67 protein-coding genes and 2 riboswitches (1 of these 69 cut by a window edge) are annotated in these 55,788 nt (G+C 49.2%); of the genes, 7 read left to right on the top strand and 60 right to left on the bottom strand.

Features of this window, described 5'->3' with window-relative positions:
- Positions 1–48 precede the first annotated feature (48 nt).
- Complete coding sequence (locus D3P08_RS09810; protein WP_162848421.1) at positions 49–1,875, top strand: stalk domain-containing protein; 1,827 nt, start codon at positions 49–51, stop codon at positions 1,873–1,875.
- A gap of 68 nt (positions 1,876–1,943) precedes the next feature.
- On the opposite strand, the gene D3P08_RS09805 is transcribed toward D3P08_RS09810, so the two are convergent.
- The 48 genes from D3P08_RS09805 to D3P08_RS09580 form a co-directional block, all read right to left on the bottom strand.
- Positions 1,944–2,588: a DNA alkylation repair protein gene (locus D3P08_RS09805; RefSeq protein ID WP_119599439.1), complete on the bottom strand. Its 645-nt coding sequence runs from the start codon at positions 2,586–2,588 to the stop codon at positions 1,944–1,946.
- A gap of 18 nt (positions 2,589–2,606) precedes the next feature.
- The gene (locus tag D3P08_RS09800; protein WP_162848420.1) at positions 2,607–3,347 is read right to left on the bottom strand and encodes a class I SAM-dependent methyltransferase; all 741 of its coding nucleotides are present in this window, start codon (positions 3,345–3,347) and stop codon (positions 2,607–2,609) included.
- A gap of 13 nt (positions 3,348–3,360) precedes the next feature.
- Positions 3,361–3,954, bottom strand: coding sequence for an AAA family ATPase (locus D3P08_RS09795; protein WP_119599435.1), 594 nt, complete (start codon positions 3,952–3,954; stop codon positions 3,361–3,363).
- Positions 3,951–4,688, bottom strand: a complete 738-nt coding sequence (locus tag D3P08_RS09790) for a metallophosphoesterase family protein (protein WP_119599433.1) — start codon at positions 4,686–4,688, stop codon at positions 3,951–3,953. Before D3P08_RS09790 ends, D3P08_RS09795 begins: the two co-directional genes overlap by 4 nt.
- The gene (locus D3P08_RS27685) at positions 4,685–5,695 is read right to left on the bottom strand and encodes a GNAT family N-acetyltransferase (protein WP_119599431.1); all 1,011 of its coding nucleotides are present in this window, start codon (positions 5,693–5,695) and stop codon (positions 4,685–4,687) included. The genes D3P08_RS09790 and D3P08_RS27685 overlap by 4 nt, the downstream gene beginning before the upstream one ends.
- A 27-nt stretch (positions 5,696–5,722) precedes the next feature.
- Positions 5,723–6,061 carry a cupin domain-containing protein gene (locus tag D3P08_RS09780; RefSeq protein ID WP_119599429.1) on the bottom strand — a complete coding sequence of 113 codons (339 nt, stop codon included), beginning with the start codon at positions 6,059–6,061 and terminating at the stop codon, positions 5,723–5,725.
- A 20-nt stretch (positions 6,062–6,081) separates the two neighbouring features.
- Positions 6,082–6,792 carry an alpha/beta fold hydrolase gene (locus D3P08_RS09775; RefSeq protein ID WP_162848419.1) on the bottom strand — a complete coding sequence of 237 codons (711 nt, stop codon included), beginning with the start codon at positions 6,790–6,792 and terminating at the stop codon, positions 6,082–6,084.
- A 22-nt stretch (positions 6,793–6,814) separates the two neighbouring features.
- Positions 6,815–7,129 carry a DUF2500 family protein gene (locus D3P08_RS09770; RefSeq protein ID WP_162848418.1) on the bottom strand — a complete coding sequence of 105 codons (315 nt, stop codon included), beginning with the start codon at positions 7,127–7,129 and terminating at the stop codon, positions 6,815–6,817.
- An 80-nt stretch (positions 7,130–7,209) separates the two neighbouring features.
- Complete coding sequence (locus D3P08_RS09765) at positions 7,210–7,782, bottom strand: histidine phosphatase family protein (protein ID WP_240647397.1); 573 nt, start codon at positions 7,780–7,782, stop codon at positions 7,210–7,212.
- Positions 7,783–7,799: 17 nt separating this feature from the next.
- A complete protein-coding gene (locus D3P08_RS09760) occupies positions 7,800–8,219 on the bottom strand; it encodes an NUDIX hydrolase (RefSeq protein ID WP_338068713.1) in 420 nt (139 codons plus the stop codon).
- Positions 8,209–8,751, bottom strand: coding sequence for an HIT family protein (locus tag D3P08_RS09755; RefSeq protein ID WP_119599533.1), 543 nt, complete (start codon positions 8,749–8,751; stop codon positions 8,209–8,211). The genes D3P08_RS09760 and D3P08_RS09755 overlap by 11 nt, the downstream gene beginning before the upstream one ends.
- A 7-nt stretch (positions 8,752–8,758) precedes the next feature.
- On the bottom strand, positions 8,759–9,373 hold the full coding sequence (yqeK, locus tag D3P08_RS09750; RefSeq protein ID WP_162848417.1) for a bis(5'-nucleosyl)-tetraphosphatase (symmetrical) YqeK: 615 nt from the start codon (positions 9,371–9,373) through the stop codon (positions 8,759–8,761).
- Positions 9,374–9,381: 8 nt separating this feature from the next.
- Positions 9,382–9,777 carry a GNAT family N-acetyltransferase gene (locus D3P08_RS09745; RefSeq protein WP_119599419.1) on the bottom strand — a complete coding sequence of 132 codons (396 nt, stop codon included), beginning with the start codon at positions 9,775–9,777 and terminating at the stop codon, positions 9,382–9,384.
- A 20-nt stretch (positions 9,778–9,797) separates the two neighbouring features.
- Entirely contained in the window at positions 9,798–10,262 is a 465-nt protein-coding gene (locus D3P08_RS09740) for an NUDIX domain-containing protein (protein ID WP_119599417.1), read from the bottom strand.
- Positions 10,263–10,281: 19 nt separating this feature from the next.
- Complete coding sequence (locus tag D3P08_RS09735) at positions 10,282–10,542, bottom strand: hypothetical protein (RefSeq protein WP_119599415.1); 261 nt, start codon at positions 10,540–10,542, stop codon at positions 10,282–10,284.
- Between the two features lie 299 nt (positions 10,543–10,841).
- Positions 10,842–11,327 (bottom strand): DinB family protein, encoded by a 486-nt coding sequence (locus D3P08_RS09730; protein ID WP_119599413.1) that lies wholly within the window; start codon positions 11,325–11,327, stop codon positions 10,842–10,844.
- 58 nt (positions 11,328–11,385) lie between these two features.
- Positions 11,386–11,736 (bottom strand): VOC family protein, encoded by a 351-nt coding sequence (locus tag D3P08_RS09725; protein ID WP_119599411.1) that lies wholly within the window; start codon positions 11,734–11,736, stop codon positions 11,386–11,388.
- 42 nt (positions 11,737–11,778) lie between these two features.
- Positions 11,779–12,216, bottom strand: coding sequence for a VOC family protein (locus D3P08_RS09720; protein WP_119599409.1), 438 nt, complete (start codon positions 12,214–12,216; stop codon positions 11,779–11,781).
- On the bottom strand, positions 12,217–12,702 hold the full coding sequence (locus D3P08_RS09715; RefSeq protein ID WP_119599407.1) for a GNAT family N-acetyltransferase: 486 nt from the start codon (positions 12,700–12,702) through the stop codon (positions 12,217–12,219).
- Complete coding sequence (locus D3P08_RS09710) at positions 12,683–13,168, bottom strand: NUDIX hydrolase (RefSeq protein WP_119599405.1); 486 nt, start codon at positions 13,166–13,168, stop codon at positions 12,683–12,685. The genes D3P08_RS09715 and D3P08_RS09710 overlap by 20 nt, the downstream gene beginning before the upstream one ends.
- A 165-nt stretch (positions 13,169–13,333) precedes the next feature.
- Complete coding sequence (locus tag D3P08_RS09705) at positions 13,334–13,939, bottom strand: FMN-binding negative transcriptional regulator (protein ID WP_119599404.1); 606 nt, start codon at positions 13,937–13,939, stop codon at positions 13,334–13,336.
- A 150-nt stretch (positions 13,940–14,089) separates the two neighbouring features.
- Positions 14,090–15,112 carry a protein-glutamate methylesterase/protein-glutamine glutaminase gene (locus D3P08_RS09700; protein WP_119599402.1) on the bottom strand — a complete coding sequence of 341 codons (1,023 nt, stop codon included), beginning with the start codon at positions 15,110–15,112 and terminating at the stop codon, positions 14,090–14,092.
- A 26-nt stretch (positions 15,113–15,138) separates the two neighbouring features.
- A complete protein-coding gene (locus tag D3P08_RS09695) occupies positions 15,139–15,954 on the bottom strand; it encodes a CheR family methyltransferase (protein ID WP_119599400.1) in 816 nt (271 codons plus the stop codon).
- A gap of 4 nt (positions 15,955–15,958) precedes the next feature.
- Positions 15,959–17,755: a methyl-accepting chemotaxis protein gene (locus tag D3P08_RS09690; protein WP_119599398.1), complete on the bottom strand. Its 1,797-nt coding sequence runs from the start codon at positions 17,753–17,755 to the stop codon at positions 15,959–15,961.
- A gap of 29 nt (positions 17,756–17,784) precedes the next feature.
- Positions 17,785–18,282 (bottom strand): chemotaxis protein CheW, encoded by a 498-nt coding sequence (locus D3P08_RS09685; protein ID WP_119599396.1) that lies wholly within the window; start codon positions 18,280–18,282, stop codon positions 17,785–17,787.
- A gap of 19 nt (positions 18,283–18,301) precedes the next feature.
- On the bottom strand, positions 18,302–20,284 hold the full coding sequence (locus D3P08_RS09680) for a chemotaxis protein CheA (protein WP_119599394.1): 1,983 nt from the start codon (positions 20,282–20,284) through the stop codon (positions 18,302–18,304).
- A 96-nt stretch (positions 20,285–20,380) separates the two neighbouring features.
- Positions 20,381–20,463: riboswitch (cyclic di-GMP riboswitch) on the bottom strand.
- A 124-nt stretch (positions 20,464–20,587) separates the two neighbouring features.
- Positions 20,588–21,250, bottom strand: a complete 663-nt coding sequence (locus D3P08_RS09675) for an HAD family hydrolase (RefSeq protein ID WP_119599392.1) — start codon at positions 21,248–21,250, stop codon at positions 20,588–20,590.
- Between the two features lie 29 nt (positions 21,251–21,279).
- On the bottom strand, positions 21,280–21,579 hold the full coding sequence (locus D3P08_RS09670) for an antibiotic biosynthesis monooxygenase family protein (RefSeq protein ID WP_119599390.1): 300 nt from the start codon (positions 21,577–21,579) through the stop codon (positions 21,280–21,282).
- A 13-nt stretch (positions 21,580–21,592) separates the two neighbouring features.
- The gene (locus tag D3P08_RS09665) at positions 21,593–22,069 is read right to left on the bottom strand and encodes a hypothetical protein (protein WP_119599388.1); all 477 of its coding nucleotides are present in this window, start codon (positions 22,067–22,069) and stop codon (positions 21,593–21,595) included.
- A 21-nt stretch (positions 22,070–22,090) separates the two neighbouring features.
- Complete coding sequence (locus D3P08_RS09660; RefSeq protein WP_162848416.1) at positions 22,091–22,537, bottom strand: GNAT family N-acetyltransferase; 447 nt, start codon at positions 22,535–22,537, stop codon at positions 22,091–22,093.
- Between the two features lie 19 nt (positions 22,538–22,556).
- On the bottom strand, positions 22,557–23,255 hold the full coding sequence (locus D3P08_RS09655) for a DinB family protein (protein WP_119599384.1): 699 nt from the start codon (positions 23,253–23,255) through the stop codon (positions 22,557–22,559).
- Between the two features lie 120 nt (positions 23,256–23,375).
- The gene (locus D3P08_RS09650) at positions 23,376–23,978 is read right to left on the bottom strand and encodes a YdcF family protein (protein WP_119599531.1); all 603 of its coding nucleotides are present in this window, start codon (positions 23,976–23,978) and stop codon (positions 23,376–23,378) included.
- A gap of 156 nt (positions 23,979–24,134) precedes the next feature.
- Entirely contained in the window at positions 24,135–24,653 is a 519-nt protein-coding gene (locus D3P08_RS09645; protein WP_119599383.1) for an NUDIX hydrolase, read from the bottom strand.
- A 21-nt stretch (positions 24,654–24,674) separates the two neighbouring features.
- Positions 24,675–24,836, bottom strand: coding sequence for a hypothetical protein (locus D3P08_RS27275; RefSeq protein WP_162848415.1), 162 nt, complete (start codon positions 24,834–24,836; stop codon positions 24,675–24,677).
- Positions 24,837–24,925: 89 nt separating this feature from the next.
- The gene (locus D3P08_RS09640) at positions 24,926–25,369 is read right to left on the bottom strand and encodes a GNAT family N-acetyltransferase (RefSeq protein WP_119599381.1); all 444 of its coding nucleotides are present in this window, start codon (positions 25,367–25,369) and stop codon (positions 24,926–24,928) included.
- A gap of 23 nt (positions 25,370–25,392) precedes the next feature.
- Positions 25,393–25,653: a DUF2164 domain-containing protein gene (locus D3P08_RS09635; protein ID WP_119599379.1), complete on the bottom strand. Its 261-nt coding sequence runs from the start codon at positions 25,651–25,653 to the stop codon at positions 25,393–25,395.
- Between the two features lie 19 nt (positions 25,654–25,672).
- Positions 25,673–26,317 carry a pyridoxamine 5'-phosphate oxidase family protein gene (locus D3P08_RS09630; RefSeq protein ID WP_119599529.1) on the bottom strand — a complete coding sequence of 215 codons (645 nt, stop codon included), beginning with the start codon at positions 26,315–26,317 and terminating at the stop codon, positions 25,673–25,675.
- Between the two features lie 94 nt (positions 26,318–26,411).
- Positions 26,412–26,564, bottom strand: coding sequence for a hypothetical protein (locus tag D3P08_RS27270; RefSeq protein WP_162848414.1), 153 nt, complete (start codon positions 26,562–26,564; stop codon positions 26,412–26,414).
- Between the two features lie 3 nt (positions 26,565–26,567).
- Positions 26,568–26,999 (bottom strand): hypothetical protein, encoded by a 432-nt coding sequence (locus D3P08_RS09625; protein WP_119599377.1) that lies wholly within the window; start codon positions 26,997–26,999, stop codon positions 26,568–26,570.
- A 377-nt stretch (positions 27,000–27,376) separates the two neighbouring features.
- Positions 27,377–27,910: a hypothetical protein gene (locus tag D3P08_RS09620; RefSeq protein ID WP_119599376.1), complete on the bottom strand. Its 534-nt coding sequence runs from the start codon at positions 27,908–27,910 to the stop codon at positions 27,377–27,379.
- Between the two features lie 57 nt (positions 27,911–27,967).
- Positions 27,968–28,879, bottom strand: coding sequence for an AraC family transcriptional regulator (locus tag D3P08_RS09615; RefSeq protein WP_119599374.1), 912 nt, complete (start codon positions 28,877–28,879; stop codon positions 27,968–27,970).
- A gap of 25 nt (positions 28,880–28,904) precedes the next feature.
- Positions 28,905–29,165 carry a CPBP family glutamic-type intramembrane protease gene (locus D3P08_RS28060; protein ID WP_162848413.1) on the bottom strand — a complete coding sequence of 87 codons (261 nt, stop codon included), beginning with the start codon at positions 29,163–29,165 and terminating at the stop codon, positions 28,905–28,907.
- A 223-nt stretch (positions 29,166–29,388) separates the two neighbouring features.
- Entirely contained in the window at positions 29,389–29,847 is a 459-nt protein-coding gene (locus D3P08_RS09605) for a hypothetical protein (protein ID WP_240647396.1), read from the bottom strand.
- On the bottom strand, positions 29,844–30,419 hold the full coding sequence (locus D3P08_RS09600; protein WP_240647406.1) for a GNAT family N-acetyltransferase: 576 nt from the start codon (positions 30,417–30,419) through the stop codon (positions 29,844–29,846). The genes D3P08_RS09605 and D3P08_RS09600 overlap by 4 nt, the downstream gene beginning before the upstream one ends.
- 185 nt (positions 30,420–30,604) lie before the next feature.
- Entirely contained in the window at positions 30,605–30,820 is a 216-nt protein-coding gene (locus tag D3P08_RS09595) for a hypothetical protein (protein WP_119599370.1), read from the bottom strand.
- Positions 30,821–30,873: 53 nt separating this feature from the next.
- Positions 30,874–31,275, bottom strand: coding sequence for a hypothetical protein (locus tag D3P08_RS09590; RefSeq protein ID WP_147381788.1), 402 nt, complete (start codon positions 31,273–31,275; stop codon positions 30,874–30,876).
- A gap of 130 nt (positions 31,276–31,405) precedes the next feature.
- Entirely contained in the window at positions 31,406–31,738 is a 333-nt protein-coding gene (locus D3P08_RS09585; protein ID WP_119599366.1) for a hypothetical protein, read from the bottom strand.
- 12 nt (positions 31,739–31,750) lie between these two features.
- Positions 31,751–32,188 (bottom strand): GNAT family N-acetyltransferase, encoded by a 438-nt coding sequence (locus tag D3P08_RS09580; RefSeq protein ID WP_119599364.1) that lies wholly within the window; start codon positions 32,186–32,188, stop codon positions 31,751–31,753.
- 241 nt (positions 32,189–32,429) lie between these two features.
- Here D3P08_RS09580 and D3P08_RS09575 point away from each other — a divergent pair, with 241 nt between their 5' ends.
- The gene (locus D3P08_RS09575; protein WP_119599362.1) at positions 32,430–32,852 is read left to right on the top strand and encodes a VOC family protein; all 423 of its coding nucleotides are present in this window, start codon (positions 32,430–32,432) and stop codon (positions 32,850–32,852) included.
- A 78-nt stretch (positions 32,853–32,930) separates the two neighbouring features.
- Here the strand turns inward: D3P08_RS09575 and D3P08_RS09570 are convergent, their stop codons facing one another.
- The 5 genes from D3P08_RS09570 to D3P08_RS09550 form a co-directional block, all read right to left on the bottom strand.
- A complete protein-coding gene (locus D3P08_RS09570) occupies positions 32,931–34,487 on the bottom strand; it encodes an ABC-F family ATP-binding cassette domain-containing protein (protein ID WP_119599360.1) in 1,557 nt (518 codons plus the stop codon).
- A gap of 85 nt (positions 34,488–34,572) precedes the next feature.
- A complete protein-coding gene (locus tag D3P08_RS09565; RefSeq protein ID WP_420819024.1) occupies positions 34,573–35,382 on the bottom strand; it encodes a helix-turn-helix transcriptional regulator in 810 nt (269 codons plus the stop codon).
- 168 nt (positions 35,383–35,550) lie between these two features.
- Positions 35,551–37,179 carry an MDR family MFS transporter gene (locus D3P08_RS09560; RefSeq protein ID WP_119599358.1) on the bottom strand — a complete coding sequence of 543 codons (1,629 nt, stop codon included), beginning with the start codon at positions 37,177–37,179 and terminating at the stop codon, positions 35,551–35,553.
- Between the two features lie 45 nt (positions 37,180–37,224).
- Positions 37,225–37,659, bottom strand: coding sequence for a MarR family winged helix-turn-helix transcriptional regulator (locus D3P08_RS09555; protein ID WP_119599356.1), 435 nt, complete (start codon positions 37,657–37,659; stop codon positions 37,225–37,227).
- A 223-nt stretch (positions 37,660–37,882) separates the two neighbouring features.
- A complete protein-coding gene (locus D3P08_RS09550) occupies positions 37,883–42,454 on the bottom strand; it encodes a DEAD/DEAH box helicase (RefSeq protein ID WP_119599355.1) in 4,572 nt (1,523 codons plus the stop codon).
- A gap of 90 nt (positions 42,455–42,544) precedes the next feature.
- Between D3P08_RS09550 and D3P08_RS09545 the strand changes: the two genes are divergently transcribed.
- A complete protein-coding gene (locus tag D3P08_RS09545) occupies positions 42,545–43,498 on the top strand; it encodes an NAD(P)/FAD-dependent oxidoreductase (RefSeq protein ID WP_119599353.1) in 954 nt (317 codons plus the stop codon).
- 100 nt (positions 43,499–43,598) lie between these two features.
- Positions 43,599–43,889, top strand: a complete 291-nt coding sequence (locus tag D3P08_RS09540; protein WP_119599351.1) for a hypothetical protein — start codon at positions 43,599–43,601, stop codon at positions 43,887–43,889.
- Positions 43,890–43,972: 83 nt separating this feature from the next.
- On the opposite strand, the gene D3P08_RS09535 is transcribed toward D3P08_RS09540, so the two are convergent.
- The 3 genes from D3P08_RS09535 to pyk form a co-directional block, all read right to left on the bottom strand.
- On the bottom strand, positions 43,973–44,239 hold the full coding sequence (locus D3P08_RS09535; protein WP_119599349.1) for a CD3324 family protein: 267 nt from the start codon (positions 44,237–44,239) through the stop codon (positions 43,973–43,975).
- A gap of 487 nt (positions 44,240–44,726) precedes the next feature.
- Entirely contained in the window at positions 44,727–45,689 is a 963-nt protein-coding gene (locus tag D3P08_RS09530) for an EamA family transporter (RefSeq protein ID WP_119599347.1), read from the bottom strand.
- An 84-nt stretch (positions 45,690–45,773) separates the two neighbouring features.
- A riboswitch (purine riboswitch) is annotated at positions 45,774–45,883 on the bottom strand.
- 55 nt (positions 45,884–45,938) lie between these two features.
- A complete protein-coding gene (gene pyk, locus D3P08_RS09525) occupies positions 45,939–47,357 on the bottom strand; it encodes a pyruvate kinase (RefSeq protein WP_119599345.1) in 1,419 nt (472 codons plus the stop codon).
- 110 nt (positions 47,358–47,467) lie between these two features.
- On the opposite strand from pyk, the gene D3P08_RS09520 reads away from it, so the two are divergent.
- A complete protein-coding gene (locus D3P08_RS09520) occupies positions 47,468–48,259 on the top strand; it encodes an AraC family transcriptional regulator (protein ID WP_119599343.1) in 792 nt (263 codons plus the stop codon).
- Between the two features lie 68 nt (positions 48,260–48,327).
- Positions 48,328–50,379, top strand: coding sequence for a molybdopterin-containing oxidoreductase family protein (locus D3P08_RS09515; protein WP_119599341.1), 2,052 nt, complete (start codon positions 48,328–48,330; stop codon positions 50,377–50,379).
- A gap of 148 nt (positions 50,380–50,527) precedes the next feature.
- On the opposite strand, the gene D3P08_RS09510 is transcribed toward D3P08_RS09515, so the two are convergent.
- Positions 50,528–51,508 carry a 2-hydroxyacid dehydrogenase gene (locus D3P08_RS09510; protein ID WP_240647395.1) on the bottom strand — a complete coding sequence of 327 codons (981 nt, stop codon included), beginning with the start codon at positions 51,506–51,508 and terminating at the stop codon, positions 50,528–50,530.
- 10 nt (positions 51,509–51,518) lie between these two features.
- Entirely contained in the window at positions 51,519–52,700 is a 1,182-nt protein-coding gene (locus D3P08_RS09505; RefSeq protein ID WP_119599337.1) for a PstS family phosphate ABC transporter substrate-binding protein, read from the bottom strand.
- 186 nt (positions 52,701–52,886) lie between these two features.
- On the opposite strand from D3P08_RS09505, the gene D3P08_RS27265 reads away from it, so the two are divergent.
- Positions 52,887–53,045, top strand: coding sequence for a hypothetical protein (locus tag D3P08_RS27265; protein WP_162848412.1), 159 nt, complete (start codon positions 52,887–52,889; stop codon positions 53,043–53,045).
- Between the two features lie 83 nt (positions 53,046–53,128).
- Here the strand turns inward: D3P08_RS27265 and D3P08_RS09500 are convergent, their stop codons facing one another.
- Positions 53,129–54,115, bottom strand: coding sequence for a zinc-binding dehydrogenase (locus D3P08_RS09500; protein WP_119599335.1), 987 nt, complete (start codon positions 54,113–54,115; stop codon positions 53,129–53,131).
- Positions 54,116–54,135: 20 nt separating this feature from the next.
- On the bottom strand, positions 54,136–55,788 hold the 3' portion of the coding sequence (locus D3P08_RS09495) for a polysaccharide deacetylase family protein (RefSeq protein WP_119599333.1). It continues 183 nt past the right edge of the window; 1,653 of the gene's 1,836 nt are visible here — the last part of the coding sequence; its start codon lies beyond the right edge, outside the window — the gene reads right to left on this strand; it ends in the stop codon at positions 54,136–54,138.

The following is a 55,788-nucleotide window of genomic DNA, read 5'->3' as shown; positions in this document are numbered from 1 at the left end:
GAAAACGTTTTAATAGTTGTCCACCAATTTCAGAAAGCGAGGATTGCTATGAAAAGATCGAAGCTGCGAAGGTCTGTCGTGACCGGGCTGACGGCTGTAACGCTTACGACGGCTCTTATGGGTGATGTGAAGGTTCATGCAGAAAATCAGGACGCGGCGCCGCATCCGGCCCCGGAATGGTTCGATGAGCAATGGCGCAACGCCGTTTATGTTAGTTTTGAAGATTTGCAAGTATCCTTAACCGCTCCGCCTCGTTTAGTGGGCGGCGTGATGATGGTGCAGGCCAGAGCGCTGCTCGAAGGGCTCGGATACTCCCTAACCTGGGACGCCAATAAGCGCAGCATTGCGGCTTCTCACGAGAAACGGGCATTTTTGACCTTTCAGGTAGATAGCTTGCAATCGCCGTTAGGGGCGCAAATTTCGGACAAGCTTCCCGAGGCGCCGTTTATTGAGGACGGCACGATGTGGATTCCGCTTCGCGCTGCGGCGGAGGCCGCCGGACTGTCGGTGCAATGGGACGAGCGCGGGCGGCTTGCTCTCGTGTCCGACCCGAACGCCATTCCTAAATTCAAGGTCATGACGCAGGTTACAATGCCTGAATTCGAGACGCCGTCTGTATTGTTGAAGCACATGGAAGAACAATTGGAGTCGAATGTTGAAATAAGCTGGATACCGCCCGATTATTATCGGGAAAAGACGATGGTCATGATTGCGGCCGGGGATATGGCTGATTTAACGTTGTTTAACGATCCTTATATGCTGAACGACGAAATCATGGAAAGCGTCGTGATGGACTTATCCGGCTATTTATCCGACTATCCTTCTCTTCAGACGTTAGCGTCGAGTCATACCGGCACGCGCGTAATCGATGGCCACATTTACGCCATCCCTCGCCTCAGCGACGCGCATAACGCAGCGTTCCCTTCCATACGGAAGGATTGGCTTGACCGCCTCGGATTAATCGTGCCGCAGACGATGGACGAGCTTTATGAAGTGATGAAAATATTCGCCAAAAACGACCCGGACGGAGATGGTAAAACGAATACTTGGGGACTTGTCGGAGGAGGTAACCGCTCGCTTTCTTGGGTAGAGCATGCGTTCACCGGCAGTCCTGAGAGATTTAGCATTCGAGACGGCAAAATTACCGACCATGCGGTTTCACCGCAAGAGACGGAATCGCTGCAGTGGCTGGCGCGCGCGTATAAGGACGGTTTGATTGATCCGGACTTTGCCGTCATGTCTTCCGATCAAGCGATGCAAAAGCTTGAAGATGGCAAAGCTGGACTTGCCGCACTGACACTTGAAGAGGCTGCAGGTTTAACGAAAGATAAATCGATATGGCTGCCTCTGCCGGTTTTAAAAGCGAATGCGTCAAGCGCGCCGATCGCGCCGTGGGCTTCAAAGGGAGCAGGAGCTTATGCAATTTCAAGCATGACAAAGGATGATCCGGCCGTCATTCTCAATTGGCTGGAGTACGGGATGAAGATGACGAAAGAAGATAAATGGTCGGAAACGGATGGCTGGAGTCCGGCAGATCAAGCTGCTGTCCACAGCCTGTTCGGTCAGCCGGACATGCTGAAAAACAATGAACAACTCGACAAGCTTCCAACTCCCGTTAAAGAGCAGTATGTCTCTGCCGTCGAACAATGGAGATCGGTATCTTATGAGGACCAGCTGCTTCCGGAAGCGAACGTTGTATGGAGCTCGGGCAAATATGCGGAGATGAACCAGCAGCTCGAGCAGAAGAAATACGAGTTTATTATGGGTCAACTCACCTTGGAACAATGGAACAGCTTTATCCAGGATATGGCCAAATCTCAAGCCTATAAAGAGATGATGAAGGAGCTGGAAGCTCTTCTCGCGGATCGTACTTAAGCGGCAGCAACAAACGGGATGGTCAGCCGAATGGCGGACACATCCCGTTCTAGTATTACGAGGCGGCGTCAAAAATGCTTTAACGCTTCCCTCCTGCTCAGCGGCTTCAGCTCATGCGAATCGACAAATGCTTTAACGGATTCGGAGTTCACTTTCGCATAAGTGCGAAGCGCCCAACCGATTGCTTTCTGGTGGAAAAACGCTTTTGACTCCGCATGCCGCAAAACGCAGCGGTACAGCAAGGCTTCGTCCGTGTTCGCCTTATACGTTAGCTGATGCAGGATCGCCGTTCGATTCAGCCACATATTATCGCTTTCCATCCATCGCTCAACATAATCCCGTCTTGCCGCTTCGTCCTTACGGAATATTTCGCCCGCAATATGGGCAGCCAAAGCGTCAACCGTGTCCCACCACGATTTTGTCGTAATGAGCCGCTCCACAAGCGGCAAATCATCCCCGGTTAACCTTTTCTTCATAAGCGTAAGCATATCTACGGCTGCCGCTTGAAATTCTCGCTCCGGCAGCTCCCACAGCATCGGTATCCACTCCTTCTGGAGCGGATACTCCTTCAGAAACGACTTCATCAGTTCCCGTCGAACCGGCGTCTTGATCCCGAGATGAATGAACTGGTGCTTCATGTAGGCATCCATCGGCTTCGCCGCAGCTTCATTCGCATTTTCCCGGAATAAAGCGATTAACGCTTCAATGGACATGTCAAATTCTCCTGCCTTCTATGGATATACGCTCTTCCTTGCCGAGAAGGTTGGGCAATCCGAGCTTAGCCGTACGGGCTGGGTCTGGCGCTCGATCAAATAGCTGAGCTGCTTGGCATGGCTGTCAATAACTTCCCATCCCCCAAACGCTTCCGTTAGCAGAACCTGCAGCTCTTCCGTCTGAAGATTAACCTCGAATTTGGGGTCAAGCGCTTCGCCAGTCGAAATCATGCATTCCTGTATATTCGTGCTCATGACCAGGCATACGATACCTTCCGGCTTGACGCCATCCGCGATTTCAAACAGCTTGCTCCTCAATACATCCGGCGAACGGACATGTTCAAGCGCTGATACGGCGACAATGAAATCATACCCCTCTTCTTCGATGGAGTAGGCCTCAATTTCCGACGTAACAGCCCGCATGAGCTTCGCGACTCCGTATTGCTCGCTGTAAGCCGATAACCCCTCGGTAGCGGATGCCAGCAAGTCAACCCCTATAACTCGGCCGGAAGCGCAGTGGTTCATCACAAATTCCGCCATCGGAATCGTATTTCTCCCCACGCCGCAGCCTAAATCAAGCATCCGGACATTCTCATGATTCCGCAGCTTTGGCAGCAAATCTAATACCGTCTTCACGGGTTTATAAAGCCATGAACCCGGTTCGAACAAGACATGCTCCGCATAGCATTGATCATGGTAGACTTGCTCTTCGGCTCGAATTTGCTGAAGTCTAGACTCCTCTTTCGATTGCGAGCTCACACCCTCTATCCTCCTAAAACCAACGAATATGCTTAACCTGCGTTCGGATACGGTCCACTGCCTTACGGACCTTCCCTCGGTTGTCTGGGATCAGCTCCAGGCCTGCCATCGCCGCAATGCGCTCCGCTGTCTCGCTGATCGTCAGAGTATCCGTAAGGATGTGATGCTTGAATACGGGGGATAACAAAGCCTCTACGCAACGGTCTGCCTGCAGAGCCGGCCATGATTGCGCGCCATCCCCTCTCTTGCGCAGTCTCTTTAAAATGACTTCCTTTGAAGCGCAAAGCGCAAAATGCTGAACGTCAACGCCCACTCGCCTAAGCTCCCCTACGATTTCGTCAAAATAAGACGGAACAACCAGCGTCATGGGAACGATGATCGGACCTTTATGATGAGCGTCGAGCATCCGCAATATCGAGAGATTACATTCGCGCCATGCGCTCAAATTTTGAAAATCGCCACTCCGCATGGAATCCGGGATATTTTTACGCAAAAAATAACCGACGTTCTCCGGATCATAGAGAAACGAACCCGGCAGCCGATTGTGAAGCTCATGAGCCGTTTGCGTCTTGCCCGCGCCGAATGCGCCGTTAAGCCAAATGATCATGACGGCACCTCGCCCCCTCCCGGCCCGTTCGCAGGAACGGCTTCCGTCCTATACGTCCCGTTATGATAAATGAGCGCATTCAACTGCATGCCGTACGAGCAACCGCCGTCTATTCCGATTTTATCTTCGGCGAACCACACATCCGCCGATCCATGAATATCTATTGTTTTGGTATGGCCGAATATAACTCTTTTGTCCGCGGTTGTCGGGTTTTTATAGAAGGCATCCTTGATATACATAAAATCATGGTCGCTTTGCTCCCTCCAGTTCGGAACCGAAGGGTTCAACCCGGCATGCACGCAAATATGCTGCTCGTCTTCGTAGTAGAGCGGAAGCTGCGCCAGGAAATTCAGATGGTTAGAGTATCTCTCCTCGATAATGCTTTTGGCCTCATCCATCATTTCTTCCGTTAAAATCGTCTCCGTCATCCCACAATAGCTTTGCAGAGCAGGAAGCCCGCCGTGCTGGGCGAACTTCGACCGAACCTGCGCGTCATTGCCTCGGACGAAATCAACAAGCCGCTGATCATGATTGCCTCGAAGCGCGACCGCCTCATCCTGATGGACAAGCTGCATCACCCGTTCCACGACCTCTTGGCTAGCCGGACCTTTATCCACATAATCGCCTAATAAAATAAGCTGATCTTGGCCGGGCGTATATTGAACCTTCGCGAGCAATCGGTTGAACGGTTCTATGCAGCCATGTATATCGCTGATCATAATCACTCGTCTCATACCGGCGCCACCATGGTGATGGATGTTCCGACAACGCCTACTTCCACGAATCCGAATCGTTCGTATAATCGGACAGCGGCTGTATTGTTCGGGTCTACGCTTAATGAAACCCGCTTCACGCCTAACTCTTTCAAACGATGAAACAATGCGTTCATCAAGCGCTTTCCGAGCCCATACCCTCGATATTCACGATGAATGGCCATGCCAAGCTCCGGAACGTCATCCGCAACATAACCGAAGCCTTTGTTCGCCGCATCGAACAATCTTGCGGTAATTGAACCGACTGACTGACCCTTTTCATTCACCGCAATATATCCGATATCGCCTGGACGTCCCCAGCCCTCCACATATTTCGCTAAGAACGGTTCCTTTAAAATGTCTCTGCTGAACGGCTCCCCGCCCTCGGGAGTATAGAGCGATTCGAACAGCATATCCCATAGAAACGGAACATCCTCATCGGTGGCCGGTCTTACCGCGAATGTCGTGTCCGAAAAAAAAGCGTTCGGGTACATGAACTCCCCCTGCACGGAGTCCAGCGCTCCATCTTGCAGCTCACTTACCATAAAAACTTCATCAGGAACGTTATATTGCTTCAGCTCATATCCAAAGCTTCGGGCAGGCTTAAAGCCGAGCTTCGGGTAATAGTCGGGATGTCCGATTAGAAATCCAAGCGGAAATCCCAGCTCCTTGCCTAGCTTTAATCCCTCTTGGACAAGCCGCTTTCCTATTCCTTGCTTTTGATATTCCGGTTGAACGGCCAGCGGCGCTAAAGCAATCACCGTATGCTTCGTCTTTCCGTTATAGACTGCGGCTTTACTTAGCATCACATGTCCAACGATTTCTTGCTGAAGCACCGCAACGAGCGATAGCTCGGGCACAAAAGACTCCGATTCACGAATCCGGTCTATCAAGTCCGCCTCATCGTTTCGATTGCCGAATGCTGCGAAATTTACGTTGCGAATGGCTTCTCTATCGCCTGCCTTTTCTGGCCGGATGCTAATTTGCATACCTATCCCCTCTATTCGTTTGTATACTCATTCAACAGCAATTCTGTCGCCCTTTGTGTTGGGCTGGGAGATGACAAGAAATTCGATCTCCTCGTTCGAACGGTTAAAAACCTGATGCGGCTGCTTCGCCTTTACTTCGATACCTTCATGCATGCTCAGCGTATGTAGCTCCCCATTCACTTCAATGGTCATGACGCCGGACAATACGAAAAAAAACTGTTTCGCAAAGACATGATAGTGCCTCATTTCGCTAGTCCCCGCCGGCATACGCTCATGAATAATGCTTTGCCCGGCTTCATTTACAAGTCTCCACCCATCGCATTGCTGTCCCCAAACGTAGTGTTCCGCGTTCTTTTTGCTAATCATAGCTGTTCCTCCAGTAGATATTACTCTTGCAAGAAGCTCTTAATCGTTTCAAATAATAGAGGCTTCTCGGCGCCTCGAATATCATGCCCTGAGAATTGGAAGCCCCGTATCTGTGTTGCAGGACTCATCGTTTTATAGATTTCAACATCTTCATTTGTAACAAGACTCCCCTCCAGCAAGCCCATTAACACGAGCAAGCGTACATGGAGCGGAGTCTGCAAATCCATCTGCCGGGACTCTCGTTGAATTCCTCTTACAGCCTCCGGCCGAATATTCCCTGTTCTCCCAAAAGGTATAAGGTAGTCGTTGATATATTCATCCGCCCAACCGTGAGGCATCTGTTTATGCTGCGCAGGATAATCCTGCACAAGGACGGATGCAATCCGATCAGCATGGACGCTCGCGTAACCAAGCGCGTAGGATACCCCTCGCGAATACGAAAATAAGTGAAACCGGTCCAAGCGCGCGGATTCTACGACACTCTCAATATCCATCACATGATCCTGCAAATCATAACCCGTTGATGGGGTTGAGCTTTGCCCCCGCCCTCGGAACGATAGAACCACACATCTTCTGGGCCAAAGATAGGCTAGCAGCTCTGCATACTCTTCGGCGGTTTCTGATAATCCCGGACAGATGAGCATTGGCGTTAAGGATGAATCGCCGCTGCGGGAATCCAAGTAGTGAATTCGGACTCCATGATGATGAGCAAAGTGTGACTCAACCGACATACGGCTCCCCCCTTGGCAACTTTTAGTCTTTGTCAAAATGAATAAACAGCAGGCTACGGTTCTTCCTCTGGTACTGCAGCAATCCCTTTTGCCCGATTCGAAGCTCCCGGAATTGCTCCTCCGAAAGGATCTGCATTTCCATTTGCTCGCCCCGCACATCGAAAACAACAAAGTAGGCAAAGCCGGTAAACTTCCCAGATGTGCTCTTCGATTGCTCTTTCCGCTTGCTAATCACTGTTGACCTCACTAGCTCGACGGCCGCTTTGCTCTCTAGTTCACGAAATCGCATATCCCGAATGATCTTGAAAATAAATAAGGTTGTAATGATAGCAATCATGCAACCTGCGGCAAACACTTCAATCGTAATGAAAATCACGTCCATGATCGTAATAATTAGTTTGACTATACGCCTTCACATTACTCCCAAATACGTTCAACCGCCATCAGCCGGTTCTCCTGAAATGTCAATCGGTATACGTCTGGCTTCGAGGATTGCTTCCAAAAAGCATAACCGTACCGATTGTCATAATAGTTCATGATGATCGTCATCATATTGCCATGCGTTCCAATGACGATTGTTTTGCCGGCATACTCTTCAAGCAGCTTCTCCATAACCGGTATAGCCCGCTTCTGCACTTCTCTTGTTGTTTCTCCGCCTTCTAGCGCATAATCGAAGTTGTCGAAAGACTCTTTGATGGCTTCTTCTATGAGCTCCCATGACATTTGTTGATGAAGTCCCAATATTGGTCTTTCAACCAACTCTTCGAACGCTTGGATTTCCAAATTTCTTCGAGCAGCCAGCTCCCGCACGGTTGCCATTGCTCTTTCATACGAGCTGGAGCATACCAAATGGATCTCTTCCGATTCTAACAAATCCGCCACCTTGGCGGCCGCCGCCGTACCTTCCGGAGACAAGCCGCGACGCCGTTCTTCTCCGAAGATATAAGGAGATTCGGCATGTCTTACCATATAGATTGTTGTATTCGCCATGTATACACTCCCCTCTCCTATTTCTTCCACTCTTCCAGCTTCCATACCCCATGCCGCACCCACTCTTCGCGAATAGACGGAGGCAGCAGCGAGGCCGCTTGCTCTGGCGTTGCCCATACATAATCGCTATGCTCTTCGGATAGGCGAATCTCTTCCAAGTCGCTCGCGCATAAATAGGATAACAGCACGACCTGTCTGCTCTTATTCGTTAAAAAGGTGCTTGCGTAGAGGAGTCTTTCGACTTGTACGTCAATTCCCGCTTCTTCCATGATCTCCCGAATAAGGGCGGTCTCCAGCTCTTCTCCGAATTCGATTTTGCCGCCCGCAGTATCCCACTCGCCGGCTCCAACCTTCTCGGTGCTCGAACGCTTGAGCAGCAGCACTTTGCCTTTGCGCAGCACAATCGCCTTCACGACTACGATAATACTATTCGACATCATTCGCTCCTGACTGCCAGGCGACTTCTGCCATTAGCGGCTCTAATTTCCCTAAGCTATCCCTCAGGAGCTGGATCCCTTCCATGACATCTTTAAGATTGGCTTCATCATTCTTATGATGCCGCGCGTGGAGCAGGACCGGTCTTAAGGATTCGACGGAACGGCCAAACTCCCGCATCCAGTCGTGCCTCGGCACCATCCAGAGATGGAAATGATGGGTCGTATCCTCATTATAGAAATAGTAGACATATTCGATCCCAAGCTTCGTTCGTTGTATGGCTCTTATTTGATGAATTAACGTGATGAACTCCAGTCGTTCACGTTCCGTAAGCTCATCCATCCCGTAGATGTGCCTCTTGGCCGCTAGAATTACAAGCCCCCTGATCGGATATGCGACATCCTGATGAACATGGAATTGATCCGATTCATAAATAACGCCTCCCGTCGGCTCGATAACACCGCTGGTCAGCGCGCAGCTCAGACAGTCAACTTCAACTGCTCTTCCATCCGCTAATGTAATTTGTCTGGGCATTGTATCGTTACGCTCCATTCGTTAGCTCTTGATAGGCTTCTGCAAGCCATGGGTGAACGACCTTCATCTGCATCCGGTTATCCCATACATGCGTGAGGTATATCTTGGCGGCTTCTTCTAAGGACATGTCCAAGCTTCTCCGCATTTCCATCAAATAAGGCGCTGCATCCGAATGATCCCATGACAGCTTATCCGCCACAAACAAGATTTTATCAAGCAAGCTGCTGTTCGGCCTGAGGGTTGTATGGCATGCTATCGCATTTAATAACTCGTTGTCCGATATCTGAAAAATATCCTGGCTCATTGCCTTCGAGATTTTCTGGTGCAAAATATACGGGAAACGAGCCTCCCCTTCCAGCACCTCCACCCCGTAGCTTTGAGCGACCGCAATTTTCTCCTCGTTCGGGATAATGGTTCCGATGTCATGCAGCCATCCGGCTAATTCCGCGGCTTCAGGCGAATAGCCAAAACGAACGGCAAGCTGCTTTGCTTCCTGCGCTACCTTTATGCAATGAAGCCATGTGCCTTCATGATTATTTTTTCGAAACAATTCACCTATCGCTTGAAAGATAGATTGATTAAATTGCACGTCGTGTATGTAGTCGGCTATGGAGGAGTTCATCGCTCCACCTATTTCTTCCGCTTCATGAAGAAAGCATGATCCGCCTTCTCGAAGCCTATACGAGGGTAATACTGCATAGCAGACGGCGCCGATAACAAGACCAAAGAGCATTCGTCTCCAATAATGGATTGAAGCTTCTTCACCATCTCTGATCCAATGCCATGCTTTTGATAATCCCGGTCAATCGCAAGGTCGGACAAATAGCAGCAATACGAAAAATCGGTAATCGCCCTAGCGACGCCAACCATCCGTCCATCCTCCCAAGCGGTAATCAGAATATCCGCATTATCGATCATCTTCTGAATGCGATCAAGATCTTCATAGGGTCTTTTAATGCCGGATCTCTTAAAAACATCCGCTACGTCTGCAGCTTTTTGCGACATTTCTTCCGAATAAGTAATCATGGAACGGCGTCCCCCTAAGTTTATTTTCTTAAAAGCCCTATTCCGCCTTCTATTAAATCGTGGAAAACCGTCTTTTGGGCAAGATTAATCTCATTCATATCGATATCTTCTAAGCTTCTGAATACAAGCTGCAGCGATTCATTCTGTTCATCCCGGTGCAGCAATGTTTTCCCGTCCGCCGCAAGCTTACCATCCAGATCAGCTTCGACTCGGAATAGAAACATGACAAACACAACCTCGTTTCCATCCGGATACGTATAGTTCATCCTTTCGCCCGTATACACGCACTCCAATTGATAGCGCCTGATGTCAAGACCCGTTTCTTCCTTCACTTCCCGAAGCATTGTCTCCTCAATAGATTCGCCAGCTTCCATTGCGCCGCCGGGCAGCCCCCAGTCCCCATAGTCCGAACGCCGCTGCATCAATATTCTTCGATACTGATCTTCAATAATCGCTCCGCCAGTCACAAGGATTCGTCTTGTCATGACCGTCTGTTTAGCCTCCTCATGCGCAGCCGATAATAAAGACCTCCGACGGCGATAAATAGAACAAGCCCTGTGACATACTGCAGTCCGGAATCTCTTCGCGCTTGCCAAACGCTACTTTACTTTCCAAGTAATCAACCGATGCGTAAGAATTAACGATATCCGGCACATAAGCAGCGGTAAGTATGGAGCCCATCAAAATCATTAATAGTGTCGTTAATACAGCAGATGCTGCAGCCCCGACTCCAACAGCTTCAATAATGACTCGCTTCCTCGACAAAACTGCCGCCTCCCCTTCTATCTTTACTTATACCTCTCCAATTGCTGACAATAAAGAGAAACATTCGCGTGTTATTTTTCATATTAATGGATGGGATTTATAACAAGACCCCTCCTCGGGCATTCGCCAAGGACGAGTTTACCTATTGTACCACCATCTCCCATTTTATTGAAGATGTCTTGGCGGATTAAGTCGCGCGAATCCAAAACCAGTTGCGATCGAGTTTTTTAACTTCAATGAATTTTCCAAAATCGCTTTCTCTTGGCATGTGTGGTTTCATTATTCATCCGTTTCTCTCCTTACTTCGCCTTTTTACTCGGTATCGAAGTGGATACGTAGTCGAAATTTTTTAACATTTTTGCGATATACATCATTTGGCCCAAATGCTCCGAGAAATGTGCCGCGCATTGCAGCAGAATATAAAGGTTCGTTCTCTCCTTCCCCCTTACAAGCTGCGTACTCCTCCAGGTTTCCTCCTGCATAGATTGTATGGTTTCAATTACGGTTTTATAGGTGTCTTTAGTGATGGCAAGAAGTTCATTTTTTGTTTTCTTCATTGCCTCAAACTCCTCTTCGCGATTTCTTACGATCTCAGCATGATGGATACCGCGTAGTATCCGTTCATTCACATTACCTTGAATATGAATTACCAAATTCGAGATGCTGTTACTCGAATCATTCGGACGCCAGTTCAGCTCATCGTCTGTCAGTTGATCGATTACGGATAAAGTCCTTCCTTGTATTTCTTCGAATTTTTTTACCAGCAGCTCTGTCATAACCTGCATTCCGATAACCTCCCCGATTGTTATAAAAAAGGACCTGCATCGCAGATCCAAGCTCTAACTATTTATATTGAATTAAGCCGATACCATTTCCAACCGGGTCAACCAGATAAGCTAAATAAAATTCATCAAACTCCATTTTATCTCTTACAATTTGGGCGCCTGATTCTACGCATTTTTGCAACGATTCATCGATGCTCTCCACTTCGATCTGAATTCGAATTCCGTGAGCAAAATCTTGCGGCCCTTTCGATATCCCTCCATGAATGCCCGGTTTATTGTCATCGCCGGTGGATACCGGATAATAACCCCAATTCGGCTCAGCAATTTTCCAACCGAATACGGATGAATAAAAGGCTGCCGCGCGCTCCGGATCTTGACTGCTCATATCGAACAAAACAACACGTCCCATTTGAAACACCTCACATTATAAAATCAAAGATTAGATCCGATATTATAAATAATCTTCTTTAATCTCATCCTGCGGATCCCAGATCGACCATGCCGCTTCAAGGTAATTTCCTTGGTTGTCCCTGAAATAAAAATATTTCGCCTCCCCCGCTCCCAGCGTTTGAATTTCCTCTGCCTCTACGCCTTTCTCCTTTAACGCCGAGTGAGTTAACTCAATATCCGGACAATTTATCGCCATAATGGGAAACGGCCGGCCGTTGCGGATAATTTCCAATCGGTCCTTATCTTCGGTTTCGATAAGCAGCAAGGCGATCGAGTTTTTGTGAGGATGGTGAAGCACCGCCAAATAAGATCCGCGGTCTTGGAATTTGTTGATCAAGCGAAACTCCAAATGCTGCGTGTACCATTCAATCGACTCATCGATGTTCGAAGTCGGAACATAAACATATCCGACTCTTGTAAATTTGAACGTTTTACTCATTTAAGAGATCTCCTTTTCCGCTTTATCTTTCAACTCTTTGACCATGATATGCCACTTATCCGTTTTATCCGGATATTCATGCTCCTCTATCGAGATATAGTGAAGCTTTTGATAGAACATTAAGTTGTCAGGCAGGGACAGGCGAACGCCAAGTCTTGTCTTGTTATAGCCTTTATGTAAAGCAAGTTGCTCCAGATGCGCCATGATCACTTTACCGATTCCTTTCCCCCGATGCTTCGGCAGGACGGCAACACGGCCAATATACATATAATCATCTACAAAATTATAAAGGGCTGTCCCAACCGGCTCAGTATCTTCCCACACAATGACGGCTCCCCCGCGCTCCACTTTGCTGGAAATCGATTCTAACGTCTCACTAAGCGCGCCCGACGGAGGGTGAAGGAGACCGGCGTATTCTTTGAACGATTCCAAAATAATATCTCTGACAACCACGATTTCATCCTGCTTAGCCGACCTGATCTCCAATCGTCTCTACCCTCCTCCCCTGTAAATCCATATATGTTTGGAGGATAGGCTGATCCGGCGGATTAATGAGCTCAGGCAGATCATGCAGACTAAAAAACTTCGTTTCCTGGACTTCGCCTTCGTCTATACGGATATCTCCTTGATAATCTCTGCAAACATAGGCTGCAATGACGTTATAAACCTCATCGCCGTGAGGATACTTATAATAAAACTTTTCACCGGAAAAGATGTCCAGCAAGCTCATATCGCCAGCGGTTAGCCCAACTTCCTCTAATAATTCCCGCCTTGCCACCGACTCCATGGACTCGCCAGGCTCCAGCGAACCGCCAGGCAGCCCCCACGTTCCATTGTCCGTCCGAAGCTGCAGCAAAATTCGGTCCTGCGAATCGATGAGGAGCACGCAAGCTCCTGCCATAATTAAAGGTCTTGCTCCTACAATCTTTCGAAGATCCATGATATATCCCATCGGCGCAGTCCTCCTTCTAAACAAAAAAACCACCAATGGCTCGCTAACCATATGGTGGGTTCTTACTATCGCTGTTGTTATTCAAGGTGCTGAACAATGAATGCCCACGCTAGTTATTTTTCCTTTCCTATTATACCATCATCTCCCAATCTAGCACTATACGCCCTATAGATTTTTTCTCATCAGCTCCGCGATTTTTTTAGCGTCATCATTTGCCGATTGCTCGAGCTGCTGGATTACGGCCCTTTGTCTGTCTTCGGATTGATTTTGGCTTAGCTTCCACTTGCCTTCCATCCGGTCAATCTTTAAACGAAAGGCAACAATTCCACGCGTTAACCCCTCGATTAATGCCTTATTGGACTCGTCAACTCGGTAGGTGCTGCCGGCTCCCTCGTATTTCAGTACGAGCTTTTCTAGCGATCTGACAACGTCATCCTGCTCATCCATGATCTCTATGCGCCCGTATATATGCGCTGCAATATAGTTCCAGGTAGGAACGCTCTGGTTCGTTTCATACCAGGATGAAGAGACATAGCTGTGCGGACCAGGAAAGACGACGAGTACTTCTTGGCCGGTTATGTCCTTCCACTGATTATTCGGCCGGGCCATGTGGCTGTACAGATATCCTCCCTCCCGATCCAGCAAAAAAGGCAGATGTGAAGCGACAGGCACATGGTCCTGCATCGAAAATAAGACACCGAAGCTGTTATGTTCAATAAATTCATAAATCGTTGATAGGTTTTCCATTTTAAAATGTTTGGGAATGTACATCCTGTCATTGTCCTTTCCATTTTTTTATATTTTTGATAGTAATCCAATCCGATAGCTGCGCCTTAATCGTTGATCCTATTGTACCATCAAATCTTTCAATAACTACAAAAAGCCAGCATGTTAGACCAATTGGCTAACATGCTGGCATCTTTACTTAAGCATGGAACATAGGATATGCGGTAGTCGTTCTAACGACGTCTGCTTCTCGACTGCTCCGATTTCGTAGGCTGCTTTGGGCATGCCGTATACTGTGGAAGACGGCTCATCTTGCCCGATTGTTCGAGCGCCTTTTCTTCGCATAGCAAGCAGGCCGCGAGCGCCGTCGTATCCCATGCCCGTCAAGAGCACGCCGATCGCGCTGCTCCCGCATATCTTGGCAGCGGAATCGAACAAGACGTCAATAGAGGGGCAATGCCCATTAACCCGTTCTCCCTCAAAGCATTCAACCTGGAGCGCCGTTCCCGACTTTCGAATCCGAAGGTGACGGTCTCCCGGAGCGATTAGAACTTTACCAGGCTCAACAAGGTCACCCGTCTGCGCTTCCTTGACGCTGAACCCTGTACTTACATGTAATCGGTCCGCGAACATTTTCGAGAAAAGAGGCGGAATATGCTGGACGATCACAATTCCTGGCATGGCGGCCGGCAGCCTGCTTAAGATGGAAGCAATAGCTTCGGTTCCGCCGGTAGAAGCGCCTAGTACAATCACTTGCCCCATTTGAAAGGAACCGGATGGACTAGCCTTCGTCTCCGGTAAATCTTCAGCGGCAGACACCTTCGCTTGAGCGGCAATCTTTACTTTATGGATCAATTGCAATAGGAATTGTTCCACACCGAAGGCCGACTGCACGTCCGGCTTGCAGACAAAATCAACCGCCCCTGCCTGCAGCGCGTCAAACACGGCCGTACTAACGGTGCTCACGACGATAACAGGCAGCGAATATTGCGGAAGCAATCTTTTTAGAAACTCGATGCCGTCCATTTTCGGCATCTGAATATCACATATCATGACATCCGGCCGAAGCTCGAGCAGCTTGTCTCTAGCGTCAAACGGATCTACAGCTGTGCCTACAATGTGCAGATCCGGGTCTGAGGACAAGCCTCTGACTAACACTTCACGGTAAACTCTGGAATCGTCGACAATAAGTACTTTTAAACGTTGCTTCTCACGCATGAAACCGACCTCTCCTCCTAGAAGGCCTATTCCTTTCGGTATACGGCAGGCCGGATATACGTGAACCGCGTCGATTCACGCGGAATCGATTCCGAATGACCAATGAACAAATAGCCGCCCGGCATCAAATGATCATAGAAACGTTCCACTAGCTGATGCTTCGTTTCATTATCAAAGTAGATCATCACATTTCTGCAGAAGATCACATGAAATTTTTTCTTGAAAGGAAACGCGGTATTCATTAGGTTAAACCGTCTGAATATCACTTCCTTCTTTAATTGATCCTGAATGATGCTGTGTTCCTTATCGTAGCCTTGAAAATAGTTTATCCGCCAGTTGGCGGGCAGCACCGCAATATCTTCATTAGGATAGACGCCCTTGGAGGCCTTCTCCAATATTTGGCTTGAAATATCGGTCGCCAAAACTTTTGTATCCCAATGCGGCTTCTCTCTCCCGAAAAAATCGTCCAAGATCATCGCCAGCGTATAAGGCTCTTCCCCCGAAGAGCACCCTGCGCTCCAAATACGCAAATCCTTGTCATGCACAGTTGATGCGAGGAAAGGGAGCACTTGATGCTTCAGGAACGTAAAGTGTTCCGCTTCCCGCATAAAAAAGGTATGATTGGTCGTAATTTTATCCACCAAAGTTTGTACGGCTTTACCGGTCGGATCCTTCACAATATACTCGTAATATTGCTTAAAGCTGGTCATCTGAAGCTTGGCGAGCACTTGGTAGAGCCTTCCGGTAACGAGCGCCTTCTTCTCTTCTTTCAGGTGGATGCCATATTCCCGATGAATAAATTCGGTTAATTGCTTAAACTCATTATTCGTAATCGAAATCATAGGATTAGTACTTTCCGAATTCAGAATCACTTAAAGCGATTTGAGGCATCGAGGCGTTCCGTTTAGGCTGGGAGTTCATTTGATCCAGCATTCTGCGGACTTCCGGGCTCATTTCTTCGAAATCGGAAACTTGGCCGTACGAGCCGCGTTTCAGCTTGAAGCGCGAAACCTGTTGTCTGAGCATGCTCGCTTGGCCGGACAATTCTTCGCTTGCCGCCGCGCTTTCTTCGGATGTCGCGGAATTCGTTTGAACGACCTGCGACACTTGCGCAATGCCTTGATTGATTTGGGTAATAGCAGCCGCTTGCTCCGTCGATGCGACAGCAATGTTGCCGACAAGGTCCGCCACCTTCTCGATATCTAGAACGATGGACCGAAGCGCCTCAGCGGTTTTGTCCGCAATCCTCGTGCCGTCCTGCACCTTTAAGATCGAGCCCTCGATCATGGTCGTCGTTTCCTTCGCTGCGTTCGCGGACCTTGCCGCCAAGTTGCGCACTTCCTCCGCTACAACCGCAAACCCTTTGCCGTGTTGTCCCGCTCTAGCCGCTTCGACGGCTGCGTTCAGCGCCAAAATATTGGTCTGGAACGCGATTTCATCGATCACTTTAATGATTTTGGAAATGCTGCTCGACGCTTCATTAATGTCTTGCATCGCATTGAGCATGTCCTTCATCTGCTCATTGCCTTGCAGCGCATTTTGTTTCGAGGATTCCGCAAGCTGATTCGCTTCATTGGCGTTCGCCGCGTTAAGCTTCGTCTGCGACGACACTTCCTCCAGCGATGCCGTTAATTCCTCGACGGCGCTCGCCTGCTCGGTTGCGCCTTGCGACAGGGAGATACTGGAATCCGACACTTGCTTGGAGCCTGACGCCACTTGATCCGAAGCATGACTAATGTTCGTCAGAATCTCGTTGTTGCGTTCGATCATCTCCTGAAGCTTCTTGCCGAGCAGGTCTCTATCGGAGCGGACGCGAACGTGTACCGTCAAATCGCCGTCTGCGACCTTTTCGACGGCAAGCGATTGTTCTCTAATGCTTTCGATCATCTGACCGAAAGCGTTCATCAGCTCGCCAATCTCATCGCGGCTAGTCGTCTGGACATTCACGTTTACATCGCCTTCCGCCAGCTTCTTGGCTGCATCAGACAGCTTGCGGATTGGCTGAGTAATGCTTCTTGTAATGAAGACGGCTAGCAGGATAACTACAAGAGTCGTAATGACGATGACCGTTATCATAATGGCGAAGGCGGTATCGAACCCTTCGTCCCCCCGTTTGCTTGCAAGGTCAGATTGTTCACGGTTATATTGCACGAGAGATAATAGCTCACCGCTTGCCTGATCAAAGACAGTTCTTGAATCATTTGCCATGAGCTGAATCGCATCCTGCCTCTTCCCCTGTTCAATCAAATCAAAGATTTGCTTGCTGATCGTAAAGTATTGAGACCAGCTGCTCTTTAATTGGGAAATGCTCTCTTTTTCCAATTCTGTAGTAGAGTTCGCTTCGACTTCCGCTAATTTTTCATCAAACGCTTGCTTGGTTTCGGCTGCTTTCTGTTTATAAGTCGAAATATCCTCTTTCGTCTCGGCATACGTGAAACGAAGCTCGTAAATGCGGTAATCCGAAGTAATCGTGTTTAGGCTGTTGGCGTCATCTACGCCGGGCAGCCACTTTTCAGAAATGATCGTGGACTGCTGATTAACATTGTCCAGTGAGATCAGCGCATAACCGCCAAGACCAACAAGAGCGGCTACGATTAGAACATAGGAAACGGTAAGTCTTGCTTTGATCGATAAGTTCATCATGATGAATAATGCCTCCTGTGAGCTGTCTCTTATAGTTGACTTAATTCTTCCAATACCTCATGTTGCAGCAGTTTCTCGCAATCAAGCAGCAGCTTCACATCCTGGCCTACCTTGCCGACGCCTTTAATAAACCGGTTGCTGTGACCGTGTCCAAGCTCCGGCGGCGGCACCACATCGTGCTCGGCAATAGACAATACTTCAGAGACGCTGTCTACGACTAAACCTATCGATACGTCTTGAATATCGATGACGATAATACATGTCCGGTCATTGTAAGGCCGGAACGTCTTACGGAACCGGAGCCGGACGTCCATGACTGGTATGATCTTCCCGCGCAGGTTAATAATGCCCCGAATATACTCGGGAAGCTCCGGCACCTCCGTAATCGCTTGAATGCCGATGATTTCAATAACATAAGCAATTTCGATCCCATACACTTCCGTCCCAAGCTGGAAGGTAAGATACTTCCCGCTCATCGTATCCTCATCATACCCGGATGAGTCTTGATTGCCGTTTTGATCCGTCATCGCCCTAACACCCCCGAATTTAGTAACGTCCTGACAGCAGTCCGCCAATGTCTAGAATTAAGCTGATGCTCCCGTCGCCAAGCATTGTGCAGCCTGCCAATCCTTTAATGTCGCGTATTTTTTTAATATAAGCCGGAAGGTTTTTCACCACGACCTGCTGCTGTCCAATCAATTCATCCGCGAACAAACAAAGCTTGCGATGCTCATACTCCACCATGATCAATATCCCATGCTGCATATCCTTGACTGCTGTCTCGACCCCAAATCTTTCGTGAAGCCGCAGAACTTGATAACATTCCCCCCGCACCATAATCATCTCGGCGCCGTCCGGATCCGTTATAATTTGATCAGCAGCTGCGCGGAATGATTCCCGAATCGCAGTCGTCGGAATCGTATAGCGGGCCTGACCCACCTTAACATTCATTCCGTCAATGATTGCCAAAGTAAGAGGAATCCGCATCGTAATCGCTGTTCCTTCTCCCGGAACGCTCGCTACGGATACGCTCCCCCCCACGTCCATCATGTTGCTCATCACAACATCCATTCCGACACCGCGGCCGCTGAATTCCGTGATCGACTCTTTTGTCGAGAAGCCCGGCAAAAAGATGAGCTGGAAGATTTCATGATCAGGGAGCTCCAATGCTCCGTCCTGTTTCTGGAGAAGTCCGTTCTCCAAAGCTCTTTTTATAATTTTTTCTTTGTTCAAGCCTCGTCCGTCATCGCGCACCACAACAAAAACTTCGCTGCCAACATTTCGCGCTTCTAAGGTAAGTGTCGCGGTCGAAGGTTTTCCTTGCGACAGCCGTTCCTCCGGCGTCTCAATGCCGTGATCCAGCGAGTTGCGTACCATATGCATTATCGGGTCGGAAATGCGCTCGATGACATTTTTATCGACTTCCGTATCTTCCCCGACCAATTCCAGCTTGACGGACTTCCCTTGCTTTTTGCATATATCCCGGACAATCCGATTCATCTTATGAAACGTATTGGAAAGCGGCACCATTCGGATCGACATGACTTTGTCTTGAATTTCACCCGTTATTTTGCGCAGCTGTCTGGCTGCTTTCCGGAATTGCTCCAGCTCAAGTCCCGCCAGATCCGGACTCTGGGTCACCATGGATTCCGCAATCACAAGCTCGCCTACCAAATCCATCAATTCATCGAGCCGATTTACATTAATGCTTATAAAATTGGACGACTGTCCCGTCGCCAATTGGCTTTGCGCTGTCTGCGCCTTCTCCAGCTGCTCTGCTGCTGAAGCTGCCGGGGCATCCAAAACCGTCTGGGCAATTGCGTGATTGTCTTCTTTTTCGTGTTCCTCTTGAAGCGGAATGATGTCCAGATGCTTGAGGCATGGAGCTTGTGATAAGGCAGCCTGCACTTCCTCCACCGTCTCACGATTACGGAAGTAAAGACGGAACCCTTCTTTCCGGATCATCTCTGCCGTCTCATTGTTATTCTGAATATCTTCCGGTTCATAGGAAAACCTGTCCGTCCACTCCTGCAGCTGATGAACGACTTGAAAGGCCCGCACATTCTCCATCTGGTATTCATCTTCAAAGAATACGATGGCTTTCACGTGCGCATCTTCGTGCTGTGAGGTTAGCCTATCCAAATACTCCTGCAGCTCAGAAACAAGAGAGGCTTCGTCGCCATCCATTGGATGACCGTTTCTAATTTTGTAAAACTCCAGCTTCATGAAATCGATCCCCTGCAGGACCAGATCAGACAACACGGTGTAATCGGCATGCTCCGGTTGTTCGGATCGTATGTACGAGAACAAGTCTTCCATCGTGTGGGCGAGTCTCGCCACATTGGAGAAATTCATCATCGTTGAAGAGCCCTTGATCGTATGCATGACGCGAAAAATTTCGTTCGTTGCCTTCTCGCTGTACGTGCCAGCCTCACAATCCAAGATAATGCCTTCTAATTGCTCTAGCAGCTGCGTATTCTCGTGATAATAAACATCCAACAATGGGTCCGAAAAAACATGTTCTGCCATCGGCTTTCTCCTATCAAACGACATAATTCGACATAATTTGGGTACAAAAAAGACCCTTTCCCTCAAATGTGCAGAAGAAAGAGTCTCTATGGTCACATTTGCAACCCGGCCGCCATTGCATATGCAGTAGGCCCGTAGCTTTGCGTCCTTGTCTTTCAACAAGTTTGCCGTGTTGTTATGTAGTTAATTCGTCTTAGAATTGAGATCATCATAACATAACCATTCAACTTCGTATACAAGAAATAATAGGCAATAAACTAGGACATAAGACTCACAAATGTAAACCGTTAAGTTTAACATTTCTCATAACAGATGCAATAACTCTTCTAATTGAAAGATAACATATAGCGGCTTTGCCGTAAGCTCTTCTCGCCAAGGCTGGTTAACCTTCAGCCAAATGGCTTCCATGCCGCAGTCTGCCGCCCCTTGAATATCGTTAATCGGATGATCGCCAACATAAATACACTGATCGGGCTGCAGTCCTAATCGGTCTATCGCCATGCGATAGATTGTTGGGTCGGGCTTCTTTACGCCGGCTTCCTCCGAGACGAGGATGCAATCGAAATCTTTCCGGATATCTAACTTGTCAATCTTTCCATACTGAATGGCCGTTCTGCCATTCGTAATTAATGCCGTTTGGTATTTGCTTTTGACGTGCTTCAACACTTCTTTCGCTTGATTCATGAGTACAGCGTTATTGACATATTCCGTTTCATAGAAGCTCATAAGCTCTGATTTTAACGGTTTCGCTTTCCAAGGCATCTCGTCTAGCAATTCATCAAATAGCTCGCTTTTATCCTTGTATCCGTCCTGGTCGAGAACTATGATCCTTTCAAGAATGTCCTCTGTCGTCTTCACATGCCCAAAATAGGCGGCTATAAAGCGAGCCGCAAAGCTTCTGAACGTACGAGTCCGATCGAGGAGCGTATTATCCAGGTCAAATATAACGGCTTGTATATGCTGCACGGTTTTGTAGCCTCCCCATCATATAAAGCTTACGAATCGAGATTGACAATCTCAAAATGCTCAACCGTAGGAAATGGATCGTAGAAATGATGCAATAAAGCTTTCCACTCTTGATACTCCGCAGATCCCCGAAAGCCTATCGTATGATCTTCAAGCGTCTCCCATTTCACAAGTAAAATATACTTGTTCGGATCCTCAATGCATTTTTGCAGCTCATGATGGATATAGCCTTTCATTTTGGAAATAATGCCCGATGCCTCTTTAAAACTTCGCTCAAATCCATCGGTCAATCCCGGTTTAACTTGCAGCACAGCAACCTCAAGTATCATCGTTATCCTCCCCTTATTGTTTCTTTCCTTCTTGCATTTTCAATGCTACTTGATTTGCCTCTTCTTTCGTGGTCGCAGGACCGGTAATGTACCCATCCGATAGATTGTACCGTTCATTGATATTGTCTAATTGTACCCAAACGTTGTCAAAATGACGAGAGGTCATAACCGAACCGATGGTTTCGGTGACATTATTGCTGTTAAGAGTAGTAATGGAGCCTTGAAAGTTGCCGCCTTCATCGTACAATTTAATCTCATACTCCAAATCGTCATCCGTCATTAGCTTCCCAATGAACACATCACGGCCAAATAGATTACGATAATAGTTCCCTTCTAGGGCAATGCTTGTTTGCTTCTCAAAATCGTTTTCAACTGAATAGATGACGCTCTTATGCTCACGTTCAATCCGTTCAGGCTGATGGTAAAAGTATACGAACGAAACACATGAGAGAGTGATAAGAACAACGATAATCCAACTAATTTTTTTCATTCCATTCCCCTCTTAGCTTGCTCACTTCGTATGGAGCTTCATAGTCGTTTGGTAAGGAGCGAACCCAACCTGCTGCCAAAAGCTCATTCCCCTATGATTGTTCACCAATACATCGACGATAATCGTCTTCACATCCGGGAACCGCGTTTCCTTTAGCAGATTAATCCCCTCTCTCCCAAAACCCATCATTCGATGATCCGACGTAATAAAAAATTGCCTCACATACACTTCCCGTTCTACTTTATAATAGGTGTTGTCACGAAATTGGTAAAGCGCATATCCCACAATCTCCGTGTCCTTACACAATAAATCAATATGCCAATCGGACAGAAGCCACACCCTCATACGATCCTCCAGTTCGCTGATTGTCATAGGATTCAGACTGCCCTCATCGTCAATTAACTGTTTATTCATTTGAGCAAGGATAGGCAAATCCGACTCGAGTGCGCCTCTAAGCGTTAACGTCATCGGGGGCATCCCTCATTTCCTAAGCTTTATTTTTTTGAAGCTTTTGCTTAATTCGAAGTGACTTGTTCAAATGCACAAAATTATGCCTCGTTGCGGGCATCAGCGCCAAGCCGGCAATCGTCTTATTCCCCCAGTACTCTAGCAGCCATTTCTCTCCCTTCTTTACTGCCCCAAGCTCTTCTAGCTTGCTTATTTGATGCGGTTCTACCTTTTGTTTAAATTGCCGAGGCTCCAGCGAGCTTATGATGTCACGAGTTCTTCTCCCCACCTCAGTCCGGTAGGTTAATAGAGCTGATATATTGATTCCCGAGCTTAAATTAGCAATTTCCGCTTCGCTCATCCCGTTGCCCGAATGTTCAACACCAATATTTAGTTTTCGGTACCAGCCGCCGGCATACAAAATCTGTTCATGGTTGCCTACGAGAACATTCATCGTCATATCTTCGATTCTTGCAATGTGCCAAAGATGCCAGACGATCGAGTTTTTTGTGTCGGGTGTTCTTACAGGATATTGGCGCAGTGTTTCCTCCTTCGCACCGTCCAACAATTCGTCCTCTAGCGTACGGACTGACCCGGATGGAGTCAATTTGGAGGAGTGCAGCCAAGCATGCTGCTGCAAAAAGAGCTTGACCGCGCTGTCATGCTCTTGTGGTTTAAGAATGATATCTGTCAAGCATTTATGGCCTTCATTCCATTGTTTTCGTTGCGCCAAATCCATATTAGCTTCCTCCGCTGCCCGAAAATGAAAAAACCGCCAAGCTAGAAGCTTTAGGCGGGTTCCAATTATTCATGCCGTCATTCAAGCTGTACCCCTTCGGATTGCCTTGCCCGGTATCGTTCATTTGTCTTCGACTATTGTACCATCATCTGCCAAAGGCAGGGAAGAACTAGCTCCGCTTTGAAGGATGGCATGTCTGAAATATTTCCCTACCTTCTCAAGCTCGTTCATGACGATGTGAATGCGCTTCTCGTTTAAATACCAGTTCTCTTTCGTAATGCCCGTTCGGTCAACGACGGGGCTTACATAAAAAACCGTGTCTTCCGGAAAGATAAAACGATAGGTTAAAAGCGCTCTTCTAGCATGGTAGTTTTTACAAGCGAGAATAACTTTTTTAGGATGTATTCCTTGGCGCTTCAATACCTCTAGTGAGAACCGAGCATTTTCAAACGTGTTGGTTGCCTGATCCTCCTTCAGTATCGCTTCTTCTGGGATCCCCAATGCGATTCCAATATCCCGAAGAAACGCCCATTCTGTCGTTTCCACCTGAGGAGTAGCTCCCCCGGAAGGCAGAATAAGAGGAGCCGCTCCCTGATGATACAGCTTAGCTGCTCTTTCCATCAGTTGGCTGTGACTGCTACCCGGAACCAAAATAACATCCGCCTGTTCCAGCTCTGTCTCGAAAAACATAAACTCGGTAATACAGTCAAATGGAAAAGAAATGATGACCCCCCCTTTCCTCAAACCTCTTTCTCTTTTCTATAATTCATATTCTGCTTGATCTCAAATTGCCTCAACACTCGCTCAAATGCGGCTTTCAAATGTAGATAACTCCATTTTTATCATGACTCAATCAACTCCACTTGACTTTGATAGAGATTATGACCGCAGTTCATGAGCAAGCTTGTACAGCTCTGCAATATCATACCGGTTATTACCTTCTAAAATACGGACGGCTTCCTCTATTTCAACGACTTTAACAGCGATCACTTGCTCCCCGCCCTCCGGATTCAGCGGTTTGCTAACCAACTTGACTTCCCCATAACCGACAACTCGGACAAACTTTGGATGCGGAATGTGAGGTTTATATGGTTTTTCAGCGGTAGATATACAATCAAATTGGCCGAAAATATGGTAGTCGATCAGTTCTCCGCCAAGCTCCTCGAGCATCTCGCGCTTCAGCGCATTGGTATAGTTCTCGCCGGCTTCAAGCGTTCCTCCGGGGAGCTCCCAATTTCCGTTCTCTACTTGAAAAATCACATATTTATCACCGACAAACGGGATTATAGTAACATTGCTAACGATGGTTTCATCAACAGAATCATTCAGCCGAAAGTTTGCATGTACGGGTCCCCAAATTATCGTGTTTGCCAGGGTCGGATATTTTTCATTATTCATTTTGACGTAATGTCCTTTCGTCTAATGCTTATAATCTTTATCTTTTCTAATCTCTTCCCATATTAGATCTAGCCTTTCAAGAATCCTTTCATCTTGGCGCACCTTCTTCTTCAAGGTGCCATCAATACTTGCTATTCCAATTATGGTAAGCACCATAAACAGAATTGAAAGACCAGCAAACAATTCATCCAGGCCTCCTACGCCGAAACCCCAATAAGAGGGATGTCAGAGTTAATCGTTTTTCGTTACTAATTTGCTTGTCACAACCACTCTTACATATTCATTATAAAGCCTGTTTTCTTCCCCTTTATAAACCCTGCACTTTCATAAAATTGATGAACCTCATCCCTTTGGGAGCCCGTCATGAGCATGAGCTTATAGCAATTATGTTGAGCGGCAATCTCTTTCGCCTTTTCTAAAGCTAAACGTCCAAATCCTTGTCGTCTGAACGCCTCATGGGTAACAACATTCTCGATTAATCCATAAGGTCTCGCGCTTCTGGTTAAGTTTTTTATAATGACCAAAACACATGATGCTGCAATCATGCCTTCGTGCTCTACAACAATAATATGCATGCTCTCGTCTTGTAAAATATCATTCCAGTGAGACAGCAGCTTTTCATCCCGACTGAGCTCCGGATCTCCCGGCTGCAAATGTTTATAGAGCTGCAATAAAGCCTCCAGCTCGTCTTGGTGAATCAATCTGCACAAAGCCATTACGATCCTCCAACCTTCTCCAATTACCGTTTCCGGTTCCCGACTGGTTTTTCAAGCGAATAGAATTCGTCTTCGATCTGGTTCATTTTTTCAAGAACAAGTTGCCTGGCATCTTCGATTGCTTTGTTGTAGATGTAGGGCCCAAGCTCTCCGATCATAAAATCAATAAGCTGCTCCGCTCCCAAATCGCCGAGTTGTTCGGACCGCTCTCCTTCAAAATAAGCTTGTACATTCCTTACGATTTCCATTTTTTGTTCTTTTGGCAGCTTGATGGATAGTAACATATTTGACCTCCTAACAATATCAATAAAGTCGATTTCTGTAGCTGTTATCCAATGATTCTCGCACTTCTCGTTCCGTTACGCTCATTTTCTGACCTACATGTGCCGCTATAATTTTTGCCGCAGAAGGAAGCTGCTCCTTAGGCAACCAGGAGTCTGGAGACCATAACCCGGAACGTTTAAACGCTTTTGCGCAATGCATATAGCATTCTTCGATCTCTACACCAATACCTAAAAGCGGGAGCTTCCCTTTGGCGGCCGTTGCTTGCAATAACTCTGGATCACGGCTTATACAAGCTCTTCCATTCATTCGGAAAGTCTCTTCAAGTCCAGGGATAAGAAAAATAATGCCTATTTGAGGGTTTGAGAAAATGTTCCGAATGGAGTCCATCCTTTTGTTCCCCGGGCGATCCGGGATGAAGAGATGTTGATCGTCAACGATATAGACAAAACCAGGCTCATCCCCTCTTGGAGAAACGTCGCATAGTCCGTCTTTATCCGAAGTTGCAATCATAATAAAAGGTGATTTCTCAATAAATGCTCTGCTATATGGATCAAGCTTGTATATTACTTTGTTCGAGACTAACGAGCTTGGAAATCCAAGCTGAGGGCGCAGCTCTTCGAGTTCTTCAAGCGAGTTAATCCGGTTTTGAAACACATTGGCCATCATGTTTGTTCCCTTCTTATTCAAAAATGACTTTGTTCGCGTACACTTCTTCTATAAAGATCTCCTTCGGATAGCGATTCGTACTTCGTTTTCGCTAATCGAACTCTTTCCCTTTCTCTCTTGACTCTCTCCACATTTTATCCCGTAACTGCGCTTCCTTGATATAATCCTTCTCTGGCAGCCGGCTTCGTATATCAAACAATAGAAAGCAGATTACAATCAATAAGAAAATGATAGCCAGATTCATGGGTCAAGCGCCTCCCGGGAACGTTCTGCCAAATTGCTCTTCAAAAAACCGCCGAATCAGCCCTTCGAACTGTTCATTATGCTCGTAATAAACCTGTTTCATTTCATCGGGGAGAAACTCCAGTTTTTTCATATCCCCTTCGTACAAGATCGTTCGAAATAAATACCCTACCCTTCCTTCCTGATTGTCATCAGGCGCTAATTCTATGTCTTTCATTTGGCGAAGCCACTCCTGAATGATTCCTTTATCTTCAATCCGTATTTTTTCGCCGGAAGAACCGTCAACCAACTCCATCTTATCCACGTTGGAAATATCCCCCGGATATTCATTTTCAAGCGTTGTCGTACCGAGTTGAACCGGTTTCTTATTACCGGAGGAGCCCGCTTCACAACCTATTGCCAGCAGAAAAAACAAGCACACCACAATCGTTCTCATATAAACCACCTCGCTCAGGTTAATTCTTACAGCACAGATCTGTTACTCTTTAGTCAAATCCAGATTTCCCTGTTATTTGGAGCAATGTAAACACGAATACATACATAGTTGCATTTATGACGCCGCAAATATAAAACAATACGCCCTCCCAGGAAAATGCAGTCTTATAGCCCCCAACAAATAATGCCCATATAAAAACCAACAGCAGCCCTGAAGCACAATGAAATCCCAACCTAACAAAGAAAGTTGTATTTGTTCCGTTGTTTGATGAAGGAATGAATCCATAATGAGATTGGTGTACCGATGAGGAGAAGCACGAATAGGCTAATTACACGATCATCGCTACACCGACCTTATTATAAAAAATCAATGCTGTCTTAACCGAAACCTTTCATGAATGTATCGTCCCAAATCTGGACTTCGATATAGCGTTCTGGCCCCTTATCGCCATTCGGATTCCATTCTTGAGGAAAGCCATACTCTCGGATGACTGACATAATTTCCGACTTGGTGTACACCTGTCCCCTATAAGACTTCCCATCCTTAACCCTCATCGTCGGGAATAAGTCCCCATATGTAAAGCTGATTGTATTTTCCTCTAATTCATCCCAATGAATGTTTATTTCCATCCCTTGCTTATACCAGGTTTTAATCCATTCGCAAGGCCCTAACGTCATATAATGGGGATACTCGGTTTTGGGGCTTCCACCCTTCTGCACAAATATTTCTCTTGCCTTCCGTTCCAATTCCCGCCTGACATCTAAATAGTCTTCAGATCTGCGGCTTGCAAATACGCCACCGTCTTCTCTTAAGGACTGCATCATTAATTTCGCAGCTTCTATATCCAGAAAGGATAAGTTTCTAAATGGCCCATGTTCGTATTCATAATAATGATAGAGATACAGGTTCATCGTTCCACCACCATCGTCTTTCTGGGCTTGGGGAGGGGGAGTCCCCCCCTCGGTCCTTCATGCCCTCTTTTTAATAGGCACATATAAATCAATTTTCGCCTTACCTTCCGGATCCTCGGCTGGGTTATTCATGGAAAACTCTAGACAATGCCGATCGTCAGGGTCATACCCGCTATTTGGAAGCCATTGCCCGAACAAACTTTGATAGAGTATCCCGAATTTATCCACCGTATCATAAAATTGGTACATCCCGTAGAGCCCTCCAGGCAAGCTTTGAAACTGCACATGCGGATGTACATCCTTCTGAAAACCATCCGGGATCGTCACACAGGCATCATAACGGCATGCATATTCCTCTGTAACGCTCGGGTCGTCTAACGAAATACCGATAAAAGATTGCTCCGGCGGGAACAGCCCGTTCTGACTGGCCCATTCTCCGAGCTTTTCCCATGCGTGATAGGTTTCCAGGTAGCTTCCAACATGCCTGAAGAATGCGACCTCAAAGCTTGGTAATTCCTTAATCGTAACATTCATATTCCAAATCCTCCTTAGAAAGTGATGACTACCACCTTCATCATAACGAGGAGGCCTAACAGCATCTTCTCGATTATTGCTTTGATATAAGGAAATATTGCTATCTTCTCTAACGCCTCTTCTAACCTCGCTTGGGGTCTTATTAAAATGCTTTTTAAAAGCCAGATTAAAATTCGATGCGGATTCAAAGCCGCAAAGCAATGCAATTTCCAGCACGGTTTTATCCGTGTCTGTTAAGTAATGAATAGATTTCTGCAGTCGTTTGCTCGATAAATACGAGGAAGGAGTCGATCCGACAATCGATGTGAAAACTCTAGAAAAATGATATTTTGAGAAATGGGCAACGTCCGCTAGTTCATCAAGACTTATTTTCGAAGAAAGATTCTGTTCCATGAATTGAATGACCTTGTTTATCCGCTCATTATAGTTGTTCATGAGGATGTACCTTTCGTTATCGTATTCATTTGACAGAGTCAAGCTCCGACGCGTGATGGTACGCTCCTTTTCTCTTCGCAACGTACACAGCCGAGATATTAAATACAAGATGTAAGATGACCGAGAAAAGAATCGATTCCGTCATCTCCGCCATAGCCCCTAACAATATCCCGCCAAGAAAAGCAAAAATCATAAACCTTATACTTTGGGTAGACAATCGGTAATACTGCAGATGGCAGATTGCGAACAGCACCGCTGTAATAAGCACGGGAAGTGTTATCGGCATATAAAATAGTTCAACATTTGTTGAGGACGCAATGTATTTATCGATAATAGGCAATAGTATCCCATATCAGGGGTGTATATGTAGTCTATCTTTTAAATGGAGCAGCATTAACCAGAACTTCTTTAAGCTTGTAGGAAAACGTTAGTACTAGAGAAAAATATAAGGATATGAAAATAGGCAACCCCTTATCAGGCAACGATTTTTTCGCAGTAACGCTTTCCTTCTAGCTGCTTGATCCGTATCTTAATGCACTTCCTAACCACTCGCTAGCATCTCTCCAGCGTACCGCCTTCGAACATATCCAATTAACTGACGAGTACTTCGCCTCTCCATCCGGATCCCACTCTCTATCATCCGCCCAATAAAATAAACCGTTCTTCTGAAGAAATGTTGCTTCAAGTATGACGGAATCATAGTTCTCTGGGCTTGGCTTTATATACAGTTGCGTAACTTTTTCAAATAAAAGTTCGATAGAGCACGGATTTTCAGCTTGTCGCTGTACAAGTAATCGGATATTGTGGTCAAGACCAATAGATACACTCATCGATAAGTCGGAGTTTACGTAGTGGTCTGTCCACATATGCAGCTCACGGATACAGGAGTCATGAAACCGGCCGAAACAATCCATGAACACATCCAAATCTTCTTGATTCTTCAACTCTAACCATTGTTTATCGTTCACAGCTCAACCTGCCTATCCAGCTCCTTTATTAAATAAAGCAACAAATCATCATCAACCGTTACCGATTGGCCGGGCTGGACTTTGTTGTTCTTATAGGTAATGCCTCTCCCATCCATCACAAAACCCCGTTTCCCATACATCCTTTGAGCGTTCCCATAGTCTTGATAGAGCCCAACACCAAGACCTATATAACTTGATGTATAAGAGGCGATTTTCTCTAACTCATCGAATAATTTGCTGGCAATCATCTTTCTCCTGTATGCAGGGAAAACATTCAAATCATTGATCTCTGGAATATTCTCATCTCGAAAATATGGATAGTTGGATTCATAAAGCAAATGACAGCATCCTGCTAGAGCTCCCTCATAGAAAGCCATCAAAGAGACTCGTTTACCTGAAGTGTTTTCTTCAAGACACCTGAAAAAATAATCACCTTGACGATACCATTTATAGTGTCGAGAAAACTCCCGGTCCAGCAGGCTCGCTTCATCTTGATTGGATAGTTGTTTTAATGTGATGAAGATATTGACCAGCTCCTTATATCTGTTTACTCCCTTAACTTGTTGCCGCACTTTGGACAAAATTGATAAGATGCATCTCCTAATTTACCTCCACAATAGGGACAATAAATGAAATCATGATGGGTATGAGACTCACGGTAAATAAATGAATAACCCACCTTGGACGTTCAACCGAGAGTGGGTTATTTTTCTGTAGTTAATCAATATGTTTGAAGAAGCGCTTGGTTCATCATTTCCTATTGTACCATCATATCCCAATAAGATGAAGAACGATTGTTCGCGAAGAAATGCTTAAAAATCTTTTTCCAGCTTAAAATCTTAAATGATTTCAATGTTTCTTTTGTCTCTATATATTCCTTGATCTCTTTCTTAATGTTCGGGAACAGCAGAATGGAATTCATTCTCTCGTACATCTCAGCTTGGTTCCTATAGATTTCATGATGACTCGGCATCAAAAGCTCTCCTTATACTTGTATAGCCCGACTGAAATGAACCTGCGATATTTTCAATCGGCCCCCATCTGCTTTAAAACGCTATCCTGCACAAGAAACTTCGCTTCCTCCCGATTGATTAACGGTTTTAACTGAGTTAAATCAACCTGGTCTCGATAAAAGGTCACATCAAGCACGATTTTATTCCCATTTGTAAATACGATTTTGTTCACCGAATCATCATTTAAGGGGTGGTCTCCCAAAGAAGTTTTTTGGAACACGTAATATCCAATATAGGAGTACGTGGTCCATTCTCGTCCGATCCGCCTTTCCATTTCTTCTCTTGAAATGTAAGGATAGAAAACGTACATTTTATCCCATTCAAACTCTGTTAGTTGCGCCAAATCAAACTCTTCATTTTGACTCACCGCACTTATTAAGTCTTGTGAAAACGAATCCGCAAAATGATTCGTCACTTTTATTTTGCTATAGGTGTAGTAGCTATATATAAATGAAAGCAATAAAGCAACGATAATTATTACAAATAGATGATAGTTTATCTTTTTTTATCTTAGAACTCTCCTGTTTTTAAATCCCCTAATAGGCTTATTTATTGCTATCCCTCAATTCAATATAAATGTTATGTAGTTTATTCGTTATCCTATCGATTTTGTTATAAAATATTTCTTTATCTTTTTCGTCAAAAGCTTGAATTTCAAATCCATACCATTCATAACAATCGATAAGTAATGGTCTTACCTTCTCAAAATCATGGTTAAGTATTAAGCGCAGAACATGCCCCGTTAATGAATCATGTTCATGATCCGGTGCTCCAATCCCAATTAATCCTGCTGGGTCTAGCTCGTTTATTACCCCCCTAACTGTCATGAACAAATGAGCGTATTCAGTTTTTAATTTTTCCCTTTCAGACCTTTCCATCAGTTTCCTCCCTTATACAAGCTCCTTCGAAAATAAAAAAGCTCTTTTGTGGAAGCCTAGATGCTCATATACCTGATGAGCCCTCTCTCTATGGAATCCTGAATCCAGTTCAATTCGTTTACAGCCTTTTTCCTTTGCTATATTTTCGAGCTTCTCAATAAGTTGTTTTCCTACCCCAAGATTCCGATGCTCTTCATGAACGATCAAAGTTGTAAGATAACCAACAAAGGATTCCTGCCAAAAACTATTCTTGATGACCATACAACCGAACCCGATCACTTCGCCATTTAGCACAGCGCTTAAAAGAAAATCATGATTAGAGTCGATGCTTCTTGAATAAACCGTACTCAATGCATGTTTACTTAGTCCCTTGTCCGGCCACAACTGCTTAAGCAGCTCGTAAATGGAATCAAAATCATCTCGAATAGAAGCGCGGCAAATAAATTCCATACGTTCAAAAACCACCTTTTAAAATGATAAGATAATAGATATCCTTCCCATTATATCAATCGTGTCCAATACTGGAAATCAATAGCATGCATCCGAAACGATACACAGCTACGAACCGCAGCCAGCTGCTTTCGATAGAGCGAGCTGCATGAGAGCAATCGATAAGAAATTGATTCTTAAATCGTGTGTTAAACTATCCGTATCGGACCATAATGATGGACGAAAGGAGCTAAATAAAAAAATGAAGCTTATTCCCTATTTGATTTTTCAAGGCAATGCCAAAGAGGCGATTGATTTTTACAGCAAAGCCCTTGCAGCTGAAATACTGATGGTTCAAACTTTTGGCGATATGCCACAAAATCCGCATTCCCCCATTCCCGAGCCGGTCTTGGACAAAATCGCCCATTCGCATTTGCGTATCGGCGAATCTGAGCTGATGTTGTTTGACGCTTTTCCAGGCACTCCGATTACGATTGGCAATAACGTGACTGTTTGCATCATGGTTTCGGACGCGGAGAAGGCTCGAGCCGTTTACAATGCGCTTGCGGAAGGCGGACAGATTAAACATGCGCTTGAAGAAACATTCTTCAGTCCAGCATTTGGCACGGTAACAGACCGGTTCGGCATCACCTTTACGATATCTGCTGAAGCGAAGAAGACGTAATCAACAAACATTCCTAACAAAAAAGCTCTGCAGGACGAGAAGGACTCGCTGCAGAGCTTTCTATTTTTGCGTGTTACATTAAAATACCTTCGTTGTCCACGATTCGCAGTTCCATATATCGGTCACGACTTCACGGTAAAATTCAGGCTCGTGAGAGATTAATAGAATGCTGCCTTTGTAAGCTTTCAAGGCGCGCTTCAATTCATCCTTCGCATCAACATCCAAGTGGTTCGTCGGCTCGTCGAGCACTAACAGATTCGTCTCGCGGTTTATCAGCTTGCAGAGGCGAACCTTCGCTTTTTCTCCACCGCTCAATACGGCGATTTTGCTTTCGATATGCTTCGTTGTCAATCCGCATTTCGCAAGCGCGGCGCGGACCTCGAACTGCGTAAAGGATGGGAAATCATTCCAAATCTCGTCGATGCACGTATTATAGTTTGCTTCCTTCGCTTCTTGCTCGAAGTAACCGATCTCCAGGTTGTCTCCAAGCTCGACCGACCCGGACACCGCTGGAATTTCGCCAAGAATGCTGCGGAGCAGGGTCGTCTTGCCGATACCGTTCGCGCCTACAAGCGCGATCTTCTGCCCGCGCTCCATGCGCAGATCAAGCGGACGGGACAACGGATCTGAATAACCGATCACAAGGTCCTTCGTCTCGAAAATAACGCGGCCGGATGTGCGGCCTTCCTTGAAGTTGAACTGCGGCTTCGGCTTCTCCTTCGCCAGCTCGATAACTTCCATCTTGTCCAGCTTCTTCTGTCTGGACATCGCCATATTGCGGGTCGCGACGCTGGCTTTGTTGCGGGCGACAAAATCCTTCAGGTCGGCGATCTCTTGCTGCTGGCGCTTATAAGCGGATTCCAGCTGCTGCTTCTTCATTTCATAGACCTGTTGGAAATGATTGTAGTCGCCTACATAGCGAGTCAGCTGTTGATTTTCCATATGGTAGATCAGGTTAATGACGCTATTTAAGAATGGAATATCATGCGAGATCAAAATAAACGCATTCTCGTATTCTTGCAAATAACGCTTCAACCATTCGATATGAACCTCGTCCAAATAGTTGGTAGGCTCGTCAAGCAGCAAAATATCCGGCTTCTCAAGCAGCAGCTTCGCAAGGAGGACCTTCGTGCGCTGACCGCCGCTAAGGTCGTGCACATCCTTTTCAAGGCCGATATCCGTCAAACCAAGTCCGCGTGCCGTCTCTTCGATCTTCGCGTCGATCATATAGAAATCCTGATTCGTCAGCGTATCTTGAATCGTGCCGACGTCCTCAAGCAGCCGCTCCAGCTCTTCCGGGGATACTTCCCCCATCTTGGCGTACATTTCATTCATCTCCTGCTCCATATCGAACAGGTATTGGAAAGCGCCCTTCAATACGTCGCGGATCGTCATGCCTTTTGTCAGTACCGCATGCTGATCCAAATAACCGACGCGCATACGCTTGGACCATTCAACCTTGCCGTCATCCGGCTGAAGCTTGCCCGTAATAATGTTCATAAAGGTAGACTTGCCTTCGCCGTTTGCGCCGATGAGTCCGATATGCTCGCCTTTGAGCAGGCGGAAGGACACGTCGTTAAAAATGGCGCGGTCTCCAAAGCCGTGGCTTAAACGTTCAACATTTAATATACTCATGAATTACACCTTTTCTGTTAGTCTTCATACTCGCTATATTATAAGCGTTATCGGCCCCCCAACTCAATATCGAAATTGTCTATATTCATTTAAGAACATGAACGTTCGTCTGTTTTCCGCCCATCCGTCCGAGAAAATTGTTCATTAGCACTGGAAGCGAGATCAGAATGGGGGGATCGTCCAGCTTAGGCGGATGAAGCTCGACATCAAGATGGGGCAGCTCCGTGCTACTATGCACGACAATGGCGGCATGCGACCTGGTGCGAAGTGTCCCCTGAGGCAGCAGCATATCGATAGCTCCTGTGCTCCATGAAATCGTCGTCGCCATTAAATAATAAATTCCTGGCTTAACATTCGGTATTTCGAATGGTCCAAGCGAACCAATAAGCGTACCGTATATCGGCATCCCCTCAGGTATTGGCTTTGGGAACAATCCAATTAACACGACGCCTTGGAATGGCTGATCTGACCGAACCGTTCCTCTAACCGCCGAGTGATTCATTAGCGCAGGCTCCGGTGACCGCCAATTGTCCAGCTCTTTCAGCATTTGCAAATAACGGGGAGCTTCCGGAGCGGTCTGGCGGAATTGCGCCGGCGTCATTCCAACCCTCTGCGTGAACCGCGTCGTGAAGGTGCCTAGACTCTGCTGGCCGATTTCCATTCCAATATCGCGTACGCTTAAGTTGGTATGCAGAAGCATATTTTTCGCTTTCTGAAGGCGCAGCGAAGACACATAATAAAGAGGCGATATGCCCATCCGCTCCTTGAACAAACGCGTGAAATGATAAGGGCTGTAAGCGGCCTGTCCCGCCAGCTTCGCAAGCGGGAGCGGTTCGAAAATATTTTCTTGAATATACGTTAAAATCTGGTCCATCTCGGTGGTTGTCGTGGTCACGCCATACACCGCCCCTAATCGATATCGTTCAACTCCTCCATTCTACCATCATTATCCAATACGATCAAGTGTTCTTATTTTATATATCTATTCAAAATGGTAGCGAAAAATAAAAAACCAAGCTTCAGCATCGCCGAAACTTGGTTTCCATGTTGCAAAAGATTGTTCTTATGCCTCTTGTAATGAAGGCGATTTAGACGGATGGGACTCCGATTGCTCCGAGCCTTGCTCCGGCATCTTGTTCGATGTGCGAAGCGGGATTTCTCTCAAGAAGAAGACCAGGATCAGCGCAACGACGAGGACTGCCGTACCCGCCAGGAATACGGTCGTCAGGGAATCGCTAAGCGCGCCGCGCAATGTCTCAATCATTTGCGAAATAATCGGTTGAATTTCCGGAGGAAGCGTAGCTTGTAGCTGCTCCAGCTTCGGCTGGTCAAGCAGCATTTCCGGGTTCTGGAATTCCTTCAGCTGCTCAGCCACTGCCGGATCCAGCTTCGTGAAATCGAAGCCCGTCGAGGAAGAGGCCGCTTCCTTCATGTTGTTGACCAAGCTCGTTTGCATGATTGTGCCCATGACCGCAATACCGATCGTGCCGCCAAGGTTCCGGAACAGCTGCGAGGATGCGGTAGCGACGCCAAGCTCCGACGGCTTCACCGCGTTTTGTACGGTCAGCGAGAAGATCGGCATGCCGACGCCAAGACCGACACCGAATACGACCATGGCCACAACGGCGAGCCACACGCTGTCCATGAACGCCATGATGAGCATTCCCGCAACCATGATCGGCAGACCAATGACCGCGAACCGCTTATACTTGCCCGTTTTAGTAATAACGCGGCCGATAATGGTACTCATGACGACCATCGCAATGGACATTGGCATTGTCACGTAGCCGGCATAAGTCGGCGAAATGCCTTCAACGCCTTGAACGAAGAACGACAGGTAGATCAGAGCGCCCATCATACCGGCGTTCATAATAAATCCGATCGCGTTGGAAATCGTCACAATATCGTTTTTAAATAGGGATAGCGGAAGCACAGGGCTTGCCGCTCTTCTTTCGATGAGGACAAAAATGACCGCAAAGACGACAGCCGCGGCGAATAATCCAATGATCCGATAATCGCCCCACGGATATTGCGTTCCTGCCCAGGAAAAGCCGAGCAGCAGCGCGACGATCGATAGGGTTAATAATAACGAGCCGGCATAATCGATCTTTTCGCCTTTGCTCTTTTCCACTTTCGGGAACAAGAACAAAATCATAAAGAACGCGATAACGCCGATCGGGAGGAATACCCAGAACAGCCACTTCCAAGCAAAATTATCGACAAGCCAGCCGCCAAGCGTTGGACCGAGTACGCTGGAGAAGCCGAATACGGCCATCATAACCCCCGTCCATTTGCCCCGCTCGCGAGGAGGGAACAAGTCGCCGACTGCCGTAAACACGGAAGCCATAATAATGCCGGCGCCTAGACCTTGAATACCGCGGTAAATAATAAGCTCAAAAATATCGGTGGAAAAACCTGTTAACAACGCGCCGATCATAAAAATGACGATACCTATCAAAATAAACGGCTTCCGTCCATACATGTCCGACAGCTTACCGACAAGCACGGTCGCTATCGTGGACGTCAGCATGTAGATCGTAATGACCCAGCTGTAATACTCCATTCCTTGCAGTTCAGCAATAATCCGCGGCATCGCCGTACTGACGATGGTTTGGTTAATCGCGGAAAAAAACATAGCCATTATGATGGCCATCATAATGGTTACCTTTCGCTTATGCGACAGATGTTCCATGGTTCCTTCTCCTTCTCTCTTTACATGTTGATGTTATGCTGCTGCTCATTTCGTCTGAGATTGCTGCGCGAGCTCAACCATTCTCTCCAACACTTCCGTTGCGATTCGCGCTTCCTCAGCGTCAAAATTGCTCAAATACGAACCGATAATTTCTTCCCGCATCTGCTGAGCCTTCTTCAAGATGTCGTTCCCGTCCGCCGTCAGCTCGACAAAAATAACTCTCCTGTCGGCCGTATCGTTTGTCCGCGCCACAAACCCTGCTTTTTGGAGACGGTCAATCATAACCGTTACTGCGCTCGGCTTCACGTCCAGCTTTTCAGCTAGTTCCGTAAGCCGGCACTTTCCGCTCTCCCGAATGTAGTGAAGCATATACATTTGCGTGCCGGTAACTTGAAAGCTTAACCGTTCCATGATCTCCGAGCCGAACAAGCGATTGAGCAGCGTGACAGAACGCTGGAAGCGACTAGCGAGTGTAGGCATCCCCCTCTCCTCCTCCTAACCATTTCCTTTAGTACTATATACTTTAGTTGTATATATTTAAACTATTTAAATAATAGTCGGCTTCCCCCTGCTCTGTCAAGCGTCTTTTATTTCTAGATTAGTTTGCGGAATTATTATCTAAAATAAGCATGTCATCAAAAAAACGGCATCCTCTGCCCTTAGGCTTGGATACCGTTTATGCATATATTCCATCTAGCCTCTCTTACAGCCTGCTCATCCAAAGCACGAAAGAATGCCGGTCGCGTTCCGCGCCCATTTCCGTCAGGATGCCTCCGCCGTCCGACTCGGCGACCGGTTTGCCGTTCCATTCTTCAATGACGATTTTCGTCAAGCCTTGCTGGCGAAGGATCGTGCCGAATACCGAATGGAGCTCGGCTCTAATCGTCTCCGGCTTCACCGAACCGGCTTCACCGTGTTCGCTGTCGGACAGCGTATAGACCTTCTTCCCGTTTCCTTCGATCCAATACCGCCATTTGGAGCCGCTCAAGGCGACATAACTGCCCGGCTTCCGGCTGAACGAGGCGTTGGCAGAAGACTTGCGAGGCCAATCGATAAACAACCCGTAGGGGCTCGCAGGATCCATTGCCGACAGCACCGTCAAGGCGCCGCCAGGCTGCGATGCGCTCGCATTCTGAAGCTCCTTCGCAATTTCCGGGGTCGTAAACTGAATCGCCGCGGCGCCTTCTACGAATATGCCGCGGGTGACGGCACCCCATTCCTCAAGCCTGTTCAGCACAGGCAGCACCTCATCCCAGCGGAACGGCGTATACGCGGCCACAAGCTCTTTGGTCACAATGCCGTAACAGTCAAGTAATTGGCGGATCCAGTAGGAAGAAGGGGGAAGCTTGTTGCCTCCGGAAGCGGCAATCGGCGCAGCTTCTTCTTCGGCAGGCGCAGCAGCGTGAAGCGAGCCTGTCCAATACCAGCGTCCGAAGCCGGAACCGCCCTTGCCGCCGTCTCTCCCTTTCTTCGCCATGCTGATTCTAAGCGGCGCGAATTGATCGTTCGATGCGTTGCCCTCCCATACGAGGTCGAGCAGCTCGGTTAACGTCTCGCTCGGCGTTTTTCCATATAACCGGCTTAGCTGAGTAAGAAAGCTTGCGCCTCCGTTTTTCAACAGCTCCAGCAGCTTCGGATGCGCGGTTGTTACGGAATGGGCTTGTTCAACATACGGGGCAAGCAGTTCCGTATTCGACGCAAGGAAAAAGGCGATCCGCCCCTCCTTCTGGCCGCCCGCGCGGTTGCCGATCCAGATAACCTCGCCGCTTGCGCATAATCCGTCCAGCTCCTCCTTGCGGTAATCCGAGACGCGCGAAGGGAAGAGGAAGCTCTCCCAGTGCGAGGCGGGCAAGAACAGTCCTTGCATGCGGCTGATAACCGCCAGTAAGCCTACCGCGCCGCGCAGCCTGGCTCCTTCAAGCGCATGCTGGCGCTGCGCCAAGTATCCGCACCAGCGCTCCGGATCCATCGCCTTTGCGTGCTTGCGCGCTTCTCCAATCGATAATTTGACGATTTGGCCCGCAACCTTGCTGCTGCACCAAATGCGCTCCTTCTCGTCGGCGGCAAACGGCGCCTGCTGAATAACGCCGCTTTTGATCAGATCATCTGTCAGTACGCGGGCTTCCCGCAGCGAAAGGACCGGATAACGCTCGCATAGCTCCGGCTCCGTAAATGACATACGGTTGTCCGCATAACGGCTAACAATAAACACGGCCGATTCGCGAGTGCCCGGGAAGCTTTCATATATAGCGGCTTCGTCCGCGCTTATCCATCGGCTGACCGGCTCGTCCGCTTGCAGACCGCGCAGATTGATTGCCTTCGCCCTGCCTGCAGAAACGAGCTCGTCGAGCCACCTTGCCGTCTCCGCCCCGCCAAGCCTAACCAGCTCGTCCAAGCTTGAATCTCCCCTGATCTTTAAATGGGTGAGCAGATCTTCAGCCGACTGCAGCTCGCGCTCCCGCCGCTCCAATCGCTCTTCCATCTGACGAATCGCCTGCTCCGGCACGCCGCCACGCTCCACGCTTCCGAACAGCTCGCCAGCGAGACCTTTGCTCATATGAAGCAAGCCGGCTTTGGTCGCGGGATCCAATCCGTCTCCCTCATACATTCGCATATTCACGTAATCGGCAAGAAATTGTGTTGCCATTGGCGACGGGAACTCCGTCTCTCGGACGACAATCTCAATTTCTCCGCCGCGAATCGACGACAAAATAGACTTCAGCGATTTCAGGTCGAGATACTCGTGTATGCATTCCTTCATCGCTTCCGTCAAGAACGGGAAGGAATCCGCATACGGAAGCGACTCCCGCAGCAATTCCTCGCTGCGCAGCCGCTTCTGCCACATCGGCACCCGCGTGAAGCTTCTCGCAAGCAGCAGCGCTGTCTCCGCGATGCGCCGGAATGCGATTGCGAGCAATGGCGAACCGGTGACGGCCTCCGTCAGAAGCGGCTCCACATTGTCCGGCGTGACTTCTCCAATGATCCGGAGCCAGGAAGCGTCCCATTCCGGCAGCACAAATTCGATGCCGTTATCTTTGGCGTTACCGTATAACGTATATGGGAGCGCCTGCTCGAATCGGCGCTGAATCGCAAGAAGCCATGTCCGGTTCACTCTTCTTCCGAACGGGTTCAATAAAATGACATGCGTTTGATTCATCATATCGCGGTAATGCTCAATTACGATCCGCTTCGCCGACGGAAGCTCGCTGAACGTATGCTGGGAGGCAACATAGCCGATCAGTTCGCCCCCAGCGAAAGGCTCCATGCCGAATTCGCGCTCCAGCCACCGGATCGTCTCTTCCCGCCTGCCGGCATCCATCGGCGAGCCGTCAGCATTGCTCCAGCTGCTCCATTGCCGGCTCCGAATCCGATTCGGAGCCGGATCCAGGCCAAGACGAGCGGCCAGCTCTTCGAACAGCTCCCCGACCTTCATTCCGAGCCGCAACGTGCGGCCTGGCCCTTCATTCCGCCAGAACGGTATCTCGCTGAAGCTGTTCGACGCTTCGGATACGTATACCCGGTCCTTATCGATTTTGCGGATCATCCATGAGGTTGTCCCGAGCAGAAACACGTCGCCTACCCGGCTCTCATGCACGAACTCCTCATCCAGCTCTCCAAGATGAACCCGGCTGTCCAAATGATGGACCGGATATTGAGACGATTGCGGGATCGTGCCGGCGCCCGTCATCGCGGCGATTGCCGTATTGCCCCGCTTGCGCAGCAAGCCGTTCTGCCTGTCCCATTCGACGATAGGCCTGGCGAACGGATACAAGCCGGCCAGTACGGCAAGCACGCTTTCCAGCTGTTCCAACGTTAAGCTGCGATAGCTGTCGCTCCGGAGCAGCAATCCGTACAGCTCAGGAACGGTCATATCCGCCGAAGCAACGATGGCGATCACTTGCTGGGATAACACATCGATCGGGGCTGAAGGAATACGGATCGGTTCAATCTCGCGAGCGGCGATCATTCCGCCAAGCACCGCCGCTTCCGGCAGCACGCCGCGCTGCCGCACAACGATCACGCCGCGGGAGACGTCGCCGACAGCGTGCCCGGCTCGGCCGATCCGTTGTATGCCCGAGGCCGCATCGAGCGGCGAATCGATCTGAATGACCAGGTCGATATGCCCCACATCAATGCCGAGCTCTAGCGACGACGTCGCCACCAGGCAGCGAAGCTCGCCGTTCTTCAGCATCGCCTCCACCTCAAGCCGCTTCTCCTTCGACATGCTGCCGTGATGCGCTCTTGCCATCTCAAATCCGGCATGATCGTTGATGCGCAGCACAAGCCTCTCGCATAACCGCCTGCTGTTCGTGAACAGCAGCACCGAGGCACAGCCCTCCATCAGATCGAACAGCCGTTTCAAAATCGGCTGCCACACGGCGTCTCGCGTGTTTGCCGGGGCGCTTGTATCCGGCATCGTCACCGCTACCTTCATCCGCTTCTGCATGCGGCTCTCTACGATATGAACGTCGCGCCGGACATAACCAAGAGGATGCGCCGCATGAACCGCTTCATCGGACTCATCAAGCATTCTTTCGGATCTTTCGGATCCGGTAAGCTCACAATCCGCAATTTCAGCTTGATCGTTTAAATCCGCTTGTTCCGAGGTCCACCCTCCAAGAAATTGCGCGACTCGCCAAAGCGGATTTTGCGTCGCGGATACGCCAATCCGCTGCACGCGTCTTCCCGTCAAGCTCTCCAGCCGCTCTAACGACACTGAAAGATGGGCGCCCCGCTTATCCCCCGCCAGATCATGGATCTCGTCGACGATGACATGGCTCACCGCCTGCAGCATGCCCCGTCCTTGCTCCGAGGTCAACAGAATATAAAGCGATTCAGGCGTCGTGATCAGCAGCTCCGGCGGCCTCTTCACCATCGCGGCGCGCTTCGAGGAAGGCGTATCCCCTGTTCTGACGCCGCTTGCTAGACCAGGCCATGCTTGCCCGCTTCGCGCTGCTTCCGCCTCAAGCTGCTCCGCAAACGCAAGCACATGGTGCTGGATATCGTTGTTCAGCGCTTTTAGCGGCGTAATATAGAGCAGCCGGACCCCTTTCTCGCGAAAGCCGGCTTTCAGCTTGTTTTTTACAACCGCGTCTATACATGGCAGCAATGCCGCCAGCGTCTTGCCCGAGCCTGTCGGGGCGGCAATCAGCGTATGCCGGCCTTCCACAATGGAAGCCCAAGCCTGCCTCTGCACATCGGTAGGCTCGCCGAAAACGCCCTGGAACCAGGCGGACACGACGGGATGAAAAGCGTTTAAGCTTGTATTCGGCATAACAATCAGCTCCAACCGTCATAATAAACCGTAATCCTATTGTTGGCAGTTCATTTCGTTAGCTTCATTATAACAGCCAAGCAGTGAACATTGATACTTGTTCTCTTTTCAACCTGGAGGTGGCCCGAACTGAAAACGTGGGATGTAACCATCATCGGCGGCGGACCCGCCGGCTTAAGCGCCGCTATGCTGCTGGGCCGCTCCGTTCGTTCCGTTATTGTGATCGACGAAGGCGAGCCCCGCAACGCCGCTTCGAAAGCGGCGCACGGCTATTTAACGCGAGACGGCATACCCCCTGCCCAATTTCTGCAGCTCGCTCGCGAGAATCTCCAAGCGTATCCGTCAGTCCATTGGCAAAAGGGTACGGCTGTACATGCTGAAATAACCGGCTATGGCTTTGAGACGACGCTTGCGGACGGCCAGACCGTTCAAAGCCGCAAGCTCATCGTCGCATCCGGCATGCGTGATCATCTTCCTCCTATACAAGGACTTCACGAGGCATACGGCCTCTCGATATTCCCATGCCCGTTCTGCGACGGATGGGAGCGCCGCAATGAGCCGCTCGCATTAATCGGCCATGGCCGGAAGACATTCGAATACGTGAAGAAGCTTTATAACTGGAGTAAAGACATTTTCATTTTTACAAACGGTGCGACAGCTTTTGACAGCGATCAGCTTGACGAAATGAGCGCGCGAGGTATTAAAGTGGCCGACGAACGGATTGAGAGGCTGATTTCAGTGGATGGTATGCTGCAAGCTGTCGTTCTCGCTGACGGAACGTCGATTGCGCGAAGCGGCGGCTTTCTTGCGGATACCGGGGCCCGGGAAGCGTCAGACATCCCTGCGCGGCTCGGTGTGCCGGCGGACCAAAACGGCAAATACGAAACGCTCGCCCATGGCAAAACAGCGGTTGACGGCCTTTATATTATCGGCGATGCCAAAAACGGCTTTACAGGCATCGTCGGCGCGGCCAGCGAAGGATACGAAGCGGGCACGGTCCTCGTGCAGGAGCTTGCGTTGGAAGATTGGGATCGTTGTCGATAAGTATTCGCATCGGGCAGTCACGTTGCGACAAACATTTTACAACCGCTCTGTTAGGATGATAGGCATGTCGCCTATTTCTAGCAGAGGAGTGTTTTTTCACATGAGATTGATTATGAACGAGAACTTTCACAACGAAACGATCGCATTCGACGGCTTCAGCTTCAAAAACTGTACCTTCACAAATTGCGTCATCATTATTACGACGCTTGATTTTCATTTCGAGAATTGCACGTTTTACGGTTCAACGCTGCACGTAAGCCAAGATCTTCCGATATTCGAGGTGACGAGCCGGCTTTCGCAATCGAACTATGACACGGAAACGAATTGCTACCGCGACGATTACAAATATCCAAGAACAACCGTGCCGCTTCCGACCACATCGGTTCACTGATGACCATGTAAAAAAGAACCTCCGTCGATGCCTGCCCGGCACTGATGGAGGTTCTTTTGGTTTCCGATCCGTTCGTTTTCTCATTAGCGAGCCTTCACAATAATCTTGCGAATGCTTTCGCTGGATAAGTGATACTTCCGCTCCAGCTCCGCGACGGTCGCGCCGTTGCAATAGTGCTGGAATATCTCTTTATTCCGCTCCGCCAGCAGCTTCCGCGTGCCGCTGACCTCTCCCCAGCTTGCGCGCTGGTTGGATGGCTTCGGGATATAAATCAGGTCGCCTTGAATATATTTTTGCAGCTCCGACAGGAGACTAGGGGGAAGCACGTCTCTTCCATTTTTGTAGTTCACGGTATAGGTCCTCCTCAAATAGGTTCATTCTTTTGGCTTCAGTGACAGCTGCGACTTTCAACTTTACATTTTGCATTGCTTAACGCCTCCCTTTCTTCGAATTTTTATGGGGTGATCCCCGCGCTTCGTATGAAGCATCGCTTTTCCATTATAATGAAATCTTTTTTCGATCACAATCTTTTTTTTGAATGAATATTTTAGCCATTTAAAGCGTGAAAAGAGGCCCGAAGGCCTCTTCTGTAACGGCGGTCTCCGATTAAACGGAGACCACCTCTAGGTTGTGAATCAATCTGATCAGCTCCTTTCCTTCACGTAATGCGTCGGCCCGACATCCTTAGTATAATGCCATTCTGTGGAAAGGTTAAAGGAATAAAACAGGTATAAAATAAACTTTACCAAACTCCCCCATTGCGCGAGCTGCTGGAGCAACGCGGAAATAAAAAAAGCTGCTCCCGCAAGTCCAATCACGGGAACAGCTTATTGCAGCCTAACCTTGCTTCGTCAGTTCTTTTCTGGAGGCGAAACGGTCATATTTTCTCACCAGCTTAATTAATTCCGGATAAGCAACGCCTATAAGCACCAAAATAACGCCTGCCCACTGAAGCCAAGAGACCTCTTCCTGTAGAACAAGGGAGGAGAGCATAACGGCAACCGGCAGCTCCGCCGCGCCTAATATACCGGCCATTCCTTCCCCAATATGCGGAACGCCGTAGGCGAACAGCAGCGGCGGAATAAACGCGCCGAATAAGCCCAAAATCGCGCCGTACAAGAACAGCTCGCTGAACAGCTCGCCGTTCCATAAAAATTCAGGCGTAAAAAGAATAAATACGAGCAGCAGTCCGCCGAGCGTCATCCATTTGCTCCGCGTTGCGGGCGCAGCCTCCGGAACGGCTTTACCGCTGAACAGGATGAACATGGAGTAGCTGATTGCAGCCAGGAATCCAAGCGTGACGCCTAAAAGGTTGAACTTGCCGGTGCCGTTCTCCATGATGCCCGCCGCAAGGAACGTTCCGCTGAATAAGATGACCAGCGTCAGGAAAATAATGCGGTCCGGCCGCTTGCGCTGGCGCACCGATTGAATCAGCACGCCGATCCAAGTGAATTGGAACAGCAGCAGAATCGCAAGCGATGCGGGAATGTACCGAAGCGATTCATAGTACACCAAACCAGTAATCGCCGTTGGAAGTCCTGCCGCCATAAGCAGCAGCTTCTTTTTCCAGGTCAGCTTAACCGCCGCCCCCTGCCCGTCACGCACAGATTTGGTTTTAGCCGCTCGGGCGCTTTTCCTTTCCATTATCGTAGCGAACAGCCAAGAAAGCAGGAAGCCGACAAGCAGCTGGGTGCCGACAACTTCGCCAAGCGTATAACCCTTGCCGTAAGCCAGCACGACGAAGGTCGACAAGATGCCATAGCTGGCCGCGCCTATAAAAACAGACAAAATATACTTCATAATCGTAATTTCACTCCTCTATCATGCTTCATGTCCACCATTCGATCCGAACGCAAAAAAGCTACGGACAACCTATCTGTCTTTGGAAGAAGATAGGTTATTCGTAGCAAGGAAGTAAGGCTTCCCGTAGAGACCCTCACCCTGTGCCTTTTGCCGTTATGTGAGGTTATACGAATGTATGCCAATGTATTCGTTATCGATGAACCTCACCTATTGTGTCACCTTTGCGCTTTCCTGTCAATAGCGTTTCTATTCCATTTGGTGAATTTGGATCAGGTTCGTTGCTCCCGCCCTGCCGCTTGGTACGCCTGCCGAGATGACCACATAATCGCCTTTCGCCACCAGCTCGGTACGGCGCGCGCTCCGGACGGCCGATTGGAACATATCGTCCGTATTGTTATGCGATTCGCCTTTGACCGGAACGACGCCGCGCACAAGCGTTAACCGCTTTAGCACATAATCATGCGCCGTTATCGCGATAATCGGAGCGCTTGGACGGTATTTCGAGACCATACGCGCGGTAAATCCGCTTTCGGTCGGCGTAAGAATCGCTTTGGCGTCCAGCTGCAGCGATGAGCTTACAACCGCTTGGCTGATAACTTCCGTCACCGAGGAGGTAGGTACGGTCAGCTTGCTTTGGAACAGATCGGCGTAGTCGATCGTCGATTCCGTGCGCTGCGCAATCATCGCCATCATACGGACCGATTCAAGCGGGTATTTGCCCGCCGCCGTTTCGCCGGACAGCATGATCGCGTCCGCGCCTTGGAGCACGGCGTTGGCCACGTCGCTGACCTCCGCTCTTGTCGGACGCGGATTCACCTGCATCGAATCCAGCATCTGCGTCGCAACGATAACCGGCTTGCCCGCGAGGTTGCACTTGTCGATCATTTCCTTCTGGATCATCGGCACGTCCTCCGCCGGAATTTCTACGCCGAGATCGCCGCGCGCCACCATGATGCCGTCGGACACTTCGATGATCGCGTCCAGGTTTTCAACGCCCTCTTCATTTTCAATTTTCGAAATAATTTGAATATGACCCGCGCCCGCGTCCTCAAGCAGCTGTCTTACCTGCAAAATATCCTCAGCCTTGCGGACGAACGACACCGCGATCATGTCGACCCCTTCTTCTACGCCGAACGCGATATGCTTAATATCCCGCTCCGTTACCCCCGGCAGCGTCGTCCGGATGCCTGGCAGGTTCACGCCTTTGCGCGGCTTCAGCGGGCCGCCGTTCAGGACGGCGCAATGGATTTCCGTATCTTCAACGCTTTCGACGCGAAGCTCAATCAGACCGTCGTCGATCAGCACTTTGGTTCCTGGCGTTACAACCTTAGGCATGTCCTCATAGTTGACCGCGACGCAAGAGCCCGTGCCTGTAATCGGACGGCTGGTTAAAGTCAGCTTATCGCCCGTCTTCAGCTCGTAGCTGCTTTCTTCTAACGCGCCGATGCGGATTTCCGGTCCTTTTATATCCATCATGACGGCTACAACCTTTGCAGCTTGCGAAGCCGCTTCGCGGACCAGCGCGATGCGCGCGCTATGGTCACTCAGCTCGCCATGCGCCATATTTAACCTTGCAACGTTCATGCCGGCGTTCATCATTTCTTTAAGAATCGATATCGAATTGCTGGATGGTCCCATGGTGCACACAATTTTAGTCAGACTCATGTTATTATCCCTCCGCGTTTCAGTAACTGTGACCATTGTATAGAGAAACGGAGACAACGTACAAACACTATAGTATTATGGATGTACTATAGTAAGATTCGAGGTGTCGTATGCTGTCGGTTCAAAATCTGTTTCTCCGTCAAGGCATGAACTGGTATGAAGAGCATGAAGCGTTCGCGGATACCGCCTATCTCATCATTGTGACGTACGGCAAATGCGTCTATTGGGTTGACGGCCATAAGACTCTTGCAGAAAAAGGCGATTTCCTGTTTGTCCCCCCGGGCGCTCCCTTCTATGGCAAAAGTGTGCCGACCGTGTTTCACGAGCAGTACGTGCTTCAACTGAAACTGACTAATCAAGCATCGGCTTTTGAACGGCTCGCGATGTTTGGCAAAGCCGCCTTTACCCAAGCGAAAGCCGGCTGCTACGAGCTTGTTCTGGAGAGGCTGCGCGGGATTTGGAAGGAATGGCGGGAGAACGTTCCCTGCTCGGACTTGAGAGCGGCGGCGCTTGCGCTTGATGCGCTTGTATTATGGAGCCGGGAGCTTGAGCTTGGGGAGAAAGCGGATATTTCGCTTCAGCATGCCGAACGGATGAAGAGCTATATCCAAGAGCATTACCGATCGAAAATTACGAAGGAGCATCTAGGCGAATGGATTGGAAGAAGTCCGAATCATGCCGCGACGCTTTTTCGGCGGATGACCGGACAGACCATAAGCGAATATGCGCACAGCGTACGTATGCGTACAGCCGCTTACTTGCTTACGGAATCGCTGCTTACCGTGACTGAAATCGCCGAATATTTGGGCTATTCCGACGCGTCATACTTTCAGCGAATCTTCAAACGGACAACAGGACAGTCACCGTCCGAGTATTTAAAAGAAAGACCGATGCAGGTATAATGATTAAGCTATTATTTTTTATAGACAGAAACCTTTTGACCCTACTGGCGAATGGAGTGATCCCCATCATGAAAACATTTCCCGACAACGGCATTGTACGCTCCGTCTGCCCCTTCGACTGTCCCGACACCTGCGGTTTGCATGTAACGATAACAGACGGTAAAGTGACCGCCGTTACCGGCGACCCCGAGCATCCGGTTACGAAGGGCGCGATTTGCAATAAAGTAAGACAGCTGCCTGACCGCGTTCATCATCCGGAACGGCTGCTAACGCCGATGCGCCGTGTCGGACCGAAGGGTACGCTGCAGTTCGAGCCGATCAGCTGGGATGAAGCGTATGACGAAATAACCGGCAAGATGCGATCGATCATCGATACTTACGGCGCTGACGCGATTTTGCCTTACAGCTTCTATGGCAATATGGGTATATTAAACGCGGAAGGCATGGACCGCCGCTTCTTTCATCGTCTGGGCGCAAGCCGCCTGGACCGGACCATCTGCAATGCAGCCGGCTCGAAAGGTTACAGCTATACGATGGGCGGTTCCATCGGCATCGACCCGGAAGAGACGGTGCAGACGAAGCTGTTCCTTATTTGGGGCTGCAATCTTGTATCGACGAACATGCATCAGACGATGCTTGCGAGCGAGGCGCGCAAAAACGGCGCCCGCATTATCCATATCGACGTGCACCGGAACCGCACCTCCGCGTGGGCGGACGACTTTATTTTAATCCGTCCCGGAAGCGACGGTGCGCTGGCGCTCGGCATGATGCATATTCTCATTCGTGACGGTTATGTGAACGAGGCATTTGTGCGCGATTATACGGTAGGCTACGAGCAGCTTGCGGAGCAGGCCGCGGCCTGCACGCCGGAGCTAGCGGCTGAGCTGACGGGCGTGCCTGCCGAAAAAATCGAAGAGCTGGCCGCTTTATACGGCAAGACGACGCCTTCGTTCATTCGAATCGGCAACGGCCTGCAGCATCATGACAATGGCGGTATGATCGTCCGGACGATCTCCTGCCTGCCAGCCCTTACCGGTCAATGGGCGGAAATCGGCGGCGGCGCCATGAAGGGCAACAGCTGGTATTCCCGCATCAACAATGCGGCGTTGGAACGTGAAGATTTGCTGCCGGACCCGTCGGTTCGCACGATCAACATGAATCAGCTCGGCGACGCGTTGACGGAGCTGGATCCTCCGGTAAAAATGCTGTTCGTCTACAACAGCAATCCCGCCGTTGTGGCTCCGGAACAGGAAAAGGTTCGTAAAGGCCTTAGCCGGGACGATTTGTACACCGTAACGCATGATCTATTCTTAACCGACACTTGCAAATATGCCGATCTTGTCCTGCCCGCAACGTCACATATGGAGAACTTGGACTTATACGGTTCCTACTGGCATCTTTATTTGCAATTGGGCAAACCGATCCTGCCTCCTGCCGGACAAAGCAAATCGAATTTCACGCTGTTCAAAGAGCTTGCCTTACGCATGGGCTTTGAACCGGAGTTGTTCGATCTGACGGAGGAGGATATGATACGAGAAGCGCTCGACAGCAAGCTGAATCCTTTGATTGAAGGGATTACGTTTGAGGCGCTGATGGAGAACGATTGGATGAAAGCCGGCGACGGCAGAAGATACCCCATTACCGACCAGCTTCCGACGCCTAGCGGAAAAATCGAGCTGTACTCCAAAGCGATGCTGGAAGCGGGACTGCCCCCGGTTCCTACCTACACGCCGCTTGCAGAACCGGAAACGTATCCGTTCCTGCTGACGACTGGGCCGAATCACAGCTACATTAATTCCACGTTCGGCAATATACCAAAGCTGCGAAAGCTGGAGAAAGGCCCGGTACTTCACATGCATGCGGAGGATGCGTCGCGTCTCGGATTGGCTGACGGAGAGCGCGTTCTCGTCCGCAATGACCGCGGCGAGGCGAAGCTGACGCTGAAGCTTGGCGAGGACGTGCTGCCGGGCGTACTGGTTACGCAGGGCCTTTGGTGGGATGACGAGGAGCGCGGCATGAGCCCGGTCAACGCTTTAACGCCGCAGCGTCTTGCCGACATGGGCGGCGGGGCTACCTTTTTCTCAAATCGCGTTGAAGTTGTCAAGCTTGAAACCATTTAAGCACTTAGGAAGAAGCGCTCGGTCGTCTGGCGCTTCTTTTTAATGTTCTCTAATGCCTACATTCACCCTCTTAACGGCCCCCCTGCTAAAAAAATAGGCTTCGCGCGAGGTCAATCCGACCTGCGCAAAGCCTATTTCTCAAACGATCCTACCCCTTGCGGAACTCCGGCACAAGCTGCGGCGGCGTTTCACCCTGCAGCGCTGTCACCAAATTACGAGCAGCCATCATCGCCATGTCATCCCGCGTCTTCGCCGTCGCCGAACCGATATGCGGCAGCAACAGCGCGTTCGGCAGCTCCGTCAGCGGGTGGCCGGCAGGCAGCGGCTCCTGCTGGAAGACGTCCAGTCCGGCAGCGCGGATGGATCCGTTTTGCAACGCCTCGATTAACGCAGCTTCGTCGACCGTTGCTCCTCGTGACGCGTTAATGAAGATAGCGGAAGTCTTCATAAGCTCAAACTCCCGCTTCCCCATCAGCCCTTTCGTTTGATCGGTGAGCGGCGTCAGCAGCACGACAAAGTCCGATGAAGCGAGCAGCTCGTCCAAACCAAGCCATACCGCGCCATAGCTGTTCTCCGCTTCAGGCTTGCGGCTTCGGTTATAATATTGCACCTTCATGCCAAAGCCAAGCGCCGCTCTTCTTGCGACCGCCTCGCCTATTCGCCCCATTCCGATAATGCCCAGCGTCGCATGATGGACGTCGATGCCGAATAGATTTTCCCCGTCGCCTCGCTGCCATCGCCCGTCCCGCACATACCGGTCCAGCTCCGCAACTCGCCGGGCGCTACCGAGCATCAACGCGAACACGAGGTCCGCAACCGTCTCATCCAGCACCTCCGGTGTATGCGTCCCAATCACGCCGCTTCGCTTCATCGCTTCGATATCGAAATGGTTATACCCTACGCTGATCGTACTGACAACCTTTAGTTGAGGCGCCGCTTCAAGCAGCGTACCGTCGATTCGTCTTCCAGCTGTCAAATAGCCTTCCGCATTCGCCAGACGACGAAACAGTTCGTCTCGCGGAACCGTGTCCTTCTCCTGCCAAATATCCAGCTCGCAGTGCTCCCTTAAATACTCCGCCACATCTGCCGGAATCAAACGATCTGCGAATACAAGCGGTTTTGCAGCCAATCGAAATCCCTCATTTCTCAGGTGATGGTAAAAACAATGGCGTATAGCCCGTTTGCCGGACAAGCTCCTGTCCTTGTCCTGACAGCATCCATTCGATAAAAGGTTCGACATTCGGGTTATCCGTCCCTGCCGTTACCGCATAAAACCTATCGGCTAACGGATAAAGGCCGTTCGCGATATTTTCGCGGCTTGGATAGATGCCGTCTATTGCGAGCAGTTTAATCTTCTTATTCTGTGCCATCTCCGACGCGTAATATAGGAACGTAAATCCGATCGCATTCGGATAGTTCCGGTAATCCGCCGTCTGCTCGATTATGCCCCCCATTCCCGCCACAACGTCTTCTACAGGTGCGTTCATCAATTTTTCACCCTTCATCAGCCGCTGCAGCGCAGATTGGCTTCCGCTGTCCTGCGGCCTCTGGAACGCGCGTATGTCTGCATCCTTGCCGCCGACCTCGGACCAATTCGCGATTCGTCCGGAATAAATTTCGCGAATCTGCTCTAACGACAACTCCTCGACTGGATTACCCGCATGCGTAAAAAATACGAACGCGTCCGCTCCAATCGGCGTCATCTTCAATTCGCGGTCATTCAAGGCTGCCCCCGCCTTCTGCAGCTCGGAAGGCTCGGCCATAAAGACGATATCCGCCTTCCCGTTAACGAGGTTATTGAAAGCTTGGCTCGTCCGGGAAACGATAACCTCGCTTTCATAAGGATCATAAGCTTTTTCCGGATAGACAGCCTGCACAAACGAAGCGTAGAGCGGATATAACGCTGTAGCCCCGTCCAATCTAGGCAAGGAATCCGTCAGCTTTAACGTTGCCGGCATTTCAATCTTGGCAAGCTTATTCGCTTTCGTAAAAGGCTCATACTGCATGAAAGAAACTTCAAACTCTTGTATTTTTTCGAAACGGTTATGATAAGCCTGATTGGCCTCATAAGCGGCAATAGCGCCAATGAATACAAGCGCAAGCATGCCGATCCCGCTCCAATAGATTCTCCGCTTCAGCCGGCGGCCAAGTCCTGCAATGACCGAGATGCTTAATCCGATGCAAAGCCACATCATTAATGAAACATAGAATGGTCCGGCGCCGGAGACAGAAGCAACCAGCATCACGAAACAGCCCGCGACCCAAATAAACACAAGATAAACAAACCCGCGCGTAAGCCTCCCCCACAGCCCTTGATCCATGCCGCTTCATCACTTCGCTTTCTTACGATGTTGTTCCCATCATAAGGAAACGAACCGCGTTCGCCTAGTACTAATTCCATTTAGTACCGCACCGCAGCGGCTCAAGACATTGGCGTGTTTTCCCTCGTTAAACGAAGCCGTTCATGGTTAATCTATAGGTGATCACCTGAAAAGGAGGGGAATCAAATGGGACGACATCGAAATCATAAAAATCCAAGCATGGCCGGCAAAAATGAAGCCTTTTTCACAAGATCCAGCCTCGCTGAAAACGAGGTCGCAGGCACCGTATCCGGGCGCAATCAGAGACAGAAGGGTCACCTCCCGAACAAACCGCCAATCGGCTAATGCACTCATTCCATTGTAATATCGGCGATTAATGAAACTGCCGGCAAGCTCGCAAGGACGAGCTTGAACCGGCAGCTTCCGCATTATTTCATTTGAACAACAATTTTGCCCCTGACATGGCGTTCAGACAGCCGTTTTAACGCGGACGGCACTTCCTCTAGCGTTATCATTTCCTGCTCGAGAGGACGAATACGGCCATCCTCCATCCAGCTTAGGAATTCCTCTGACATACGAGCAATATCCTCCTCCGCTTTCCGGTTGCCGGAGCCCATCGCTCCGCCAAGCATCAGCTTATGCAGCGTAAACGATTTGCTCGACGGCTGGAAATCCGCCACCGTTTCAGGCGCTCCCGCGATACACGCCAGCTGCCCGCCAAAAGCAAGCGCCGACAAATCGTCTTGAGAGGAAGCTCGATTCACGGTATTCAGAATCAAGTCGACGCCCATTCCGTCGGTCAATGCCATTATTCGAGACAGCACATGTTCGACTCGATAATCGATGACGACATCGGCGCCAAGCGATTTTACATAATCGGCGTTAGCTGAAGACGCGGTCGAATAGATCGGTTCAAGACCAAGCGCTTTCGCAATTTGAATCGCATAGCCGCCCACGCCGCCCGCTCCTGCGTGAATCAGAATAGACTGCCCGGCCTCCGCCTTCATCTTGCGGACCAACACTTGATAAGCGGTCAGTCCGGCGCACGGGAACGCCGCAGCGTCCGTGAACGAGATCGACTCTGGCAGAAGAGCCGCCGTATGCGCAGTCGTTACCGCATATTCGGCACATACGCCTTGCTTCGTGAAATCTCGATGAAAGACGATTCGGTCTCCAACCTTCCAGCCTTCAACGCCTTCGCCAATGGCATGGACAATACCTGCTGCGTCTACTCCCGGCACATGCGGATAGGTCCAGGCGGGATGACCGCCTCCCATCACTTTGTAATCCACTGGATTCAAAGATGCCGCTAATACTTCAACCAAAAGCTCGCCCGGTCCCGGCTGGGGCGTTTCCAGCTCCATGACAGCCAGCGTATCGGGGCCGCCCGGCGCATTTTGCGCGATTGCTTTCATGTAGGTTACCCTCCTTATCTTTATTTACCCTGCAAACGGCTGACAAGCGTTTCGCTCGGCACTTCCGGGCCGCCGTTAATGCGCTTAAGCGCAAACAGGGTTCTCGGATCGCCTGCTTTTATTTCACTAATTCCTGAAGTTGTCGTGAGCGTCGCGCGATAGCCCATGTCCTTGAGCAGCTGCTCGGACAGATGGGAGTAAAAACCGAACGGATAGGTGAAGACATTCACTTCATTCCCAAGCCTGGATTCAATTTGCCTCTCCATCAAACCGACATCGGTCTGCAGAGCCAGCGCGTAATCACCGTTCGTTTCATCCGTCATTTGAAGAATGCCGCTTCTTACAGCCGGGTTTTCGGGCTCCGACTCGTGCATATCGAGAGTGTGATTTTGGATATCTATGATGCCCGAATCCTGCATCTCCTTCGCTTGCTCCCACGTAAAATGCGGGTAAAACTGCTTGCCGGGTATTCGGTGTTCCTCGCGGCCAACCGACCAGCCGATGATCGATATCGTCGCTTTGAACCCAAGCTCCTTCAAGACGGGATAGGCGTATTCATAATTGCTGTAATACCCGTCGTCGAATGTAATCGCCAGCGGATTTTCCGGCAGCTCCTTCTTGCCATCCACATAATCGATCAGATCGGAAATAAATACGGTATTGAAGCCTGCGGCTTTGACCGCTTCCATATCGCTTCGGAACTTCGCTACAGGCGTAATAAGCGAGTTCGGCTCATAAGGATCGTCATCGATATGATGATAGACGAGAATCGGAATTTTGACAGCCTCGCTTGCGGCGGCTGCCGGTCTGGTAAAGACGGTCTCCGCATGCTCGCGCACGTTCTCCTTCGTCGTGTAATGGCCAAACCCGCTTGGCACATACACCTCTTGATCTTTGAAAATATACCCTAACATCATGCGGCCGAGCGTATTCCGGTAATGCATCGTATCATAGAAATAGCGCGGATCGCCGCTGACGTTCGTGTAGCCGGAGAAATCCCAGAAGTCGGTGACGTCGGCAAGCTTCGCCCAATACGTCTTCAGAGCCTCCATGTCATAGCTCAGCAGCTCCTGCTCGGAAGTCGCGCCCGTAATAAGCCGAAACGTCGCGCCATGCGCTTCCGTATATTCCTTCATGCGCCTGAGCGATTCGACATTCTGGTCAAGCGCTACGGCTTCAAGCTTCCCGAATGGAGCGAAAGCTTCTTTGTTGGCCGCCATATACGCTTCCAGATTATCGACCGGCTCGGCGTCCCTCTTCACCTTATTATAAACGCCTGTCTCTGGAATAAATTGCGAGTACTCGAATGAATCGATGGCGCGCTTCGCATAGCCCTCCAACTTTCGATACGCGTACGTCGGATTCAGCTTTAGGTAGTCCGTATAAAACTCGAGCTGCGACTCGCCGGATACTTTCGCGTGCAGCGATTGCTTGAAATCGGTCGGCGATTCATTGTAGTGACTGATCTCCTGCAAGCTCATATGCAGCACGATGTTTTTGGGCTTGTAGTTGTCAATTAAGTAATATAGCGTTTTTTCATAATCGTGGAAATCGCCGCCGTACATGAGCATGCTGTAGAAACGGGCGTCGTCCCCGTAATATTCGTTCAGCAGCTCAGGAGAGATGGAGCTCGATTTGGAGCCGCCGATAATGTACGAATTATAGCGGTCATG

This window comes from Paenibacillus nanensis, assembly GCF_003583765.1.
Taxonomy (GTDB): domain Bacteria; phylum Bacillota; class Bacilli; order Paenibacillales; family Paenibacillaceae; genus Pristimantibacillus; species Pristimantibacillus nanensis.
Note: the sequence above shows the minus strand (reverse complement) of the source record. Positions and strands in the feature narration are given on the sequence as shown.

Excerpts from the sequence above, each read along its gene's own strand:
- D3P08_RS09810 (WP_162848421.1), top strand. The coding sequence starts at position 49 with ATGAAAAGATCGAAGCTGCGAAGGTCTGTCGTGACCGGGCTGACGGCT.
- D3P08_RS09805 (WP_119599439.1), bottom strand. The coding sequence starts at position 2,588 with ATGTCCATTGAAGCGTTAATCGCTTTATTCCGGGAAAATGCGAATGAA.
- D3P08_RS09795 (WP_119599435.1), bottom strand. The coding sequence starts at position 3,954 with ATGATCATTTGGCTTAACGGCGCATTCGGCGCGGGCAAGACGCAAACG.
- D3P08_RS09790 (WP_119599433.1), bottom strand. The coding sequence starts at position 4,688 with ATGAGACGAGTGATTATGATCAGCGATATACATGGCTGCATAGAACCG.
- D3P08_RS27685 (WP_119599431.1), bottom strand. The coding sequence starts at position 5,695 with ATGCAAATTAGCATCCGGCCAGAAAAGGCAGGCGATAGAGAAGCCATT.
- D3P08_RS09780 (WP_119599429.1), bottom strand. The coding sequence starts at position 6,061 with ATGATTAGCAAAAAGAACGCGGAACACTACGTTTGGGGACAGCAATGC.
- D3P08_RS09775 (WP_162848419.1), bottom strand. The coding sequence starts at position 6,792 with ATGTCGGTTGAGTCACACTTTGCTCATCATCATGGAGTCCGAATTCAC.
- D3P08_RS09770 (WP_162848418.1), bottom strand. The coding sequence starts at position 7,129 with ATGATTGCTATCATTACAACCTTATTTATTTTCAAGATCATTCGGGAT.
- D3P08_RS09765 (WP_240647397.1), bottom strand. The coding sequence starts at position 7,782 with ATGGCGAATACAACAATCTATATGGTAAGACATGCCGAATCTCCTTAT.
- D3P08_RS09760 (WP_338068713.1), bottom strand. The coding sequence starts at position 8,219 with ATGTCGAATAGTATTATCGTAGTCGTGAAGGCGATTGTGCTGCGCAAA.
- D3P08_RS09755 (WP_119599533.1), bottom strand. The coding sequence starts at position 8,751 with ATGCCCAGACAAATTACATTAGCGGATGGAAGAGCAGTTGAAGTTGAC.
- yqeK (WP_162848417.1), bottom strand. The coding sequence starts at position 9,373 with ATGAACTCCTCCATAGCCGACTACATACACGACGTGCAATTTAATCAA.
- D3P08_RS09745 (WP_119599419.1), bottom strand. The coding sequence starts at position 9,777 with ATGATTACTTATTCGGAAGAAATGTCGCAAAAAGCTGCAGACGTAGCG.
- D3P08_RS09740 (WP_119599417.1), bottom strand. The coding sequence starts at position 10,262 with ATGACAAGACGAATCCTTGTGACTGGCGGAGCGATTATTGAAGATCAG.
- D3P08_RS09730 (WP_119599413.1), bottom strand. The coding sequence starts at position 11,327 with ATGCAGGTTATGACAGAGCTGCTGGTAAAAAAATTCGAAGAAATACAA.
- D3P08_RS09725 (WP_119599411.1), bottom strand. The coding sequence starts at position 11,736 with ATGGGACGTGTTGTTTTGTTCGATATGAGCAGTCAAGATCCGGAGCGC.
- D3P08_RS09720 (WP_119599409.1), bottom strand. The coding sequence starts at position 12,216 with ATGAGTAAAACGTTCAAATTTACAAGAGTCGGATATGTTTATGTTCCG.
- D3P08_RS09710 (WP_119599405.1), bottom strand. The coding sequence starts at position 13,168 with ATGGGATATATCATGGATCTTCGAAAGATTGTAGGAGCAAGACCTTTA.
- D3P08_RS09705 (WP_119599404.1), bottom strand. The coding sequence starts at position 13,939 with ATGTACATTCCCAAACATTTTAAAATGGAAAACCTATCAACGATTTAT.
- D3P08_RS09700 (WP_119599402.1), bottom strand. The coding sequence starts at position 15,112 with ATGCGTGAGAAGCAACGTTTAAAAGTACTTATTGTCGACGATTCCAGA.
- D3P08_RS09695 (WP_119599400.1), bottom strand. The coding sequence starts at position 15,954 with ATGATTTCGATTACGAATAATGAGTTTAAGCAATTAACCGAATTTATT.
- D3P08_RS09690 (WP_119599398.1), bottom strand. The coding sequence starts at position 17,755 with ATGATGAACTTATCGATCAAAGCAAGACTTACCGTTTCCTATGTTCTA.
- D3P08_RS09685 (WP_119599396.1), bottom strand. The coding sequence starts at position 18,282 with ATGACGGATCAAAACGGCAATCAAGACTCATCCGGGTATGATGAGGAT.
- D3P08_RS09680 (WP_119599394.1), bottom strand. The coding sequence starts at position 20,284 with ATGGCAGAACATGTTTTTTCGGACCCATTGTTGGATGTTTATTATCAC.
- D3P08_RS09670 (WP_119599390.1), bottom strand. The coding sequence starts at position 21,579 with ATGATACTTGAGGTTGCTGTGCTGCAAGTTAAACCGGGATTGACCGAT.
- D3P08_RS09665 (WP_119599388.1), bottom strand. The coding sequence starts at position 22,069 with ATGAAAAAAATTAGTTGGATTATCGTTGTTCTTATCACTCTCTCATGT.
- D3P08_RS09660 (WP_162848416.1), bottom strand. The coding sequence starts at position 22,537 with ATGACGTTAACGCTTAGAGGCGCACTCGAGTCGGATTTGCCTATCCTT.
- D3P08_RS09655 (WP_119599384.1), bottom strand. The coding sequence starts at position 23,255 with ATGGATTTGGCGCAACGAAAACAATGGAATGAAGGCCATAAATGCTTG.
- D3P08_RS09645 (WP_119599383.1), bottom strand. The coding sequence starts at position 24,653 with ATGAATAATGAAAAATATCCGACCCTGGCAAACACGATAATTTGGGGA.
- D3P08_RS09640 (WP_119599381.1), bottom strand. The coding sequence starts at position 25,369 with ATGGCTTTGTGCAGATTGATTCACCAAGACGAGCTGGAGGCTTTATTG.
- D3P08_RS09635 (WP_119599379.1), bottom strand. The coding sequence starts at position 25,653 with ATGTTACTATCCATCAAGCTGCCAAAAGAACAAAAAATGGAAATCGTA.
- D3P08_RS09630 (WP_119599529.1), bottom strand. The coding sequence starts at position 26,317 with ATGGCCAATGTGTTTCAAAACCGGATTAACTCGCTTGAAGAACTCGAA.
- D3P08_RS27270 (WP_162848414.1), bottom strand. The coding sequence starts at position 26,564 with ATGAATCTGGCTATCATTTTCTTATTGATTGTAATCTGCTTTCTATTG.
- D3P08_RS09625 (WP_119599377.1), bottom strand. The coding sequence starts at position 26,999 with ATGAGAACGATTGTGGTGTGCTTGTTTTTTCTGCTGGCAATAGGTTGT.
- D3P08_RS09620 (WP_119599376.1), bottom strand. The coding sequence starts at position 27,910 with ATGAACCTGTATCTCTATCATTATTATGAATACGAACATGGGCCATTT.
- D3P08_RS09615 (WP_119599374.1), bottom strand. The coding sequence starts at position 28,879 with ATGAACAACTATAATGAGCGGATAAACAAGGTCATTCAATTCATGGAA.
- D3P08_RS28060 (WP_162848413.1), bottom strand. The coding sequence starts at position 29,165 with ATGCCGATAACACTTCCCGTGCTTATTACAGCGGTGCTGTTCGCAATC.
- D3P08_RS09595 (WP_119599370.1), bottom strand. The coding sequence starts at position 30,820 with ATGCCGAGTCATCATGAAATCTATAGGAACCAAGCTGAGATGTACGAG.
- D3P08_RS09585 (WP_119599366.1), bottom strand. The coding sequence starts at position 31,738 with ATGGAAAGGTCTGAAAGGGAAAAATTAAAAACTGAATACGCTCATTTG.
- D3P08_RS09580 (WP_119599364.1), bottom strand. The coding sequence starts at position 32,188 with ATGGAATTTATTTGCCGCGCTTCTATTCGAGATGATTTTGATTCCATT.
- D3P08_RS09575 (WP_119599362.1), top strand. The coding sequence starts at position 32,430 with ATGAAGCTTATTCCCTATTTGATTTTTCAAGGCAATGCCAAAGAGGCG.
- D3P08_RS09570 (WP_119599360.1), bottom strand. The coding sequence starts at position 34,487 with ATGAGTATATTAAATGTTGAACGTTTAAGCCACGGCTTTGGAGACCGC.
- D3P08_RS09560 (WP_119599358.1), bottom strand. The coding sequence starts at position 37,179 with ATGGAACATCTGTCGCATAAGCGAAAGGTAACCATTATGATGGCCATC.
- D3P08_RS09555 (WP_119599356.1), bottom strand. The coding sequence starts at position 37,659 with ATGCCTACACTCGCTAGTCGCTTCCAGCGTTCTGTCACGCTGCTCAAT.
- D3P08_RS09550 (WP_119599355.1), bottom strand. The coding sequence starts at position 42,454 with ATGCCGAATACAAGCTTAAACGCTTTTCATCCCGTCGTGTCCGCCTGG.
- D3P08_RS09540 (WP_119599351.1), top strand. The coding sequence starts at position 43,599 with ATGAGATTGATTATGAACGAGAACTTTCACAACGAAACGATCGCATTC.
- D3P08_RS09530 (WP_119599347.1), bottom strand. The coding sequence starts at position 45,689 with ATGAAGTATATTTTGTCTGTTTTTATAGGCGCGGCCAGCTATGGCATC.
- pyk (WP_119599345.1), bottom strand. The coding sequence starts at position 47,357 with ATGAGTCTGACTAAAATTGTGTGCACCATGGGACCATCCAGCAATTCG.
- D3P08_RS09520 (WP_119599343.1), top strand. The coding sequence starts at position 47,468 with ATGCTGTCGGTTCAAAATCTGTTTCTCCGTCAAGGCATGAACTGGTAT.
- D3P08_RS09515 (WP_119599341.1), top strand. The coding sequence starts at position 48,328 with ATGAAAACATTTCCCGACAACGGCATTGTACGCTCCGTCTGCCCCTTC.
- D3P08_RS09505 (WP_119599337.1), bottom strand. The coding sequence starts at position 52,700 with ATGGATCAAGGGCTGTGGGGGAGGCTTACGCGCGGGTTTGTTTATCTT.
- D3P08_RS27265 (WP_162848412.1), top strand. The coding sequence starts at position 52,887 with ATGGGACGACATCGAAATCATAAAAATCCAAGCATGGCCGGCAAAAAT.
- D3P08_RS09500 (WP_119599335.1), bottom strand. The coding sequence starts at position 54,115 with ATGAAAGCAATCGCGCAAAATGCGCCGGGCGGCCCCGATACGCTGGCT.